Below are 57,671 nucleotides of genomic sequence, written 5' to 3'. Positions count from 1 at the left end.
GTTGTTTTTGCATTGTTTAGTATCTCCCTGTAAGAAAACCTTACACCTTAATTTTAAATTAAAAAAAGCGAAATTAATACTTTTTTTCAAAAAAATTTGTAAAGATAAATAAAAAAAGATATTTAATTAAATATCTTTTCTTTGTGATTCATTATTTTCTTTTTTTACCAAGTGATGATAATAAATCTCTTTTTTGTCAGTCATATTTACCATTTTCAATGTTTTTCTTAATAACTTTTTCATACACTTTTGTACCTTCAATAACACAGTTTAATGGATCTGATGCAGTTCTTGTTGGTAATTGGAAGATATCAAAGAAGTATTTATCAATATTTCTAATTAATGCTCCCCCTCCACAGATTGTGATTCCATTACGCATGATATCTCCAGCTAATTCAGGTGGTGTATTTTCTAATAATTCAATTACTAAGTCTGTAACTTTTGAAAAGGCGTTTAATAAGACATTTCTGATTTCTTCTGAAGTAATTTTTGCTTCTTTTGGTAATCCTGAAACAATATCACGTCCATAAATTTGCATTGAACGTTCATTGTGGTATTTTACTAATGAACCGATTGAACGTTTAACGTCTTCAGCAGTTTTTTGTCCAATTGCAATGTTGTATTCTGAACGAATGTATTTACGAATATCATCATCGAAGTGGTTTCCAGCAACTTTAATTGATCTTGAAACTACGATATCTCCTGATGAGATAATAGCTAAATCAGTTGTTCCTCCACCGATATCGATAATTAAGTGACCTTGTGGTAAATCAATGTTGATTCCTGCTCCTAAAGCAGCCATTTTAGCTTCTTCTTCAATAATAACTAAGTCAGCTCCCATATCACGGGCAACATTTTTTAAGGCTTCTCTTTCTAATTCAGTAACTCCACTAGGACATGCTAGTAAAACAACTGAGTTTTTTCAAATGTTCATCATTTTCATTCTTGAGAAAATGTGTTTTAATAAATCTTGTGCAGCTTCCATATCTGCGATAACTCCATCAACTAATGGTGTTACCATTCTAATTTGATCATGTGTTTTTCCGATCATGTCATATGCACTTTTTCCTAATGCAACTAGGGTATTAGTTTTGTTGTCATATGCCATTAATGATGGTTCATTGTAGACAACTCCTTGTCCTGAAACATAAGCTAAAATATTAGCTGTTCCTAAATCAAGGGAAATAAATGGTCTAGAATCTGGTCTCACGCTATTTTCCTCCTTAATAATTTTTAAGTACCTTAATTACAATTTAATTAATAAATTGCGATAACTTTACACTAACTAAATTTTAGTAATTTAATTCTTTAGTGTGCATAGCTTCTTGTCTTAAAATATCAAAAATATCTGATTCGAATTTTTTAGTACCATTAATTACAGCTAATAATGGTTGTTCACCAATTTTTGCTGGTAATTGTAATGTATCTGTGAAGTAACGGTCGATTCCTTTAATTAAGGCTCCCCCTCCACAAATTGTAATTCCATTTCTGAAGATATCTCCAGCTAATTCAGGTGGTGTTTCTTCTAATACTTGAACTGTTAAGTCAATAATTCTTGAAACTGGTACTTTTAATACCTCTCTGATTTCTTCTGGTGTAACTTCGATTTCACGAGGTAATCCTGAAACAACGTCACGTCCATATACTTTCATTCTTCTTTCATCTGGATATTTTGATAATGATCCGATTTCAATTTTAATTTGTTCACCAGTTTTTGAACCAATTTCTAGTCCATATTGTGAACGAATGAATTTTTGAATTTCATCATTTAAATAGTTTCCAGCAACTTTAACTGATTTTGATAATACGATATCTCCTGAAGCAATAACAGCTATATCTGTTGTTCCCCCACCCATATCAACTACTAAGTTTCCAACAGGTTTGTAGATATCAACTCCTCCTCCAAGAGCAGCCATTTTAACTTCTTCTTCAACGAAGACTTTGTTTGCTCCTAGGTTAGTTGCGATTTTTTTCAACGCTGCTTTTTCCAATTCTGTAATTACAGATGGACAAGCTAATAACATAATTGAGTGACGTAATTGTTTTGAAATACGTAATTTTCCAAAGATGTATCTTAATTGAGCTTCAGTTGCTCTAATATCTGTAATAACTCCGTCAACCATTGGACGAACAATTCTAATTGATTTGTTTCCTTTACCAATCATTTTGTATGCTTCATTACCTACAGCAATAATTCTGTTTTCTTTAATTTTGTAAGCAACGATTGAAGGTTCGTTATAAACGATCCCTGACCCAGCAACGTATACTAAAGTATTAGCAGTTCCTAAGTCCATAGAAACGAAAGTTGGTTTTTTGTTTCCTGTACTATTAAATAGTGCCATTAATTTTTTCCTCCTACTACAATTAATAAAATATGTACTTTGACCTTTTTGTCAAAAAAATGAATTGCATGGCTTTATTCGTTTGAATATAAAGTATACAATACTAAAATATTATAACATATTTCCGGGAAAAAAGAAATTTAGTTTCTATTCAAATTAACAACATTATGTTTTAAGAAAGATTTTTTGTTTTTGATAAGTTATATTATAGCAGAAAGAAATTTATTTTTTAATTTCACCAGGAGAATAATGATAATGTTTTTTGAAACAACGGGCAAAGTAATGATAAGATTTAAAACCAACTCGAAAAGCAGCGTCGCTAATTGATAAACCATTTTGAATTAAAGTATGGGCTGCGGCTAACCGTTTTTCAATTAAATAGTTTATTGGTGTTGTCTGATAAACTTCTTTAAAGCGATGAACCAAATGATATTTATTAATACCAATATTATCAGCTAAGAAATCAAGATTAAGATCGTAGTAATAATTTTCACTTAAATATTGTTCTAACTCAACAATTCAGTTCGTTGTATATTGGTGTTGAGCTGTTGGAATATGAGTACAACCTTTACATGGGCGATAACTATTAGCAAAAGCTTCATCAATGTTTTCAAATATTATGCAATTTTTTTGTAACGGTTTTTTCGAATTACAAGTTACAAGGCAAAAAATTTTGGTGTTAAAATTACCATAGCAAAAAGAATCCTGATAAGTAGGATTTTTTGCTTTAATAATTTGATATTGTTCATTTGTTGCTAAGTTCATTAAAACTCCTCAATAATTGTAAAACGATGATGGATAAATTGGGAGTTAATAATTTCTGCTGCTAATGCTTTAGCCCCATTTGTATAACTTGCAAAACTAACACCACTAGCATTGTACAAAGCTTTATCACTGGCTGCTGCTAAATAGTTTCCACGAGGGTTAACATCTTGGAAATCTAAGGCAGGTGACATGTATGATCAAACAATGTCACTATTTTTAAATAATTCTAAAACTTTTGCATGGCCAAAGACAGCCGGGATTCATCCGCGCATTGCTTCTGGAAAAGCATTTTCTGGTGTATCAACTAACCGAGTGTTGTCTTTTGTCAATAATGAAGCAGCTCCACCACTTCAAACTACCCGTTGGTGATTGATTTTAGCCACGCTAATAATATTTTCGGCAATTACAACAAAATCTTCCACACTATTTGCACCAACTGTTGAGACAATTACATCAACACCATTAGCTTGTTCTTTTAACATGTTTAGATTTTTTGCATCACCATTAAAAGGTAATACGGTGATATTTTCTTTTGCAAGTTCAGTTGTTAGATGTTTTCCTAAACGACCTTGTGCTCCAACTAATAAAATTTTCATTTTTACGTCCTCCTTAAATATTTTATTGGTATGGTTATATCTTAACAGAGGGGAATAAAAATAATATGCACAATATTGCTGTTAACCTTAATAAAAAAATATTCTTAAGTTAGAATATTAATAATTATTGTAAATTTATCTTGTAAGATAATCATTACTTGGACCAGGCTATTAATTAATTGCTCAATTTTTCTATTTGCTTCCGAAGTTGATAAGAAATAGGGGATTAGATCAGGATATTTAACACTAATTTCTTCATTAATTAGTTTCTCATATTGATTTTTCATTTCTTTCTTGTACTCATTAATTTGACCAATATTATCGTAATTATAGGCAATACTAATTATGCCATTATGATAATTTGCTTCAAATAAAGCGCTAGGGGCTAAGGCCATAATAGGGTTATAAATTGATAAGTATAATAAAACCGTTCTTAAATATAACTGGTTGATTTTGTTATTATTGACAAAATTAACAATTGTTTCAAATCAAAATTTATTATTAAGAAGTTCTCAAATATCTAAAGTTTCTGGAACAGGGATATTTGAACTAACATTATTATTTGTTAATTGGTAAAAAGTAATATCAATTTTTTCATATTGGGCTGCATTCATATACTGGGCCATAAATCAGTAGAAGAATCATTTGTCATCATTAATTTCCCCACCTTTAAAAACGGGACCATAAATTGCACTATCAATTTTAGTTGAAAAAGTTCAACTTGCAAAAGATTGCTTGATTTTATAATCAATTGTTGAACAACTAACAACACTTACTACTGGCGCAGTTGAAATGGTAATTAATCCTAGTAAGGCCAGTATTTTTTTCATGTTCTTCTCCTCCCAATCTCATTTATTATTTAAATAATATCACATTTTTGAAAAGAAGGATTTTAGCTTTTAAGAAATCTGCTGAGGCATAAAAAAAGAACATCATATAAAACGTTTTATTATTTGTTTTATTTTGATGTTCAGTAGTTTTTATCGATTTTTTTTGTTTTCATCAATTAAGCGTTGACGAATATTTTTTTCATAAGCGATGCATCCATCAATTACAGCTGTTTGGCTGTTTTTAGCCACACGTACAGGAATTTTGAAGTAATCAGCAAAGTAGTCTTTCATTCCACTAATTTGTGAAGAACCTCCAGTAATAATAATTCCGTTAGCAACAGCGTCACCAGCTAATTCTGAAGGTGTTTTTTCTAACACATCAGTAACTAACTCAGTAATTGATGCAAAGATACTTACTAATAATTTTCTAATTTCAGTATCTGTAATTTCTGTTTCTTTTGGCATTCCAGTTACAACATCACGACCAAAGATTACCATTTTTTTTGAATCTTTTGTTTTAAACAATGATCCAATTTGTTTTTTAATTTGTTCTGAAGTCACAATTCCAATTGAGATTGTGTGTTTTGCACGAACAAATTTCATAATTTCTTCATCAATGTAATTTCCAGCAATTTTAATTGAACGACTTTCCACGATTCCACCAGCTGAGATAATTGCACAGCTTGATTTTCCTCCACCGATATCAAGAATGAATGTTCCTTTTGGGGCAAAAATATTTTCCCCAACTCCTAAGGCACTCATTAATGAGTCTTCTTCAACTTCAACAAAATCTGCTCCTAAGTTTTTACACATATCAATTAGTGCTTTTTTCTCTAAATCTGTTACTCCTTTTGGACAAGCAATTAAGACAATTGCTCCTTTTCATAAGTCAGCAACTCTTGCTTTATTACAGATATGTTGAATAAATTCCTCAGCAACACTTAAATCTGTAATTGCTCCATTTTTTAATGGGGTAAAGATCTCGATTTTATCGTGTGTTTTTCCAATTAATTTTTTGGCATCATCACCAATTGCAACTAATTTTTTTGTTCCAACTTCGTAAGCCATTACTGATGCTTCATTAAAAATAATCCCTTTACCTGAAATATAAGCGATTGATTTAGTTGTTCCTAAGTCAATTGCAATAAATTTTCTTGGTGGTCTTTGTTGGATGTTAAATGTTTGTTTTAATACATCTGTTATTGCCATTTTAGTAAATCTCCTTCCGACAGTTTATACTTAAATAAAATAATATAAATCTAGCATATTTTTTTTCACCATATATTTATCTCATATATAAGTTGAAATTAATTTTGCAACATTTACTCTCTAAAATAAAATTGCAAAAGTACACTAAGATTTTACCTTTTATTTTTAAAAAAGTATAGAAATTTTTACAATTATTTATATTTCTTACATTTTTTCCATAAAAATAAAAAAAAGTGCAAATGCACTTTACAGTTTATATTCTGTTGTATCAATTAATTCAATGCGTTCTACTAAAGCACCAAGTTTTTTCTCGTAAGTTTTGGCTCCTTCAATTACACACATTAATGGGTCGGTTGCTGTACGAACTTTTAATTGGAAAATTGATTCAAAGTATTTTACAATCCCTCTAATTAAAGCTCCTCCACCACAAATTGTAATTCCATTACGGATTACATCTCCCGCTAATTCTGGTGGTGTTTGTTCAAGTACTTCAACTAATAAATCAGTAATTCTTGAGAATGGTGCTAATAAAACGTTTTTAATTTCTTCTGGTTTTACTAATACTTCTCGTGGTAAACCAGTAATAATATCACGTCCAAAGACACGAACTGGTTTTTCATTTACTAATTTAATTAATGAACCAATATCTTTTTTGATTTGTTCTGCTGTTTTAATTCCGATTAAAACGTTGTATTCTGCCCGAATGTATTTTTGAATTTCTGCATCAAAATGGTTTCCAGCAACTTTAATTGAACGTGAAATAACAATATCTCCTGCTGATAAAATCGCAATATCAGTTGTTCCCCCACCAATATCAATTACTAAGTTACCTTGTGCTAAACCAATGTTGATTCCTGCTCCTAAAGCAGCTAGTTTTACTTCTTCCTCAACTAAAACATAACTTGCTCCCATATCTTTTGCAATTGCTTTTAATGCACTACGTTCTAATTCAGTAACTCCACTAGGACATGCTAAAACAACAATCGCGTTTTTTCAAATGTTTGATAATTTTAAACGTCCAAAAATGTGTTTTAGTAAATCTTGGGCTGCTTCCATATCTGAAATAACCCCGTCTACTAATGGTGTTACCATTCTAATGTGATCATGAGTTTTCCCAATCATTTTATAAGCTTCAGTCCCCAAGGCTATTAAAGAGTTAGTCAATGTATCATATGCCATTAATGACGGTTCATTATAGACAATTCCTTGCCCTGAAACATAAGCAATTGTATTTGCTGTTCCAAGATCTAGTGCTAGAAATGAGTACTCTTTTCCAAATTTATAATTAGCCATATTTATTAATGCCTCCTAATTTTCTAATTTAAATTTAATATTTTAAAATAATACTGTAATGTAATTATACTACAAAAATGGTATAAATATAAGGAAAAGTTTTATTGGAGGAAAGTTGTGGAAAAATTTGTCATTGTTGTAGAAGGAAAAACTGATACGGCTAAAATAAAAAATATTTTTCCAACCATTGCGACGATTGAGACAAGTGGTAGTGCGATTTCGCCCGCAACTTTAGAATTAATTAAAAAACTAAGTTTAACAAATAAAATTATTATTTTCACAGATCCTGATTATCCAGGTCAAAAAATTCGTGATATTGTTAGCAGCTACTTAGCAAATAACTGTTATCATGCTTTTATTGATAAAAGCAAAGCGATTCGTAACAAAAAAGTTGGAATTGCCCAAGCTAGTGATGAAGACATTAAAACTAGTTTAGCAAATGTTATTCAATTTACGGGAGATAATAATCCTAGTTTAAGTTGAACTGATTATGTTAATATAGTAGATGATAGTAATAAGCGTCGAATTTTACAAACTTATTATAATTGACCACCAGTTAATAATAAAAAGACTTATAAATGATTAACGTATTTAAATATTAGTCAAACAGAACTTAGAACAATTTTGGAGGAAAACAACAATGTCACAAACAATACACCACAATAAGCAAGATATTATTCCCCAAAAAAGTAAGGGACAAAACTTTTTAAAAAATAAACATATTATTAATAATATTGTTGATGCTGCCAATATGACTAAACAAACAGCGATTCTTGAAATTGGCCCAGGGATGGGGGCATTAACTGATGAAATAATTGTTAAAGCTGGTAAAGTTGTTGTGGTTGAAATTGATCCTAAGCTTGTTGAATTTTTAGAACAAAAATATCATAATCACAAAAATTTAAAAATTATTAAAGCTGATATTTTAAAAGTTGATATTAATGAATTATTAGCAGTAGAATTTGATGATTTTAAAGTTGTTAACGTTATTTCAAATTTACCTTACTATATTACTTCACCTATTATTTTTAAATTACTAACAAGTAGTAATCCAAAAATGAAAACTTTAATTTTAATGATGCAAAAAGAAGTTGGGGAACGAATTCTGGCCCAGCCAAATAATAAACAATATAATAATTTATCAGTTGTTTGTCAATATTATTGTGATATTAAGAAAGTTTGTTTAGTTGGAAAAAATAATTTCTTTCCTGTTCCAAAAGTTGATAGTATTGTGCTGGCTTTTACTTTTAATAAAAAAAACTTAGCAATTGATAATGAAACAAAATTTTTAGAATTTATTCGTGCCTTATTTGCCTACAAGCGCAAAACAATTTTAAATAATTTCGCGACAATAACAAAAGATAAAACACTAGCAACAAATGTCTTAAATAACTTAGGATATAATTTAAATTTAAGAGCTGAAAATTTAAGCTTAAATGATTTTTATCAGATTTATCAAGGGTGAACAACATGACAAGCAAAATAATTGAAGTAAAAACTGTTGGTAAAATTAATACAAAACTTGATGTTAAAAGATTACAACAGGGGCAAAAACTTCATAAGGTTAAAACAATTATGTTTCCATATGAAAAAGAATTTGATCGAATTATTTTAACACCAAGTAAAAAAACTAAAACCTATGTGACAACTAATAACCCTTTAATTGATCCCAATAATAATACTCTTTTAAAAGCCTATGATTTATTTGTCCAGGCCTTTCCAACTGCTCAAAACGTTCCTCTTCACTTTCAACTTGAAAAAAATAGTTTAGTTGGTTCAGGGTTAGGTTTTTCAGCTAGTAATGCTGTTGGGGTAATTAAACTATGTTGTACTTTTTTTCAGATTAATTTTTCAACAAAGAAGGTTAAAAAAATTATTAAACAACTTGGTTCTGATGCGCTCTTTTTCTATTTGGCTAAACCAGCAGTTGTAACAGGGGTCGGTGATAGAATAAAACTATTAACAAAAAAACAAATCAAAAAATTTGCTATCCCAAATGTTACCGTTATTAACTCGCAAATTCCGTCATATGCGCAAGCAGTTTTTCAACAATTAGATCAAAAATATGATTATTATCAGCAGCTAGTTAATAGAAATGATGACTATTATAATATTCTCCAACAACCAGCTTTTGATCTTAACCCACAGTTAGCGCAAAAATATCAAGATTTAAAAAAAACCTATCATCATGTTATGCTCGCTGGAAGTGGGGGTTCTTTTTTAGTTTGGTAAGAAATAATTTTGAAATCACTTATATCAGTTATAATTGAATGAAGGAGAAAATACAATGAATAAAATTTTACTAATTGATGGAAACTCATTAATCTTTCGGGCTTTTTATGCAACAGCCTATAGTGGTGAAATGTTAAAAAGTTTAGATGGAACACCAACAAATGCCGTTTATGCTTTTGCTAATATGTTAAATAAAATCTTAAAAGATAATAATTATTATAGTGTTGTTGTGGCTTTTGATAAGGGAAAAATTAATTTTCGCCATGACTTAATTGCTGATTATAAAGCGGGAAGAAGTAAAACCCCAGAAGAATTAGTACAGCAATTTCCAATTGTGAAAGAATTTTTAGATAGTTATCAAATTCCTTATTTAGAAAAAGAAGGATATGAAGCCGATGATTTGCTAGGTTGTTTAGCTAAGCAAGCTGAGACGCAAAATTATTATGTTGATATTTTATCAAGTGATAAAGATTTATTTCAATTAATTAGTGATAAAACAAATATTTTAATTCCTCGCCAAGGTGATAGTGCTGATATTTTTGATAAAACAGCACTATTAAATAAGTGAGAAGTTAGTCCCGAACAAGTTCCTGATTTAAAAGGTTTAATGGGTGATCCTTCTGATAATTTAAAAGGAATCCCCGGGGTTGGAGAAAAAACAGCGATCAAGTTAATTAAGGAATATCAAACAATTGAAAATATTTATCAAAATATTGACGATATTAAAGGGAGCTTAAAGAATAATTTAATTAGTCATCAAGCTGAAGCGTTATTATGTAAGAAAGTAGCAACAATTCTATGTGATTTGGAATTAGGTGATTTTGCTTTTAGCAAACTAGAAGTTAACAAAGAAAAACTACTAGATTTTTATTTAAAATATAATATGAATTCTTATGTTACTAAACTTTACAATAATAGTGAACCAGTTAAACAGAGTTTAGCCGTTAAAGTTATTACAGAATGAAGCGAGGAATGAAATGAAGATGGGACAACTGTTTTTTTAGAATTGTTTGATGAAAATTATCATCTATCCGAACTTATAGGGTTTGGAATTGTTAATTCGCATGGTATTTTTTATTTTGATTATACGAGTGCTAAATTTGACACGAGTTTTCATGCTTTTTTAGCAAACGAAAATTATCAAAAATTTACTTATAATGCTAAAAGTTTAATTGTTGGTTTAGGCCGCGATAATATTACAATTAACAATATTAGTTATGACATGATGTTAGCGGGCTATATTTATAATTCAAACACAAAAAATACCCTTGATAATTACATTAATTTATTTGCTAAAAAACAAATTTTATCTGATGAATTATTTTATGGCAAAGGGGTTAAAAAAACTATTCCCACGGATTTAAATAAATTAAGTTACTTTATTGGCGAGAAAGCGAATTATATTCACACGTTACGTGAAAAGATTGTTTCTTTATTAACAAGTAGTAATCAATATCAGTTATATTATGATATTGAATTACCAACAACATTTGCTTTGGCTCGAATGGAACGAGCTGGAGTTAAAGTTGACCAACGAGAGCTATCAAAACAAACTGTTCGAATTGAACAAATTGTTAATGACCTAAATCGTGAAATTAATACAATGGCCAATAAAGAAGTTAATCCTAATTCTCCAAAACAATTATCGGAATTATTGTATCAAGACTTACAATTAAAAGATCATAAGAAGGGTTCAACAGCCCAAGAAGTTTTAGAAACAATTAAATTAAGTCACCCAATTATTAGTAAAATTTTGGATTATCGGAAATATCAAAAATTATATTCAACCTATTTAAAAGGGATGGAAAAATACCTTTTCCAAGATGGGAAAGTGCACACAATTTATAAACAAACATTAACAGCAACTGGACGATTATCTTCAGTTGAACCTAATATGCAAAATATTAGTATTCGCGATGAAGTACAAAAAGAAGTTCGTAAAATTTTTGTTGTCTCATCGGAAGATAATATTTTATTATCAGCAGACTATTCACAAATTGAATTGCGAATTTTAGCTGATATGTCAAAAGATGATCATATGTTAGCAGCATTTAATGCTGGAGAAGATATCCATACTAATACGGCGATGAAAATTTTCAATTTGAAAAAAGAAGAAATTACTTCAACAATTCGTCGCAGTGCTAAAGCAGTTAATTTTGGAATCATTTATGGGATTAGTGATTTTGGTTTAGCCAATGATTTAAATATTTCTGTGCCAGAAGCAAAAGAAATTATTCAAAATTATTATCAACAATTCCCAACAATTAAAAATTTCATTGATAGTCAAGTTGAGTTTTGTAAGAATAATGGCTATGTTATGACAATGTTTAACCGTAAACGCTATGTTCCAGAAATTAATGATGCTAATTATATGCAACGGGAATTTGGTAAACGGATTGCAATGAATATGCCAATTCAGGGAACAGCGGCCGATATTATTAAAATAGCTTTAAAAAATATTGATCAAGAATTATTACGCTTAAAGTTAAGAACAAAAATTATTGCCCAAATTCACGATGAATTAATTTTTGAAGTCCCAAAAACAGAATTAGCACAAGTAAAAGCGTTGGTGAAAGATTTAATGGAAAATTCAACAAAACTAAGTGTTAAATTAACTGTTGATATGGTTGAAGGAGCATCTTGATATCAATTAAAATAAAACTATAATATAAGTACTTTACAAAAAGAAAGAAGGTTTAAATATGCCAGAATTACCAGAAGTTGAAACGGTTCGTAAAATTTTATTAAAAAACCTAAAAGGGCGAACAATTACTGATTGTTTAATTTTTTGAAATAAGATCATTAAAACCGATAATCCGGAAGCTTTCCGAGAAAAAGTGATTGGCCAAACAATTAATGATGTTGAAAGAATGGGTAAACATCTTTTAATTATTTTAGATGACTATGTTTTAATTAGCCATTTACGAATGGAAGGGAAATATTATTTTAATCAAAAAGACAATGATGGGGAGTGAAAACACATCATGGTTGTTTTTGAATTGGATGGGGAAATGCAATTGCGTTATCATGACACCCGTAAATTTGGAACAATGCATTTATATGATAAAGTTAATTATTTAACAAATCCGCCATTAAATAAACTAGGATTAGAACCGTTTGATCAAAATATTACTGTAGCGTATTTAAAAAAACATTGGGCTAATAAAAATCAACCAATTAAAACAACTTTGTTAGAACAAAATGTTATTGTTGGGATTGGTAATATTTATGCTAATGAAATTTTATTTGCTTCAAAACTGCATCCTGGCGAAAAAACCAAAAATCTTGATGATCAGGATTATCAAAATATTATTGATAATACTCGCGCTGTTTTAGCCCAAGCAATTGCGGCAGGGGGCACAACAATTTCAACCTATCATCCTGAACCAGGTATTGATGGTAAATTTGTTAATGAATTACAAGTTCATGGCCAAGCAAAAAAAGCTTGTCCGCTTTGTGCGACAACAATCTTAAAAATATTTATTAATGGGCGGGGAACTTATTATTGTCCACATTGTCAAAAGCTAAAATAAAAAAAGATTATTGCTGTTGCAATAATCCTATAGAAAAACTATGAAAAACTATTTATGAATGGATTTATATATTTACTAACTGGAAAGTAAACTAACCATGTTAATAAATATATGTGTATTATATGTTGCCATATAATACACATATCATAGCATAAGATTTTTTAATGATAATAGTTTTGAATAAAAAAATGATAATAATTGAAAATAAAATGGTAAATTTAGGTAAATTGCAATAAATCCTAATAAAAATATCTGTTTGATGCTACTTTTTAAAAAAAGAGTTATAATAAAAGAAGTCATAGAACATAATTTAAAGAGAGGAAAAATTAAAATGGCAAGAATATATCATTCAAGATTAGTGAATGCAAGTGGAATTGTAGATAAAGCGCATAAAGGGAAATATGCTGTTGGACATTTTAATATTAATAACTTAGAATGAACAAAATCATTATTAGAAGCAGCGCAAGCAAGTAATACACCAATTATTTTAGGAGCTTCAGAAGGGGCAATTAAATACATGGGAGGGTATAAAGTTGTTGCTAGTTTAGTAAACGAATTATTAGACGCATTACAAATTACTGTTCCTGTAGCATTACATTTAGATCATGGACAAACTGTCGAAAGCTGTAAAAAAGCAATTGATGCAGGATTTTCATCAGTAATGTATGATGGAAGTCATCATCCATTTGAAGAAAATTTAAGTAATACAAAAGAAGTTTTATTATATGCAAAACACTATGATGTTTCAGTTGAAGCAGAAATTGGAACAATCGGTGGAGAAGAAGATGGTGTTGTTGGGACAGGGGAAATCGCTGATCCAAAAGAAGCAACAATTATGGTTGCAACAGGGATTGATTTCTTAGCAGCCGGAATTGGAAACATTCATGGTCCATACCCAGCAGGATGAAAAGGATTAAACTTTGAAGCCTTAGAACAAATTCAAGCTGCTGCAAAACTTGGAATGGTTTTACACGGGGGAAGTGGAATTCCAAAAGAACAAGTAATTCATGCAATTTCATTAGGAATTAGTAAAATTAATGTTAATACAGAATTACAAATCGCTTTTGCACAAGCAACAAGAAAATATATTGAAGCAGGAAAAGATTTACCAGAAAATGGAAAAGGATTTGATCCACGTAAATTATTAAAACCAGGTTGTGATGCAATTAAAGATACTTTTAATGAATTAACTGAATGATTTGGAAGCAAAGGGAAAGCCTAGTTTCAAAGTTAAAAACATCTAAGATTATTCTTAGATGTTTTTTATTGGGAAAAAGAGAAAATTTAATTTATTGGTGACATTGCTAGAATTAGATTATAATTATATTAAGTAAAACTAGAAAGCAGGCGTTGAATTGATGTGATTTAATCGAGAAAATGAAGATTTAGCAAAAGAATTATCAACTAATTTAGATAAAGGATTATCAAAAGAAACTGCTCAAGAAAGATTAACTCAGAATGGGAAGAATGAGTTACCAAAACCAAAGCATAAACCATGAATACTTTTAATTTTATTAGCCTTATTAGACCCTCTTTCAATAATTCTAATTGTTGCTGGAATTAGTTCAGTTGTAATTGAAAAAGTAATCTCAAATGAAGTTCATTTAGTTGATTTTTTGGTTATAATTTCAATTGTTTTTTTAAATGCAATTATTCAAACAATTCAACAAGTTAAAGCGCGCAAATCATTAGCAGCTTTAGAAGAAATGACAGTTCCAAAAGCAGTTGTTATTCGCGATGGTGAAGTTTTTGAAATCCCCACAAGCGAATTAGTGACTGGTGATGTTGTTATTTTAGAAGCCGGGAAATATGTTCCTGCTGATTTGCGAATTATTCAAGCTAGTAATTTACAAATTGATGAATCCGCTTTAACAGGAGAATCAGTGCCAGTTGAAAAGCATGCTAAAATTATTACGGAAAATAAATTAGTGTTAGCAGAGCAGCATAATATGGCTTTTATGTCAACATTTGTTACGAATGGTCGTGCGGTTGGAGTTGTAGTTGCTAATGCTGTTAATAGTGAAATTGGAAAAATTGCTGCTGGTTTAGCTGGGGCGAAACAAGAAAAAACACCATTACAATTGCGATTAGCAAAGTTAACAAAATTTGTTAGTATTTTTGCTTTATTCTTGGCAGTTAGTGTTTTTCTCTTTTTCTTCTTTACTGATCGTCCAAACTGACCAGTTAATTTAATGACCTCAGTTACAATTGCGATTGCTGTTATTCCAGAATCACTAATTGTGATTGTAACCGTTATTCTTTCGCTATCAACAAAGCGAATGTCAAAAATTAATGTTATTGTTAAAAAATTAGATGCTGTAGAAACTTTAGGTTCAGTTAATGTTATTTGTTCAGATAAAACGGGAACATTAACACAAAATAAAATGACTGTTAAAAAAATTATCTTTAATAATGCATCAATTAATAGTGAAGATTATAAATATAATAATTCAATACATGATGAACATTTTATTAATAGCTTAACGTTATGTAATGATGCTATTAATGAAAAAAATGAAAAAATTGGTGATCCAACAGAAATTGCCTTAGTTGATTTCACGCGTCGTTATACAATCAAGGAAAGTGAATGACGAAAAAAACATAAAAGAATTAATGAAATTCCTTTTGATTCTGAACGTAAATTAATGTCAACAATTAATGTGATTGGTAATAGTGAATATGTTTATACTAAAGGGGCAATTGATGAATTATTAAAAAAATGTACGAAGATTTATCAAAATGACAAAATAGTTCCGTTAACAGCGGAAATTAAAACAGAATTACTACATGCTGCAAAAACTTTATCATTAGATGCTTTGCGGGTGTTAGCTTTTGCTCATAAAAAATTTGATGGTAATAAAGAAGATTTAGAAAATGATTTAATCTTTTTAGGGGCTGTTGGGATGATTGATCCTCCCCGCCCAGAAGCAATTAAGGCTATTGCTGATGCCCATCAAGCAGGAATCCGTGTCATGATGATTACAGGTGATCATAAAGATACTGCCTTAGCAATTGCCAAACAATTAAATTTAGCTAGTTCTAGTGCAAATGTAATTTCTGGAGCAGAAATTGATGAATTAAATGATGATGAATTAAAAAACAAATTTAAGGATATTAGCATTTTTGCTCGTGTTAATCCTGAACATAAAACACGGATTGTTAATTGCTTACAGGCTTTAAATTATGTCGTTTCAATGACAGGTGATGGGGTTAATGATGCGCCAAGTTTAAGTAAAGCCGATATTGGTGTAGCAATGGGAATTACTGGAACAGATGTTTCAAAACAAGCGGCTAACATTATTTTACAAGATGATAATTTTTCAACAATTTTAAAAGGAGTTGAAGAAGGTCGTAATGTTTACCAAAAAATTAAACGAGCGATAGCATTTGTTATTTCGGCTAATATTGCTAATGTTCTAGCCTTTTTAATTATTTCATTAACAGCTGGAATCAAACCATTTGATTCAGTTAATATTTTATGATTTAACTTAATTATTGAAACGCTTTTAGCAGTACCAATTGGTTTTGACAGTAATGATAATCGTTTGATGCTAGATAAACCGCGGAATAAAAAAGAATCATTTTTTACAAATAGCTTAATAACAATTTTATTTGTAGCCCTAACAACAACTTTAGCGGTTGTCGGAACATTCTTTATTGGCCGCGAAGTTTTCCAAGATTTAGATAGTGCTAAAATGGCAACAATCTTAGTAATGACTTGTGCACCAGCCATTTATGTTTTTGCTTTACAACTACCGAACTATCGAATTAAAGCCCATCATAAATGAGGGAAAGTTAACTATTATTTATTAGGAGCATCATTAATTGCCTTAGGATTAAATTTCTTAATTATTTATACTCCAGGGATTAATCAAATTTTCTTATTAGCACCATCAGGGGAACAATATGTTACAGTTCCAACAGTATCATGACAAATGACGTTAGTCGCAATGGCAATGATGACAGTCCCTTTAATAATGTTGTTAGGATATGACCAAATTCGTAAGGCAATTGGACGATAAAAAACACAATTATTTTTAAAATATTTATGAATTAAACTATAATTTTAGGGTAAGATAAAACAAGTAGGTTTTGGAAATGAAAAATTTAGTTAAAGAAGCAACACGAGGTTTTACAAAAAAAATTACCCAATTAATTGGGTTAATTCTTTTTATTATCACAGCAGTAATGACGTTTGCGGCGTTATTTTCTGCTGTTTTTCAAGTTCAAAACGGAATTAATAACTTAGCAAAACAAAGTGGTAGTTATGATTATGAAATCAATTTAACAAGTTTATATGTTGATAATAATGTTATTAAAAAAGGCGATAATAAAATTAACCTTGCTAACCGAAATTTTTTGGAATTCTTTTATGATTCAAAAGCAATTGATGATTTGGAATTAAATTTTAATACTGTTAAAAACGATCTTGGAAAATTAGAATGTGGCAATGATGATGGACTTTGCCAATGAACAAAAGAACCAAGTTATTTAAATCCAAATACGGGAACAGCAGCATTTACAACTTTAGCGAAAAATTTTAATCAAAACTTGGAAAGTCTTTTGTTAAGTTATCTTTTTAACAATGATGGGAAAAATTTTTTAGAAAATAATAATCTTAGTGCCCAAATTGCTTTTAGTTTAAATTACCAATTTGTTATCAAAGATTTAACAGCCCAAAATCAATATTTTAATGCAACCCCGATCACAAAAAATTTTGATGAAATGTACTATGGGGATGACTGAATGAATTTAAATATGTTTACAAGCCCATTTAATCGTGTCTATGATTCATATCATCAAAAAGTTGTTAATAGCACGCCAGCACAAACAGTTTATTTAAGTCAACAATATGGGCAATATAAAAATTTAGCGGTTGGTGATAGTTTTAATCTTTTAGCAAGTACCGGGCTACAGTATCAAATTAGAGGCTGGGCAAGTCGCTATAGCACAATTTATCCAAATTTGGCAAGTTTAGCAGCAATTGCTAATCAAAAAGAGAGTGTTAGCTTAAAAAATGGTTCGTTGTTATTTTTAAACGATGATGATTATAATCAAATTAAGTACAATTTTGCAACAGGGACTGAAATGATGACTGCTTTTGTTAAAATGGGTGGTAGTTCCAATGTTGCTCAGAAAACAGAAATTTTAAGTGATTTATTAAGTAGACATTTTATTTCTCCAGATAATGCTATTTTTGATTTTAATTCAACTTATGCTGGGGATACCGTGGTGTTGGCAAATACAACTTTTATTATTGATGGTTCAATTGCCTTTGCTTGTTCAATCATAATTATCTTTATTATTGCTTTTTTTATTAAAAAAGATATCCATATGCAGAAAAAACAAATTGGAGTGTTAAAAGCATTAGGATATGGTCGCCACCAATTATCAATTGTTTTTATAATTAATATTGCTTTTGCAACTTTAATAGGATGTTTAATTGGTTGAGTGTTATCAATGCCATTTCAAATGTATTTTACGGCTTCTAATCTTTATAGTATTGGAATTTCATTAACATTATTTTATTTTAACCCCTTAATTTTTATTGTTACAATTTTAGTTATTCCCTTATGTTTTGCGATTTTAGCTTTTATTATTTCTTATTCGCTTTTAAAAAATTCAGCGTTAGATTTAATTTATGATTTGAAAGCAACTAATTTACATGTACGCTATAAAAAAGTTAAAAAGGCAAAACATTATTACCATTTAGGGTTATCCTTTAATGCTCATTTATCATTTACCTTTGCTTTGAAATCACTTGGAAAATGAATTATGGTTATGGTTGTTCTAGCCTTTGCGTCCTTTCTATTAATTTTTCAACTTGATGCGGATGTTATGGCCCAAAAATTTGTGAAAGATTCTTTCCGTTATTTTAAAGACGACATTAAATCATATTTAATTGCGTCATATGATCAACAAGAAATAGCAGTTCAATCACAAAACAAAAAAAGTTATCAGTGAATAAATCAAGATCAAGTTGAACAATATTATCATCAAGCTGATATTTTAGAAAATCCAACCAAATTTAATTTTCCTAACCCTTTAACTTGTTTAATGAGTTTGACAACTACGGGGAATGGGTGTGGAGACTTTTTAAACATTATCGGAAATATTAATAAAAGTGATTACCAAAGTAAAATTCGTGTTGTTGATGGAAAATACCCTTATTTATCTTCTCAAACGGTTGAGGCTCTTGTTGATTATCAAATAATAGGTAATAATGGCAAACCAATTAATGGATGAGATAATCTTAAACAACTATTAGAAAACCCACAAATTCAAGAAATTTTGATTAATCAGGGTAATTTAACGAAAGGGGATATTCAATCGGCAATTGGAATAATTAATCTAATTCGTAATATTAAAACCCTGACTGATGGTAATTATCCAGATGTCTATTTTGGCCCTTATATGGTTTACAATCCAAAATATGATTTTCCTTACATTTCAACCCCAGCACGCTGGCAAGCAAGTGATGTTGCTAATGCTAAAAACCCAATTACAAGGTTAGAGTTAGTTGGCCTTACGCCAAATCGTTCAGAACGGGAAGAATTATTTAATTTTAAATCAAAAAAATTATCATTAGATGATTTACAACAACAAGTTTTTGGTTATGATATTGATCGTAATCCAGTCCAAAGTAATGAATTAAGTAAGGCAATAAATGAACCAATCCCAGTAATTTTATCAACAAGATTATATCAAGCGATGCAAGGACAACCAGGACAAATATTTACTTTAAAAGCGCAGATTACTAATACAATTGGTTATGTTCCGATTGCCTTTAAAATTGTTGGGGATAACTTGGCTGATATTAATTCAACTAATATTTATATGAACAAGAGTTCGTTAGTTCGAGTAATGAATCAATGAGTAAAACTTACGGGGCAAGGAGAAATCTTTGATGACAACAATTACAATAATGCTATTGCTTCAAAGAAAAGTGAGAATGGTAGTGTCTTACAACCATATCGAATTATTTCTTCTTATTCGTTAACAGACAATTATGATTTTACAATGTACAATGAGCAGAAAAAATTAGATCCAAGTCGTGCGGCAGATTTACGAGCCAATTTAAAAATCTTAAATAATTTTAATCGTATTTTTCCTTTTGATATGTTCCGAGAAACTTATGAGGAGGGAATGAAAACAGTTAGTCAAATCTTAACTGTATTAGAAGCATTAACTATTTTAATTGTTGCCCTGATTTTAGCGGTTTTAATTGGGATGGTGTTAGATGAAAATCGCCGAACGATTCTAACAATGAAAGTATTGGGATATCCAACGCATAAAATTATTTTAATTGTTTTAGGATTTTACTTTTTTGCAATTTTAATCGGTTATGCTGCCAGTTTTGGTTTAGCGCAAATTGCCTGGTGAATTATTTTAAAAGTTTTATTTATGCAGAACGGCTTATTAATTATTCCAGAATTTTCGTTATCCGTTGTTCTATATGCTACTTTAGCGATTGGAATTATTTTGTGCACAATTATCAGTTTAGGAATTTGGCAAATTAAACGGAATGCGTTAACTAATATTACAATTTATTAAAGCAATAAACAAATAAATAAAAAAAGAGGATAAACTTAAATTCTATCCTCTTTTTTTCGGTGTAGCTCTCAGTATTTTTTACCAAAATGGAATGTTAAATTACCAATTAAATAAAGAAAAATTATTGTTGTTAAGATGATTTCACAAATTGATCAATACTGAAAAATAAGAATGATAGTATCAGCATATTCGGGGTTACTAATTGCCCCTAGACTTTGACCGTAAGTAATTTTACCAATTGCTGAAATTGCAAGCGGAAAAGCATAACTAGTTAATTTGGGATTAAATTGTTTAGTTAAAAAATCTTTGACAATCAAAAAATAAAAAGCAAAACTAGCAGCAATGGCAAAAACACCAATTATTATGACCATTCAATAGTTTTCATTATAACCACTTTTAATAAAAGTATAGTCGTAAGTAATATACATTAAAACATCTAACCCAATTAATAAAATAAAAAGTGCGCGTAGCATTCCATGGTCTTTTGTTTTAAAATAGCTAATTAACATTAAGACTGTTAACCCAATAAATATTGCAAAATTAAGGTATCACAAAACTTGTAAAAATACTAAATAGCCGGGACCAAGATATTTCAATTCAAAAGTACTACAAATTATAATTCCAATTGTTGGGATGTATCAACTCCCGGTTGCATTAACTAGTTTAAAATTTTTAAAATGTAAAAAGAATCAAACAATAAAAAAGCTAAAAGCTAAAATTAATCCAATTCATCAAATCGTAATACCTAAGTAATATATTCAACCAGTATTTAGATTATCTAAATCTTGTTTTGTTAAAATAAATTTACTGATTGCCAAAACTGTGATTGGTAAAAAACCAATTATTGCTGCGTCGTTTAAATTATTTTGAAATTCTTGTTTGACTGATTTAAAATTAATAATTCATTTTATTGTTAGTAATAAGAAAATAAAAAGCGACAAAGCAAAAGTTAAATAAGTAATTCATTTTGTTGAAAGACTAAAAAAATTACCAAAAGCATTTCAACCGTTTCCGAGAGTTAGTAAACCTAATGAAATTGATAATAAAGAAAAAGGGATGTAGTTTAAAAATGCTTTATGTTTTTCCATAATGAACTCCTAGTTTATAAAAATTATATTAATAGATTATAACACAATTATTTAATTTAAATCTGACAATGATTAATGTTAATAACATTTATAAAAAGATAAAAAGAATTTACCAAATTTTACCGCTTTTTACTTTTTTTTTTTTTTTTTCAAATAGTTTTTAATTTTTAATTATTTGCCAAAAGATATAATTATATTACTTATATTTTCATATTTGGAGGTAAACATGAAAAATAAAATGCAGATTTTTTATAACAGCATGTGTCATATTTGCCAAAATAAGTTTAAAAAAGTTGTTAATTATTTAAAAAAAAATAAAATTAATGATTTAAAAAATTTAGATTTATTAATTTGTGAAATTGATCAAAATCGTACACGAGAGGAAGACAATGGGATAATTCCTTTTGCCCTAATTTTTTGTAAAAATTCATCGTATGTTTTTCTATGAAAAAAAGACTTGTATCATCCAGATGGCACAACTAAAATTAAAATAGTAAATGATAAAATAATTTTGTCGCAAGCAACAATTGATTTAATTAAGCAAAAAAGAATAAAAAATAATTATTTACCAATTACAAATAAAACAAATGGGGAAGAAGTCTATAACTTAGCAAAACGCCATTTTAATCAACAAATAACAGTTTTAAATCGTCATCATTTAATTCAAATGTCTAAACTACGACAAATTATTTTAATTTTTGGTTTAGTTTTTTTGTTGTTTTTTGCTGTGGTTGGTGGGACATTGGCGTGATATTTTAGTACAAACCATAACCCGAATTATTTTAAGGAACCAAACAATAATAGAGTAAGTTTAAGTTCTGACTTGGTTAATGTTGATTTAGGAACAATTAAAGATAATTCTCCCGCGACAATTTTAGATACTTTACAAATAAAAAACACGACTTTAAAAGTCACTGAAATTGAAGTTGTTAAGGATTCAAATATTGAAACTAAAGCCCATATTAAAGTTAAAGAGACAAGTGAATATTATATAGTTAATAATGCTTCAATTGAAGTACGCTATTATGTTTTTAATCCTAATATTGGAACTGTTAATAGCAAAGTAAATGAAAAATTTGCAAAACCAATCACCGCTTTTCTTGAGTTAGATAATGGAATAATTTTAGCTGGATCGGATAATCAAATCTATCAGTTAAATAATGATGGTAAAATTAAAACCGCAGTTGCCCAAGACAAATTTGAAAATTTCACTAAAGTTTCGTCAATTATTCAATTAAAAAATAAAACTATTTTAGCAACTATTGATTCAAAGATTTATCGATTAAATGAATTAGGGGTAATTACTGAAGAAGTTCCCCAACCAGTCGGAAGAATGTTTGAAAGTACAATTGAAAAAATGGTAGAGTTATCAAATGGTGAGTTCCTTGCCATTACCAAGAATGGTGTTTATTCGTTAGATAGTAATGCTATGATAAAAAATAAAGTTCAACAGCCTAATGGTAAACATTTTGATTCTTTATTATATACACTGTTATTAACAAACACTGGTGATATTTTTGTAATTAGTTTCAAAGGAACAATTTATTACTTGAACTCTGATGGAGTAATTCAGGATGAAAAAGGTCAACCTAATGGTGAAAAATTTGATGGTGGGGTTCAATCAATTGTTCAATTAGCTGATAATACAATTCTTGTTGGAACTAGCAATAAATTTGTTTATCAATTAAATAGTGATGGAACAATCAAAGCAAAAGTTAAACAGAGCAATGAAAAACCGCTTAGTGGTAATATTAGGGCATTTATCCAATTAAATTCTAATAAAAATATCTTAGCTGGAACTAGTGATAATGTAATTTATGAATTAAATTCTAAATAAGCTAATTATTTATCATAATTTACCAGTGTAAAATTTATTTTTTAATAATGGTAATTAAATGTATTTAATTTAGTAACTATTTAAAATAAAATTAATCTAAGACTTTAAGACAATTCCTTGAATTTATCCAGAAAATTTTATTTTATAAGGATAAAAAGTTAAACCACTTAGCAGTTTAAGAGATTTTGTATAATTAAAATTTTAAAAATTAATATATTTTTTTACCTTGAATATTTAGATTTATGAGCTGTTAACTACATATAAGGAAATCCCTTAGCTCTTAATTATTTTATATAGGAAATATTAAATTATTGAAGATATAAAGATCTTTATAATTGAAGGAAGGAATTAATTATGAAAAATTTACTAACAATTATAAGTACAATTAGTTTAACAAGTTCAGGATTTTTATCCACTAACTTATTAAACGTAAATAATCCAAATAATAATTTTACCGTAGCTAATTTTAATACAAAAACAAGAACATTAAATAATATTTGAGATAAAGTAGGGATAAATCATTCAGTTGTAACAGCTTCTAGTGGTACCGATGATAAACCTGATACAAAAACAGCAGCTAAAGCAACTGCTAAGATTAGTTGATACGATATAATTAACAAATCAAATTATGTTAATGCTCATGGTTATTTTGCTTTTCATCCATATAAAAACCCATGGTTTAAAGATACTTTACAATTAACATTTAAGAGTGAAAAGAGTACAGTTAATTCTAGAATTTGGGAATTTAGTGATACTGATGACCAATGAAGTGGTTGGGGACATCAGACAAGTCAAATCTCTTTAACTTTAAAAGCTGTCTATAATGATGAAGAAGGAATTACAGCTCTTGAATTAATTTCTTATATATATGCGCGAACTGCTGGGTCAGTACATGAATGTTCTACAACATCAAAAGTTGATTCCATTCAATTCCTTTTAGGTTAAATTTACAATTAATTAATAAAAATGTAAAAAGAGGCGAAAATTATGCCTCTTTTTACATTTTTTAATAAAATTTCAAATAAATTATAGATTTAAATCTTTAATTTTAAATAATTTAATATTTAATCAGTCTAATCCAAAAGTTATGATTGGTATACCTATTGTGCAAGATGATATTGCAATGTTATTGAATGATGAATGTTGATATATTTCTAATGTTAATGTTTTGCCACTACCTAAATTTTTTACTATTGTTTCTGAAATATCAGTTTGTGAAAATTTAAGCGGAATAACAATCAGTGATTGTAAAGAAACATATTGAGCATATTTTAATTCTTTAAAATGATCGGGGGCCATATCGTAAAATAATGAAATTACTCAGGTTACTAAAATTCAAAATATTATTAATGAATTAATAATATTTGCAACCATTGTTTTATCAGTTAAAAAAGTGGAAATAAAAAAGTAGAGTATTATTAATAAAAAAATAAATAAAATAAACTGAATTCCATAAAGAGTAACATAACCAAACCATTGTTTGGCGTCATAACTAATTCCCGCAAAAATTAGAATTATTAAATATGAAGGGATAAAAATAATTAAATTAGATAACATAGTATAAGATATTTTTGCTTGTAAAACTTGTTTTTTTGATAATGGTAATGTTAATCAAAAACTAATTTGACCGTTATTAACTTCTTTTAAAAAATTCTTATTAATTAAAACAAGACTAAAGATAGCAAAAAATGCAATTCCTGCCCCACTAAATAGGCCTCAATTTAACATATTTGAAATTGAAATTAGATTATCTCCAGATGTGAAATTTGCCTTTTTAATTTCAGCTGTAATATTACCAATGACAGGAACTTTTACACCATCAATGTGTGATACTAAAGTCATACTAAGTAATCCTAGAGTTATTATTAACCAAAATATCCCAAAAAATAAGATTAATTTTCAATTAAGTCGTAAATGATTACGAATGATGTTTAAATTTTCACTAAAAACTTTTTTCTTCATTTTATAAAACACGCTCTCTTTCGTATAGTTTTTTAAAATGTTTTTCAATTTCATACATGTTTTTATTATCAATCTTCATTTCTTCAATTAATTTCCCTTGTTTAATAAAACCAACACGATCGCATAATTTTGCAATTTCATCAAAGATATGTGAACAAATGATAATAGTTGTTTTATTTTTTTCGCGCATTTTTAAAATTAATTCATTAAATTGATCTTGCATGACAGGATCAAGACCACTTGTTGGCTCATCTAAAATTAAGAACTTTGGTTTATGCATAACTGCAGCAATAATCGCTAATTTTTGTTTCATTCCTTTTGACATTTTTTTAATTTTTGTATTAACATTTAATTCAAAATGTAAAATAAGTTTTTCGACATATTTTCAATTTACTTTCGGACGAAAATTCTTAATTAATTTTAAATACTCAATCCCTTTTAAATTCTCATATAAACTAATTTCCCCTGATAAATAACCAGTATCTTCCATGATTTCTTTTGAATTTAATCAGGGATTTAAATTATTAAAAGAAATTACACCAGCATCAGATTTGATAAAACCCATAATTTGTCGGATTAAAGTAGTTTTTCCTGCCCCATTTGGACCTAAAATGCCATAAATTTCACCATTATTAATATTTATACTAATATTAAAATTACCTATGTTTTTACCATATATTTTTGTTACCTTCTTAATTTCAATCATATCAGTGACTCCTTAGTATCGATGTCTTATGTAATAATTATAAGGTAAAAAAACAAAGTAAAGTTTAAAATATTTTTTTATTTATAAAATTAATTAATAATAACGGTAATTTAAGCAGAACTTATCAAAAATTTTCATTTGTAAATTGATATTTTATTAACTTTATTAAAATATCTTTAAGTGTTTAATTAGTTAAAAATAAGTAAAAATACTTTGAACTATTAATATATAAAGTAATTAAATCTTGTTATGAATTTTAAGAAAAATAGTATTAAAAACTATTTTAATAAAGTTAAAAAAAGGAGAAATAAATAATGAAGAAATTATTAGAAGAAGAATTAAATAGACTATTTAAAGAAAAGGGTTTTATAGTTGAAATATCCCCGTCAAAATATTTTAATAATATAGGTAAACTTATATATATAATAGAACTGAAATTAAATGAAATAGAAAAAAATCAAATTAAAAAATTTATTCTAATTGAAAAGAGGTATGAAAATAATTTTGATATATTACCAGAGTTAGAAGACTATGAATATATAGAACTTGGTAAAAGTCCCCAAAACTTTGATTCGTATGATGCCAATGAAATTAAAATTTTAGCTAAAAATATTTATATGAGAATAAATTTAAATAATTAAAATTGAAAGCATTTATCTTAAATTTGGTAAACAATTATATAGAATTTAATGTACCATATAAAAATGTAATGTACCATATAAAAATCATTGACATTTAACCCTTTTTATATTAATATTTTATTTGGTATTGTACCATAGACATCAAAATACCATAGACAGCAACGGATGAAAATCTTAATTATGTTGCCGAGGCATTATTGATATATTGAACAATTTAAACTGTTTTTTATATTTTTTAATAATGTTCAAAGGCAATTAATCATTCGGTTAATTGCTTTTCTTTTCAAAAGATTTTATAGGAGGCAAGAAATGAAGCCAGCATTACAAACAAAAGTAGCTGTTGTAAAAGAAATTACTGATAATTTTAAAAATGCTAATTCAGCAGTTGTTGTTGAATATCAAAAATTAACAGTAGCTGAATTTACACAGTTAAGAAGAATGCTTGCAGAGCAAGACGTAAGCATTAAAGTTTATAAAAACAATTTAGTGGATTTAGCGGCTAAAGAAGCAGGATTTGCTGATTTATCAGCATTCTTAACAGGTCCTAATGCTTTTGCTTTTGGTACAGGTGAACAGATGGCAGCAGCAAAAACATTGGCAAAGTTTGCAAAAACCCACCCCGCTTTAAAATTAAAAGCTGGGATCTATGAAGGTAAAGTGTTAGATACAAAAGGAATTGTTGAAATTGCATCTTTACCAACCAAAAATGAATTGATTGCAATGTTTGCATCAAGTTTATTATACCCATTACGTATGTTCGCAATTGGGGTAAAAGAAATTGCAAAAACAAGAAGTGAGTAGTAAAAAATAATTTTTACACCAGAGGAGGATTTATATTATGGCATTATCAAAAGATGATATTATTAAAGCATTAGAAGAAATGAAATTATCAGAATTAAACGATTTAGTTAAAGCAATCGAAGATCACTTTGGAGTTGTTGCTGCAGCCGCTGTTGCTGCTGCACCAGCTGCCGATGGGGGAGCTGCTGCTGGACCATCAGAAGTTGATATTATCTTAACTGAAGCTGGAGCAAGTAAAGTTGCAGTTATTAAATTAGTTAAAGAAATTACTGGACAAGAATTAATGGCTGCAAAAGCATTAGTTGATAAATTACCAGCAACAATCAAAAGTAAAGTAAAACCTGAAGAAGCTGAAGAAATTAAAGGGCAATTAGTTGCTGCTGGAGCTTCAGTTGAATTAAAATAAGGTTTAACCCTAATTTTTAAAGCATTTTAGATTTTAAAAGGTCTAAAATGTTTTTTTATTTTTGAAAATTCCTTAAACCCAGTTTTTTTGGGGTTTTTTTGTTAAACCCGCCCCTTGTTTTTTTCTTGATTATTTGTTAAATTAATTAAGACAGTTATTATATTTAAAAATAATAACTTAGGAAAAGCTAAAAAGAGGAGGATGACATGATGGTCAGAATTAAAGGTTCAAATTTTATTAATATCTCAGACCTTCTTTATGGTGTTAACAAAATCTTCTATTCACCAGTGCCCTGAATCTTCTTATTTTCAGCTTTTTTCTTATTACTTTATTCATTTGTAAAATCATTTCGAATTAAATCTTTTATTGAAACACCAATGCAGCCAAAAGAAATTATTAAATCAGTTTTTACTTTTATTATTATTTTTGTTATTTTATTAAATTTTGATTATTTTTTATATTCGTTATCAAACAACCAAGATGATACATGAAGTATTTCCCATTTTTTTAATATTTTTATTATTTGATTTATTAGTTTGTTATTTTTTGCCAATAAAAAAATGTTCCGCCTAATTGATGTTTTAAACAAAGTAATGGGGGTCTTTTTAGGATTTGTTTTTTGTTTGCCTTTTTTCATTGCGTTAATCCGAATTAATAATTCTTCTTTAAAATGACGACCTCAATTAATCGTTGGAATTACAATCTATTTACTATTATGAATTATCAATCTTATTAATTTTGACTACAAAATTATCCGTAGTATTAGTAAACATCTGTTAGTAGGGTTCTTCTTAATCTTATTTTTACGTCTTTTTAACTTATCATTTATTAATAATGCAAAAGATTTAAGTTTATATGAAATTTTCCATAGTTTCACAGAAACAATTACTTATTGATTACTGTCTTTCTTAATTTTCTTTATTCGTGATAAAAAATGTACGCACTATTGTGAAACAAAAGAAGACTTTGACCTAGACTCATTGTCCTTTGTTTTTCTTAAAAAAAGTAATTATGTTTTAGAAACAAGTAGGACAAAGAACATTGATACCGAGAATAATGGTTATATGCAGGTTCTAACGATTTAATCCTTAACAAAATTTAGTAATATATTTATCTAACACCAATGTATTAACAAATTAAAACTATTAAGGAGTGAAAAAAAGTGAAAAAATTATTAGCAATTTTAAGTGTAACAACTTTGACAACAACTAGTACAACAACATTAGTAGCTTGTCATGCTAAAGTGGGGAACCCTACTGCAAAATATTTTGATAGTGAAATTGAAAAAATTGATCCAGTTTACCGTAACCAAGTTAAATATACAAGTACACTGGCAAAAATTTTAATTGCCTCACGTCATGAAAATATGAATACTTATGCTCTACCAACAATTAATTATTTTTTAAATAATGTTGGAAAGAATTTAAAAGGAACTTATCTAACAAAATCAGGACAAGAAGTTAAAATTGATGATTATGTAAACGAATACAAAAAATTAAATAACTTTAACTGAAATCCATGAAAAGCGGCCAATGATCAAAATTACCGTGGGGGACCTAATACGTATAATATTATGTCAACAATGGTGGGAATGACTAAATGAGATCCAAAAGCTAATGATAGTCACCCAACAACAGCAATGGACAATGGACGCTATACTGCTTTTAGTGCTAATCAAAATGTCGCTTGAGCCCAGTATGATAATGGTGCTTTAAGTAATACATTAATTAGAGATTCAGAAGCAATTAAAAATTATATTGCTGCAGTAGGATCACAAAAATGAAACCGACCCTATTTTAATGATAATGATCGCCCAGGGGTTTCAAATTTCCTTTATCAAAATTCTGCTCAATTTGCCCCAACAACAAGTGAAATGTCATATCAAAATAGTAATAAAGATAACATTGTTTTTGGACAAGCAATTGCCAACCAATCAAGTAATTTAAACGATTTATATGGTTTAAAATATTTTAATATGGCAATTAACCTCTTAACAGCTTTCCAACCAGGGATTGAGTTACAACTGTTACAAGAATTTAGTCAAATTTTACCGTTTGCAAAAACTACTTATTCTTCTGGACCAAGAAATGGGGCTTTATTATTAGCATTGCCTTTAGTGATTGCATCTCTTATTACTGAAAAATGATTTGATAGTCAAAAAAACGTTGTAGATGGAGCAAGCATTTTACAAGTTTTTGATAAATCAGTTATTGAAACTACAACAATTAAAGTTTCAGGAAAAGACTTAAAATTATCTGATTTAGCCGGGACAGTTTTAAAGGAAAAAACTTTACCAATTGCAGGAGATGATAGTAAGCAACAATATTTAGATCTTAATAATCCAAAACATCAAGACCATCAAGATCTATTATTAGAAACAACTGCGCAGTTATCAAATTGATTTAAAGCAGCAATTGCTAAGGCAGGGGCTAGTTTTAATCCTGAAAAATTAAATGATGTTTTAAAAACAGACTTACAAAAAATTATTCCAGATTTTGAAAAGATAATTAGCAGTATAACAATGGTTGATGAAGCAACTTCATTAATTCGTACAGTAATGTCAATGGTTAAATCAAATAGCTTTGATTTCTATAGTTTATTACGGGGAATGGGAGGCTTTGCCAACTGATTCTTTAATATTGATGCAAGTGGGAATTACAAAATTAATACTGACAATGTTAATAATGTAATTAAAGTCTATAATGCTGAAGAAGATGGTGTTAGTGGTTATAATGCTGATTTATCATCAGTTGATCCTAAAAGTGATTATGGTAAATTAGTATTAGAATCATATGGTTTTGATAGTAAAACACAATCATATCAAAAAGGGTCATTATTTGATATGTTTAATATTTGAGCGCATGGGGATTCAGAAAATTTAGATTCTGATAACAATATGATGTATAAATTTGTTCAACAAGTATTGAACCCAGAATCAGGTTATGTTGGAAAAATGTTAAAAGATATTAATGAAGCAATGCGTCAAGATTGGTTTGATAACATTTTCCTTGATAATAAATGACATATTACTGCTTCAGGAAAAGGAGTTGACAATACTGATTTAGGAGTTGTCAAAATGGATGGTACTAATGTTGCAAGCATTCGCTACCAATTAGATTATTATGGGCCAAAAGATGCCTCAACTAATTTAAATAAACATGTTGACCCCTTAGGATATACTGATCCAGCAAGTGGAAATTCACCAAGTTGAATTGACCAGGCCGGAATTGATGACCGTTATAATATTGAACCAGAACAAAGTTCACAGTGAAGTTTGAAAGACTGAGCTGAATATGATGGTAACGGTAGCTCATATATTAATCATAGTGATCAAATTAAATATAGTTATGTTGTTCAATTTGATAATCTAGTTCCAGAACTAGCCCCTGTAAATAATATTTCAAAAGACAAATACCGCAGTTTTTTACTTACTGATTTTGCTTGATATTATAACGATGATAGATATTATTAAAAAGAGAATAGGTAAAGATTATAGATATGCTATTATTTTGACAAAGCCTTAAAAATATAGTTAAACAAAAGACACAAGTGATAATATTTATTATTTTGGCTGTTCTTTTGTCAGTCTTATCTTCAGCATCTTGGATAGTTAACGAACGCTTAGTAAGTGGCTATCATTTTATGGGTGCTGGGACTTTTGACTATGATTATTTAACTAATTTTAATAGTAAAAAGAATAAAACAGTTGATACCCCAACAATTACACCATGGTATGCTTTCGGAGCGGACTATCATTTAATTACTGAAAAAAATAATCAGTTTAGTGCGGACCAAGATAAACCAGCGCAAACTTTACCATTTTTGGAAATTGGGCGGAATGGGGCATTAAAAGCCTTAGATAAAGATGTGGATATCAAAATCACTTTTAATGCGAGTCGTACAGAAGTTCAAAATATTATTTTTACTAATAAAGAATCAAAAGCAATAACTTTTTTAAATGATGGTTTATATCGATTTAATTTTCAATCAGCAGTTTTTAAAAAATCATTAATTGGTCAATTCTATGACCAAGAAGGTAACATAAACTCTAATGAACAAAGGCAACAGATTCAAGAATTTATGGCAAATTTCGTTTGTAGTGATATTGCAAAAAATACAATGTATTTATTAATTGATTATTTAAATGATTTAATTCAAAAAGACCCAAGTTTAAAAGAAGAGGGTAATGAAGGAGAATTAAAAGACAAATTAATTGCTTTTGTTAACCCAAATCCAGCTAACCCAACAACGCAGTGGCAACAGCATGTTGATCTTAGCCAGCCAGAAGAACAATTACAAAATATTCCTGATGTTAAAAATGTTAAAAATGAAGTTTTTGCAAAAGGTTTAGATGGTAGTTTGAGTCTTTTAGTTAAAAATACCCAGGCAAGTTCTATTTTAATTAAACAGTTAGAATTATTCTATAGTTCAAGACAAGTTGAAAAACTTAATCCTGTTGGTTACAATTTAAATATCAAAAATGCAGTTTTTAGTATTAATGATTTCTATAATGAAAATAATAATAACAATGACTTTAATGAGTTATCACAAGGAACTAAATATGGACCGTTTCAGTTCATGTCAGCTTATTACAAGTTAGTCAGTGCGAAAAGCAACTTTAAACTACAATTCCGTCAACAATTTGAGTATTCAAATTTATCGAATAGTAGTAATTACAAAGTGATTAATTGAGAGCATTTACTTGCCTATGATCAGTTAAAACTTATTGAAAAATATCAGAACTTTGACCCCAATAACGGAATTCATGCTGTCTATGCGGTTATTTCACCGCAATTTGCAAAAGCAAATAATTTGAAGTTAGGTGATTCATTTACAATTGGGGAAAATAATCAATTATTTGTCGGAGCAATTGGTGGAGATACTTTGAATATTTATCCGACAATTTATGATACTGATATCTTCCCAGACCCTAAACAGGATGCAATTGTTTATGTTGCACCATCAGTTTGAATTCGCAATACAATTGCGGCTCCAACTGATATTGAAGAAAATAGTACAATGTTTTTTAAATATAATGGCTCAAATCAAAACAGTGATTTTCAGAAATTAACCAGCTTGATGGCTTCTGATTATCATAGTTTACATCAGCCAAATAATAAAGATTTACAGTTATCATCAAAACAAGATACTTCATTAGTTTATAGTCGTTATTCCTTAATGGGGCGAGCAATTCTAATTTATCAAATTTTTGCTTTATCTTTATTCATAGTATTTTTAATTATTTTAGTTTTTACCTTATCAATTTTAATAAAAAAAATTATTAAACAAGAAACAATTACCAATGGAATTTTAAAGGCCAACGGTTATAGTAGTACAAAAATTACTAGTAGTTATTTAGCATATGCTTTAATTACAACGATAATTGGAGTTCCGTTAGGTTGAGCGCTTGGTTTAGTTATTCAAATACCATTAATTTCAATTTTTACCAATTACTTTATTATTCCAAATTATTTTATGGTATCAGGATACCCACTCTTATTTGCGCTTATAATAATTGGTTTAGTTAGCATTGCGGCAATTTGATTTACTGCATGACGCCAACTAAATAAAAATCCGTTAGATCTGATTAATCCAAATAAAAATATTGTGACCCCAAAATGAACCGAAAAAGTTTTCAATCGTGTTAGTTTTAAAAAATTCACAACAAAATTCCGTTTCAATATGATGGTTACCTCTAGCAAAAAAATTGGTTGATTCTTTTTAACTTTCTTTATTGCTAGTTTAAGTTTAACTTTTGCGGTATTGATCCCAACCTCAATTAATAAGTTTAGTGAAGAATACTATCGTAATTTAGATTATAAAAATGATTATAATTATGACTATGTTGTTGGAAATATCCCCTTTTCACGTTATCAAACTTATAATTGAGATGGACCAAAAAGTAGCTCATCCCCAACATATCCAATAACAAATAATTCGCTTTTTGCACAATATTTAAATGCCGGAGATGATAAAGGGTGACTTAAGTTATCAGATATTACCAGTGAAGCAGATATTCAAAAGTATTCACAAAATATTAGTGATATGATTGCTTTTAACTTTATGGCGGGGAAAGGAGCAAGTTTATCAATTGGAGCTTTTGTTGACATTGCAAGTAAATTCCCAGGAACAAAAACTGAAATTAATAGATTAATGTGTCAGATTTTCCCAAAAATATTTGGTAAACAAGAAGTTATCCCTGATCCAGGGCAGTCATTATCTGATCAATGAGCGTATTGTTTAAATTATTCGATTAGTGATATTATTCCAAATAATATTCGGATGATGTGATTAAAAGATCCGCTAACAATTGAACAATTTAATTTTACTTTTGGTACATCAACTTATAATCAAAACAATGAAGACCTTTATACTGCTTTTAACTTAAGAAGTATTATTGGGGCGAATAGTGAATATAACATTAAAACATATGGGATTAATGAAAACAATAAAACAATTATTTTACCAGGAAGAGGAACATTGGCAGATAGTAAAACAATTGATCCAACTAAACAGTCAGTTCCGATTGTTATTAATCAAAAGGCCGCTTTAATAACTAATTTAAAAGTAGGCTCAAGTTTTACTGGAACAACAAATAAAAAATTATTAGAATTTGGTAATGAAGTTGAAAGTGCAACTAATAGCCAAAATAATCTAACTTATCAAAAACCTGTTTCCTCATCGCTATGAAGTTATGGTAATGATAATTGAGATCCTCAGGAAAATATAGATCCTTTTACAATCGATTTAACAAAATTAACGATTGGGGAACAAAAAAGTAAGTATGGATTTACTGATGAAAATGGTAATCGTCAAGAATATTACAATTTAAAAAATTTCATGTTAAAAATTCCTAAAGATACTTTTAAACCAGGAGAATTTTTAACTCCATCCCAAAGTCAGACAACTGGACACCAATTACCAGGATTATTAAAAGAATCAAACGTTGTCAATACTACAAAAGACCCTAACTATTATTTAGTTCGTCCTTTTGATACGGGTATTGATGAGGTAATTACAGGAATGGGGGCTCTAAGTAGTGGCTTCCCAACTACTTGATATAGTGAAGCAATGCGCCAAGGATTATTAAAAATTACCGATAATCAAGTTAAAACAACTTATCATATTGTTGGAATTCAAAATTCTTATGATGCGCCAAGGGCTTATATTAATCAAAATGTCGCAAATAATATTTTAGGATATCCCGTGACAGAAGCTAATTTATACGGCCATAATAATTCTGCTAATCCATTGCAATGATTTAATGGAAAATTTAGTAAGTACGACGATCAAGTTGATTTAACTAATCGTTTTAACTTATCGTCACATGATGGATCATATTCAGTTAATAACTTTATTAATGGCCAAATCACTAATGCGATTACGGGAACTGATTTTATTGGTATTAAAAGTGATGTTATTAAAAAATTATCAATTGTATCAAATAATTTATCCATTATTTATGTCTTATTAACTATTATTACAGCGATTATTATTATCTATATTATGACAGACTTCTTTGTTAATAGTTATTTAAAATTTATTGCTGTAATGAAAGCCTTAGGTTATTCAAACTGAGAAGTAAATAGTCTAACGTTAGGAATTTTCACACCATTTGTAATTCTTGCTTGAGCAGTTGGAGTAACAGTAATGTGATTAATTGCTAAATTAGGAGTATTCACCTTTTCAATGATAACCCAAAATGTTATTCCGTTTAGTTTCCCATGATTGGTTTTACCAATTACGGGAGGAGTTATTTTACTAATTTATGCAGTAACTTATTGAATTTCAATTCAAAAAATTAAGAATATGAGTATTCAAGAACAAGTTAATGCTAGTGAAATTTAATTATTTGGAAAGAATTATGATAAAAAAAGTTAATGAAAATTAACTTTTTTTATTTTTTTAACTAGTATTTGTCAAAAATAAAAGTTATAATTATTTTAAGCTAAATTCAACTGGATAATTAACGAAAAAATAAATAATTTAAAAATAAATAATTTAATTAACTAAAAATTTTATAAAGGAGATAAAACAATGTTTAATAATCTTACCAAAAAGATGAAAGTTATTTGACTATCATCTTTAGCAGGAGTTATGACTCTATTTTTTGTTTTGGGATTAGGTTTTTCCATCCCGGGAATGGGATTAGAATCATTGAAATTTATTAAGTCAGTTGAGAAACAAATTGATCAGAAAATTCCAAAAAATAAATTTGTCTTGGACGGTCAAAGTTCAATTTATACCGATATTATGGAAAAAGGAATTTTAAATACATATATTGGTGATGCCGTATCAACAATAAATTTTTATGAAGAAAATAGTAATCGCCAAACTTTAATTGACGAATATAGTGCCTATGCCAAAGAATGATTTAATAAAACATGAGGAGAAAAAATCGCCAATAAACAAGATGTTGATTTAAATACTATTTCTCATGATTTAATTGAATTCGATAAAAGTGTAGCGGAAAAATACCATAATTATGGTTATGTTCATAGTGGTTTAGAATGATTATTTAAACCAGGAGGAATTAAAAGTATCTTTGCACAAGGAACATATGATGATGCTTTACGTCAACAAACAATAATTGATCAAGCAGCATACAAAACTGCTACTGATGCGACACAAAAAATCCCTGAGGGAATTACAGTGATTAAATCAGCGGGGACATATATTGTTAATAACAAAGTTTGATTTTTTAATCTGCAAAATGAAGTTATTGAAAAATTAATTACTGCCCCAAAAAAAATTTTAAAAAACCCTAATTTAAAAGCAAGTGATCGACCAGCGGATATAACAACTAACGATTTATATCATCCCAATTTTACATTAGGAATTAGTTTAGCAAAAACAGGTTTTGTCTTTTTACTTGTGATAACACCAATTGTCTTTGGAGCGGCAATTCCAATGATTGTTTTAATTACTATTAAAAGAAAGTAACTTATTAATTACAAAAAGGAGTGAGGAACAAAGATGAGAAAATTATTAAGTTTTTTAGGGGCGATGGTTATAACAACATCAACCACAACTAGTATTATTAGTTGTAGTATTCCCCAAGGAGAAGGAATTGATTTAAATAAGGATTTAGACTTGATTGGGAAAAATCTTGATAAATCAAAAGCAATTGATGATCGTGTTGCTGGTAATTTCTTCTCAAATTATTATATTTTAGGTGATAGTTTAAGTGATTCTCATGGAATTGAAAATGTCGTTCATGAAAAAACAAATTTAACGGTTAAAATGACTGGGAATTATAAAAATGGTAGTTTTACTAATGGTGAAACAGCTGGGGTATTACTAGGTGATAAACTTGGCTTTGGAACAGAAATTCGTGATAGTGATGTTCAATATTTTAATAATTATACTAACCCCCGCCGTAACTATGCCGTTGGTGGAGCCACATCTGCCAAAATGGCTGGTGCAATGGGGATGATTGTTAATAGTGTTTCAATTGAAGAACAGGCAAAATATCTTGTTCAACAGCATCAATTATTTTCTGATGAACTAATTTTTATTGAAATTGGTGGGAATGATATGATGGCAATGCTAAATGATAATCTTTCAAATGTTCAACAAACTAAAATATTAGATCAAATGCTAGTTAATTTAAGAAATACATTCTTTACTTTAACTAATAATGGGGCCCGTCATATTTTATTTATGAATACCCCCGATGTTGAGTATATTCCCCTTTATAATGCAACTTATAAACCAGAACTTCCAGCTGCTGAGCGGGAAAAAGAAAAGCAATTAGTCCATGAAAAAGCTAACCTATTAGGGGAAAAAATTAATTATGAAACTAAAAAAATTATTGATACTGTTAACCAATACTATCCAAATAGTATTAAAATGTATGATTTATTCAGTAATACAAAAAGCTTACTAGATACTTTTGGAGAAGGTCAAGGTTATAACACCACAAACCCGGTAACAAGATTAGATGAAAGTGCTTTGATTGATAAAATTTTTGCAGGAGGAAACCTTGATTCACCCTTTGCAGAAGGAATGACAACTGCTGATTTTGATAATCATTTCTTTTTTGATGATGTTCACCCGACAGCAAATGTTCATAAGTATGTGAGCGAAGAATTAGCAAAAATTGTAAAGGAGTGGGAATAAAATGAAAAAATTATTAAGTTTATTAGGAGCAACAGCATTAACTTTTTCTGGGGTTGGTTCAGTGACAGCGTGTACTAAAACTTCCGAAGCAGTGCAAGCAGCACTCGGAAATTCTAAAATTAACTTAGCGCTGGCTTCAAATTCTTTTGCTCGGGCAATGATTGTTGGTAATGAAAAAGGATATGATGCCAATTACATTATTAACAATTTTGCAAAAGGAGATATTGTTAATGCTCCTGTTGATGAAAGCGAAGGGGTTAATAAATACTCATATTTAGGTGATATCAGTAGTTTATACTTTAATAATAATTTGTATAGTAAAGATTTTACAACGGATTTACAGTTAGAGGGTAAAAAGCCTGAATTTGCAAGTGATAATATTTTAGGGCAGCTAGGAAGTATTATGCCAATATTAATTAAACTAATTGAAGAAAAAGGCTTATTTGGAGCCTTACAAATCTTTTTAAATATGCCGTTACTATGAGAATTTATATCGCCAGGGATGTTAAAAATGTTAGGGGATATTATTGATGAAGATACTTTATTATCTTTCAAAGATACCTTTGATGATTCAATTTATGAAGGTCTAAATTATCAAGAAGTATTAAATTCTGGAGTTATTAGTTTAAGTAATGCGTTGGATGCCTTTTTAAATCAAAAAGATGATCGTACAACAATCGGATATCGTTCATTATCAAACGAACAATTAGCCGAAAATTATCAGCAATCATTAGAAGTAATTGGGGTTAATATTGGAAAATTATTAGCAGGATCTGCAAAACTTAATTTTGATTTAATCGAAAATCTTCCCTTTGTTGCTGAATTATTGCGCTTTGTACGGGTTTTATTTGTCTATGTTGAACAATTTGACCAATATCGTCAATATAAGCCAACAAATGTTAAAGATAAGAATCATATTTTTAGTGCTAGTGAAGATAATTTTACCGTTATTAATAAAATTCGTCAGCAAAATTATAATACCGAAACAAATATTAATTTTAAAAAATTAATTGTAAACTTACAGTATTATTTCACAACTAGTGAAGATGATCCAAAAGGAATTCATTTAATGAAATTAATGCAAATTCTATTTTTACCAGAAGAATTTACTTTTAAACCTGAACAGAATAATGGCTTAATGAATATAGTTTATAAAGTAATGGGGATACTAACAAAAGCAGTTCCTACAAAAATAGAGAAAAAGGATTTTGATATTGCTTCTATTTTAATGCTTTTATTAGTAGGTATTATTACTAATGGTGACATATCCTCTATAGTGCGGATTATGGGATCAATGTTAGGTAGTGGCCATGAAAAAGAAAAAGCAAGAATCAATGAAATTGCAAAAACAATGACAAAAGCTTTTGAGAGTCTTTATAATGGTCAGTTAATCCCAGATTTTTTAGAAATTTTTGGTATTTTGGGAACAGCCTTTGGGTTTAAGATACCAGAAATTAATTTACCTTTTGCTAATTTACAAGAATTATTAACAACACCATTAAAAAATATTTTAGGTCAAAACGCAATTACAAGTCTTTTTGGTGATAATTCGGTTGATACGTTGTTAAATAAAATCGCATTAACTGCAGGAATTGACAATAAATATGCTGTAATTGATAACAAAAATGATTTTCCAACCAAATATTTAGCAAACATTTTTGCAGGACTGGCAAAATGAACTGTTTGAACTGATGCTGAGGGAAAACAACATTCCGGAATATTATTACAAAAAGCAGTTAGTGATCCAACAAAGTTTTTAGAAGTCCTTGGTTACAAGAAAGATGATAAGGGCAATGATATGTTTGATGAAGATTCACCAGCCTGATATCTTAACGCTATTATTGGCAAAAATGATTTTATTTTAAATATTTTAGCGGAATTATTAAAAGACGCACAAGAAAGTATTAATAAACAAAATGAAGTTGCGCAAAAACTATTTAATGACATTAAAAATAGTTGATTATCAGCTTTAAAAACCGAAATTACGGTTATCAAACAAGATTTTACCTATAACGGTAACGAAATTGTTCAATTAACAGAAACGATTAAATACAATAATATTGAATATAATGTTGTTGTTAAAAAAGTTAACGGATATTTTGTTTTTAACACCATTTCAAAATTATAAATTTCATTATAAAACTCATTTAATCGAAAATGATTGAATGAGTTTTTATTGTGCTTTTTTGCAGAAGGTTTATAATTATAGTATGGGGGTGTCTAGGTTTCGACAGGAGTGGTTGAATTTTATAGGCAGTAGTTTGGCAGACTATAATGCTACTAGGTTTGAAGAAACGCAAACAAAAACAACAAAGAAGATAAAATTGAAATGCCAGCATTCATGATGAATAATCAATTTGCTGGTTCAATGCTAGCTGCTTAATTAACTCGCTGTTAGAGTTTTAGTTAGCCGTAATAGAAACTAGTTGTAGGTTAATAGTTTTTATCGTAGGAAAAAAATAATCTAACCGGAATAATAAGGGGTAATGGTATTATTTTTGGTTCCAAATTACCTAGTAATTTAATTAGTTGTTCTGTCCTACCATTAAATTATGAATAAAGCTGATAGAACTAAACTGTAGATTATAAGAGGAAAGCATTTGTGGACGCGGGTTCGATTCCCGCCACCTCCACCATTTTTTATTTTAATTGAAGCGATTATTACTAATAATAATTTGAATTAAAGCAAAAAATCTTTAAAGCCTTAATTATATTGATATAATAATTAAGAAAGTATTGATGAGGTGAATTGATGAATAATATTTTAAATGTAATATTTGTATATTTACTATTTATTGCCATTTTTGTATTCATTTATGCCTTTACTTGGGGTCTTGTTCGAAACTATTTTGTTCGTTTTACCATTTATTACCAAGCAATTATTGGTGGGGTTTATGCGATTTTAGCAATTGTCGCGGAAAGCCTAATCCCAATTTTTGTCAAAGATATTAATGTTAATATTATCGTAATTTACCTACCATTAATTGTTTGCTGGTTAATTGGAGTTTTTATTTCATGAATTTCAATTATTATGTATACAACATTTATTTTTATCTTCACGTTTGTTATTGCCATTTTTTTCCAGACGTCTTATTTTTATACTGTAAGTTATCCAATTGATATTATTACAATGGTGTTATTATATGTAATTACTTTTAGTGTTATTATTATTGTTAAAATATTTAAGTGAACACAATGAACAAATTGATCATTGTTAACGTTAGTTGCCTTTGTCTTTAATTCAATTATGATTTTAATTCAAGTCAAAGATAAAACATGGGCAAATTATTTACTAGATGAATTAGTTGTCTTAATTTGAATTGGAATGAGTTATTTAGCTTATTTATTGGGTGCTGGAATTGAACTAATTTACAATCATGCCTTAAAATTACAAAATATTATTGAGTATGATCGTAGTAAATATTTACGAGAGGCTTTAGCCCATGAAGCAATTTATGACTATATCCATCGTAATAAAATCCGCCAAGGGTTATATTTAACTTTTGCAATTAATAATATTAATGCCTTAGACCGTTTTTTAACTAGTAATTTAAAAAATAAAATTATTGATTTAATTTCCCAGCAAATCTTTAAAGCCTGAGAAGGGCAAGATGTCATTTTTTTTAAAGCAAGTTTAAACCATTTTGGAATCTTTGTGCCAATTCCGTATTATCAAAAAATAAATATTGCCAAATTATTACAAGATAACCAATTAAAAACTCGTCATGAAGATGATTTATTAAAGAAATTTGAAAAAATTATTCAGGGAGTCGAAACAACTTATAAATATCAGAATTATAATATTATTGTTAAATTACAAGGTTATGCTTCTTTTTATGGATTACAGTCAAATAACTTAGACAAACTAAAAGACTACAATTTGTTTGCCGCGGAGAATCGCTTAAATTTAGAATATAATAACCAAGTAATTGTCATTGACCCAGCTAGTATTATGGCATTAAATCGTCAAAAACGGAGTATTTTAACTTTAAATGAAAATGTCTCATTACAAAAAATTTTAAGTTTATTTTCTTCTGTTGTTGATGTTAATAATCAGTTTAATGTCCTTGGTCACTACGCAACAAATTTAATTAACGGTAATGAAGTTGATTCCTTTTTAGATCAGAACATTGAAAATGTTACTGATACAATTCATGAAGAAGTTTTATTGCGTTATAATGCGGCGTTGAACATTAAAAATTTCCGAAAATTCAAAGAATACTTAAATTATCAGCTGTTCTTAACCTATTCGGCAAGTTTCTTAGCAAGTAAGAGTTTTAATTTAAAAAAATTTGTGGCAAAATTAATTGAGTTAAAAATTAATACAGCTAATTTAATTTTAACGTTTGATTTAAAAGAAATTGGTTTTGATACCCACCGCTTTGAAAAGAATTTAGCTAGTTTAAAAGAATTAGGGATTAAAATTGCGGTTAAAAATTTAGGAGCATTGGAAACAGATATTAGTAGTTTAGGGTACTATCAACCAGATTATGCTATTATTGCACCAACTTTAGTTACAAAAATGTTCTTACAACAAAATCTGCAAACTTTAATTGCGGAATTAGTGGAATTAACGGAAAAATTACAAATAACTTTAATTGCTCCCCATGTTAATAGTTATTTAACTTATAAGCGAATAAAAGAGTTAGGAATTAATTATATGTTTGGAACATTATTTGGCGTTTATGAAGAACCACAAGGGGAAATTTTAACAGAAGTTAAATTTGCCTTATTCAAAAATGAAATGAAAGGATTAAAAAATGAGATTAAGAAATAAACCATGAGCCAATGATTATTTTCTCGAACAAAAGGAATACACTGTTCGGAATTCAACAAAATATCGTGGTAAATGAGCTAAAAAAGTTTTTAAAAATAATAACCCTGTTAATATTGAAATTGGTTGTGGCAAAGGGGGGTTTATTTTAGCCCTAGCAAAGAATAACCCTGATCAAAATTATCTGGCGATTGAAAAATTTCCTTCTGTGGCGGTTATTGCCCTTAAAAAACTTGTGAATGAAAAACTTTCAAATTTAAAAATCATCACCGATGATGCGAAAATACTATCTGAAATTTTTGCGCCGGAAGAAATTAGCAATATTTATTTGAATTTTTCTGATCCATGACCAAAAAAACGTCATGCTAAACGCCGTTTAACATCAAAAACTTTTTTACCATTATATGATGAAATTTTAAACAATGATGGGCGCATTTATTTTAAAACCGATAATGATGATTTATTTGCTTTTTCAATTGCTGAATTTGAGGATAGTAATTGAACAATCGTAAAACAAACAACAGATCTGTATGCTAATCCGAACTTGTTAAAAAATAATATTGCGACAGAATATGAACAACGGTTTGTTGAAATGCGTAAAAATATTAATTATGCCGAAATTAAAAAATAGTATAGCTGATTTTATTAACTTGACAGTAGTTAATAAAATCAGTTTTACTTTCAACCCGTAAATTAAAAGTAAAGACAACAAGAGACTCATGATAAGCTGTTTGGTAATTTGTGATATTGAAGAAATGAAAAAGACTATCTTTAATAACTTTATTTTTACTAATATCACAAGTTACTTGCAATGTTATTTCTTCAAAATAAGGTTCAAGCGTAGTTAATTTCAAACAATCACGAACACTATTGGCATAAGCACGAATAAGACCTCCAGCACCTAATTTAATCCCACCATAATAGCGGATTACCAAGCAAACAATATTAGTTAAATTATTCGCTTTTAAAACCTCTCAGATTGGTTTCCCAGCCGTATTGGTTGGTTCACCATCATCATATTTGCGGATGATATCAGCATTTTTACCAATAATATAGGCATAGCAATTATGAGTTGCATCAAGATCCTGATAAGCGCTGATAAAATCTTTTGCGGCTTTTTCACTAGTAACTTTTTGAATAAGACAAAGAAACTTTGATTTTTTAATTATTAAAGGATTACTTATAACATCGCTAGTGGTAAGTTGGTTCATCTAATTCTCCTCATTTTATCATTTTGTTTTAATTTTACCGTAAATTCTTTAAAACTTAGTGCTAGTTTTATTTCTTTTTGGTTATAATAATAAAAAGGTTGGTGATAAAGTGCTAACAAATCTCGCCATTGGTTGAAAAGATTTTTTTGCGGCAGAGGAACAAAAGCCATATTTTAAAAAACTTTTGGCTAGTATACAAACCGAATATGAGCATTATCAATGTTATCCCCCGGCTCAAGATATTTTTAACCTTTTTCGGATATTAAATCCTAGTGATATAAAAATTGTTATTATTGGTCAAGATCCTTACCATGGACCAGGGCAAGCTAATGGAATTGCTTTTAGTGTTAACGATAATATTAAAAATCCGCCTAGTTTAAATAATATTTTTAAAGAATTACAAAATGATTTAAATATCGATCATTTTAAGAGTGGTAATTTAGTTGGGTGAGTAAAACAGGGTGTTTTTCTATATAATACAATCGGAACCGTTCGTGCTGCCACCCCTTTAAGTCATAAAAATTTAGGGTGGCTAGAGTTTAGCATTAACCTAATTAATTATTTAAATCAAGTTAATCCTGATATTATTTATGTTCTTTGGGGTAATTATGCCAAAGAATATGGAACTTATATTTTACGCAAAGATCATATTATTGCCGGAGCTCATCCTTCACCATTTAGTTACCATTTATTTCGTGACCAAAAAATGTTTTTAAAAATGAATGATTTATTATTAAAAAATAAAAAAAAGGTTATTGATTGAGGAATGTAAGGTATAATAATATTAACTTTTATTAAGTTTATTTTTTTGGTTAAATTTAACACTGATAGAATGCGAGGCGCACATGAACTTATTAACTAATTTTAGTGATATAACTAAAATATTCTATAGTACAACAATGGCATACATTGCAAGTGGCCTAATTGGTGTTTTATTTCTTGGGTATTGTTGTTATAATGGGGTTTATTATTTAATTAATCCCAAAAAATACCATGGTATTCGCTTTACAACCAAAAATATTGCTTATATCACGATGTTATCAGCGGTTTCTGCCGCTGTTACAATTGTAATTTCAGTTACTGTTCCAATTACAGTTTTCCCTCCGGTGCGAATTGCTTTTGAAGGTTTAATGGTTAAAATTGCTGGCTTTATTTTTGGCCCAATCGTTGGGTTATTATCAGGGGTAATTACCGATTTAATAGTAATGTTATTTGTTCCATCATATGTTCATATTGCCTACATTATTGTTATTGCCTCATATGGGTTTTTATCAGGGTGTGTTTCGTCATTAAACCGCGCAGTTGGTAAGCAAAAATGAGTTTTATTCTTATTTACTAATATTTTTGTTGTTTTATTTGGGGCAATGGCGTCAGTAATGACATGATTTTCACCAGTAGATAGTATTAAATTATTTGCGGGGTTAAATGCAAGTAAAACAGTCTTATTGTATATTATTATTATCGGTTCTTTATCAACCTTATGTATTATTTGAATTATTATGTTTATTTATCGTCATTTTGATAAAACCAAAAAACGTTATTGAGATCTTGTGGCAATTATTATGCTAGCTGTTATTAATGAATATTGAGTAACAACCTTAATCTCGGCTTGAGGAGATATTGCTTTCTTAACAGTCTCCCAAAATAAAACAGATACTGATGGCTATGGTGTGACAATGATTTCTCGGCTTGCCATGGCCCCGTTAAAGATTCTCTTTAACTCAGCAATTATTTACTTAACCTATCGCGCAATTGGGCCTTTAATTCACAAAGATACCAATTCAGCGCTACAATATTAAATTAAAATAGTTTCAAAAGGATTATTTTAATTTTTTATTTAATAGTACAATTATTTTAGAAAGAAATAAGAACGGAGGAAGATTATGAAAATAAATCAACAATTACAAGAATTAATGAATTTAGAATTAAAGCGCCAACAAGATCATATTGAATTAATTGCTTCAGAAAATTATGTTAGTGAAGCAGTTTTAGAAATTGCTGGGTCAATTTTAACGAATAAATATAGTGAAGGATATGCTTTTCATCGCTATTATGGGGGCTGTGAATATATTGATAAAATTGAGCAATTAGCAATTGATAAGGTAAAGGAAATGTTTCAAGCTGAACATGCTAATGTCCAACCCCATTCAGGGAGCCAAGCCAATACGGCAGCTTATTATGCAATGCTAAAACCAGGAGATAAAGTTTTGGCAATGGATTTATCAGCTGGTGGCCATTTAACACATGGACATAAAGTAAATTTTTCAGGACGTTTATATGAATTTCATAGTTATGGGGTTAATCCGACAACCCAAGAATTAGATTATGATGAAATTGCTCAAATTGCGAAAGTAGTACAACCAAAATTAATAGTTGCGGGAGCTAGTGCATATTCACGTGAAATTGATTTTAAAAAATTCCGCGAAATAGCTGATAGTGTTGGGGCTTTATTAATGGTTGATATGGCTCATATTGCCGGATTAGTGGCGGCTGGTTTACATATGTCCCCAATTCCTTATGCTGATGTCGTGACGTCAACAACGCATAAAACGTTACGTGGCCCACGTGGGGGCTTAATTTTATCAACAGCCAAATGAGCGAAAAAAATTGATAGTGCTGTCTTCCCTGGAAACCAAGGGGGGCCATTAGAACACATAATTGGGGCGAAAGCACAGGCTTTTATTGAAGCTTTAGCCCCAGACTTTAAAACATATCAACAAAATGTTATTAATAATGCAAAAGTTTTGGCTAAAACATTACAAGACAATAATTTTACTTTAATTTCAAATGGAACTGATAATCATTTATTAATGGTTGATGTCAAAAAAAGTGTTGGTCTTTCCGGAGCAGACGCTGAAGCAATTTTACAAAAAATTGGAATTATTTGTAATAAAAATATGATCCCATTTGATACCGAAACACCAGTTGTAACAAGTGGTATTCGCTTAGGAACACCAGCAATGACAACAAGAGGATTTGGAACAGCAGAATTTCAACAGTTAGGAGAAATTATTGTTGGGGTATTAAAAGATCATAGTGATGAAAGTTTAATAAAATATAGCCAAGCAGTAAAAACCTTGCTAGAAAAATTTCCAATTTATAATGATATTAAGTATTAAAAAACTAGTTTAATTAAACTAGTTTTTTAATTAGTCATCAGTCATTTTAGAATAACGGTTCTGATGTCATAGAAATTACTAAAGTTATGTTCTAAAATAGCATTTAAATCATGGTTAGCTAAAAGCCAAGAAAAGTGGGAACTAATTTGATTATTATTATGATTAAAACCATCTAAATTACGACCATGATCAGTTGTACTCATAATTAATCAATCTTCTTTTGGCAAATTTTTTAGAACATTAGTTCAAATTTTGTCATATTGGCTAAGTAATGTTTTAATAATTGGATGATCATCTGGAACGTTACTATGTTTTAAGGAATCAAAAATACCATTATAAGCAAAAATAAAGTTATTACCTTCTGTTGTTAAAGTATTAATATCTGCTAGTAATTTTTCTGCTCAATAATTAATTGCTTCAACAGTGTTATAATCAAAATTTTCATCATCAATAACTGTATCAATGTTATTTCGTAAAGGAACATTAAAAATGTTTTCCACATATCATGGTCCTAGTTCTTGTAAAGCAATTGCTGTTTTAATTGTTGAATCATTTTTCTTAATTAATTCAAAAACATTTGTTCCGGTTTCTAAAATATTACCTCAAAAAATTGATTTTCATCCTTTGATTGTTTCATAACTTTGAATATAAAAATTGCTTTTAAAAACAACTTCCTGAGCTGTTGGTAAGCTTTCCTTGATATTTTGGTAAGGAACCCCATCAACACCAAATAGTAAGGCATGTTTTTTCGAATTTAGGGTTAATTGATTATTTGATAAATACTTGTCATCTTCTTTTTGTAAAAAACTACGATCATCGCGATAATCCGTATTATTGGCACATCCTATTAAAGTCATTGGATAACTGGCAAACAACACCGACAGGGATAATACTTTTAAGAATATACGCATATATTTGCTCTCTCTTTCATTAAAATTCTTATTGCTAAGTGGTATTTAATAAAAATGTATAGTGTTATTAATACCATCTTATCATAAATTTACTTAAAAAATAAGGAATAGTAATACTAGTTCCTGCTGTCGGCGATGATATTTCCAATAATTCCAAGTTATTTTTATTGATTCTCGATTTACTTTTGGTTATAATATATATGCTTTATACATTAAACCCTGGTACGGAATAGTGTTAGGAGGCAAAATGCATGAGACAAACAACCGTTTTAAATTCAGCTAATGTTGATAAAAAATGATATGTTATTGATGCGCAAGGTCTTATTTTAGGACGTTTAGCAACGCAAGTTGCAATGATATTAAAAGGTAAAAACAAACCGGCTTATACACCACACGTTGACTGTGGTGATAATGTAATTATTATTAATGCTGATAAAGTTATCTTTACTGGTAATAAATTACAAGGGAAAATCTACTATAAACACTCACAACACCCAGGTGGATTGAGTCGTACAACTGCCCATGATATGTTAAAGAAAAAACCAATTTATCCAGTTGAACATGCAATTAAAGGAATGTTACCAAAAAATAAATTAGGAAGTCAATTATTCCGTAATTTATTTGTTTATGCTGGATCAGAACATCCACATGAAGCACAAAAACCAGAAAAGTTAGAGCTTGCTGGGAAATAAAAGGAGTATAAGATGGCAAAAAAACAAGAAGTTATTTATCGTGGAACTGGAAGAAGAAAAACTTCAGTTGCACAAGTTGTGTTAACTCCTGGAAAAGGAAATATCGTTGTTAATGGGAAACCAGCTTTAGAGTTCTTCCCATATGCAACATTAGTGCAAGATTTGGAACAACCTTTACAAATCACTGGGGTAAGAGAAGAATTTGACATTACAGTTAAGGTAGCAGGTGGTGGATTTACTGGACAAGCAGGGGCAACAAGATTAGGAATCGCAAGAGCCCTAGTTGAGGCGTCACAAGATTACAAAGTCCTATTAAGACATGCGGGAATGTTAACGCGTGATTCACGCATTAAAGAACGTAAAAAATATGGATTACGTGGAGCGCGTCGTGCACCACAATATTCAAAACGTTAGATATTGTTAAAAAAGTACAGTTTAATTGTACTTTTTTTATTTATCCTCTTTTATTGGTTATTAGAGGTAAGTTTAGTATAATAATAGAGATAAGAGTAGTAAAGAGGGTGGATTATTTTGGTCAATGATTTTATCATTAACGGTAATAATTATAATGGCAAAGCATTATTGCTAAATTTTTATTTGCTAACAAATGGCAAAAATAAGTTCACAGATGAAGATGTCCAGAATTTAAAATTAGAAAATATTAAAACGATTAAGGATTTATATGGGTTTTTTAAAAAACATATTTGTTTAGCTGATTTTTTTGTTTGTTTAATTAATGATCAAGCAAAAATTAAAAAAGATAAAAGCGGGAAAGAAAAAACCTTATATGATGTTTTAATCCGCTTTAAATCAATTACATTTTTAAATGAATTAATTGACCCTAATTTATCATTAACAGTATTAGGGGATATCGACCCAGCTTTGGGAATTGTTAATGTTAAAAATATTTTTTTAACAGGAATGGAAAAAACAGCTCAAGATTTTGAAACGCCAGCCCAAGATGTTGTTTTAGAAGTTAGTGATAACTTTAATCATAATGAAGCAAAAATCCGGACAATTTTTGGGTCAGATATTATGAGCAAAATGAAGTTCTTAGTTTCTAATTTTCAAGATGAAAAAGAAGAATGGCTTAAGTATTTAAATTTTCAGCAACAAGATTTAGATTATAAACGAAAAAAAGCCGCGATTTTCTTAGGACGCCAATTAGTTGAATATGTTAAAATTCCTCGTAGTAATCAAAACTATCAACAATTTCATGATCCCCATTTTGTCCAAAACAATTTTTGATATGTTAAAAAAAGTCTTTTTCAACAACAAAGTTTAGCAATTTATCCTAATTTTGAAGAAGTAACAGTGGTTTTTTTAGATTTATTAGTTGAGCAACCAGAACAAATTAGTGATTTACAAAAATTAGCAAATCTAAGTTTAACAAACTGGCAATTAAATCGAGAATATAGTAATGATAATTTATTATCAATTTTTAATTTTACTTTTAACGAAGCATTTGCCCAAGATAATAGTGAGAGCTTTGAATTAGGCTTTGCTGTGCCGTTAGCAAAAGATACAACAGTTCAAAATACTCAGCAAGTTTATCAGAACTTAATGGCAATTTTTCAAAGCCAACAACCATTACAAGGGCAAGTTGATGAGTTAAAAGCAGTCGGCAAAATTTTAGCTGAACAATTAAATAATTACTATTCAGTTATTGTCTGTTATGAATTTAAAAGTGAAAATGATTATGAATATGATTTCCTATTAAAAAATGTTCCTGAATATGGTTATCTTGGTTACCTTGGAAAAGGAGAATCAACACTAATTCGCCGTAGTAATATGATTATTGATAAAATAGTTCGTAATGATGTTGCCAATCCGTATTTAATAAATTATCTTTTTAATATTAAAGATTTAAAATTAAAATTTAGTAATAAATTAATCCAAGAAAAGGATTTAACTTTTGCGGCAAAGAACTTGAATAACAGTCAAAAAGCGGCAATTGTTAAAGCCCTAAATTCCCAAGATATCTTTTTATTACAAGGGCCGCCAGGAACCGGGAAAACAGAGTTTATTGCCGAATTAGTTTATCAATATGCAAAATTAAATAAAAAAGTTTTAATCTCTTCTCAAAATCATACCGCGATTGATAATGTTTTAACTCGTTTATTTAAGTCTCCTTTAATTGTGCCATTACGCTTAACGGGGGAAGAAGTTCGGAAAAAGAATCGTTTTAATGATTTTAACCCTGATCGTGTTGTTTTTAATAACTATCGTTTTATGCATTCTTATTTAACACGGGAATATTTAACAAAATGAGAAGGGATTGATGACCAATATCAATCGCAAAAAGAAGCTTTACAAAATTTAAAAGCGAATGCCAAAATGCTAGCAAAAGAACTTAACGAATATCAAACATTAGAAACTAAAATCAGGGGATTAAAAACCAGTCAAGAAGAAAATTTGACAAAATTATTAACATTAAAAAATGATAATAAAAAATTATTAGTAGAAATTAATAACATTGATAATTTTCAAGAGTTATTAAAAGATTCTGAGTGAAATGGTCATGTCCAAAATACTAATGACTTAACAACTTTATTTAATCAACATTTTGGACCTTTAATCCAGGAAAAACTAAATTTAGATTTTGATGTTTCTTATTCAATTCCAGAAGTCTATCGTCAATTATTAGCCGATAGTTTAGACCCAGAAACAATCACAGCAATTGCTGATAAAAAAGGACAATTGTTAGCGTTGAAACAAGTTGAGCCTGCTTATCGTGATGATAATTGAGCGACAGAATTATTAACATTAAATGAAGCAATCATTAATTTGCAAAAACAAGCTAGTTTAAAACAAGGTAATGTTGCTCATCTTCAACAAACGGCCGGATTACAAACGGGGTTAATCGATTTGAAATCAAAATATCAAAAACAAATTAGTGACAATGAAAAATTAATTACAATAGCTGAACAAAATCAAACTGACCAAGAATTATCTTATTTAGAAACGGAATTTAATGGTTTAGAACAAAAAATTAATCAGTTAAAAGTTGATGTTGAAAATATTGTTTATAATATTAATCAGATTTTTAATATGACGTTAAATATTAAAGATATTACAACAACGATTAATGAGTTAGATGATATTATTGTTAGCCTTGACCAAGAAATTAAAACAATTCAAAAAGAAAAAATTGCCAAAGGAAAGTTTGTTAATAATATGATTAACTTTTTAGACCGAAATTATCAAATGACACAATTTTTAACGGGAGAAAACTTTAATAATAATATTTTTACTCCGGCGCTAGAAAAAGATACAAAAATTTATGCTAATCAATTTTTACAAAATAATGTTAATGTTGTGGCAATGACCGCTACTTCAAATCAAATTTATTTACAAAGTAAAAATAAAATTTTAGCTGATTACAATATTAGTGATATTGATATTAAGTCTTTTAGTTTTGATGTTGTTATTATTGATGAGGTAAGTAAATTAACGCCAATGGAAATTTTAATGCCATTAGTATATGGTAAAGCTGTTGTTCTAGTTGGAGATTATCGCCAATTACCGCCAATGATGCAATTCCAAGAAAGTGATGTCAATAAAATTAATGAACTATATCATGAAAATTATAGTTACTTTGATTTTACCCAATTAGTAACACAATCAATGTTTAAAAAGTTGATTTCACAATGTGATGATTCTGTTAAAGGGATTTTAGTTGAACAATTTCGTAGTCATGGTGATATTATGAAAGTCGTTAATGTCTTTTATGAAAACCAATTACAATTAGGAGATCCAACCCATCAAAACTTACAAAAACAGCATTATCTAAATGTTGGTAATAAGCAACAACAAACTATTTTTAGTGCTAATAAGGCAATTTACTGACTAGACTCTTCCCGTGATACAAATCAAGAATTAGTTTACGAACAGGGGGAAGCAGGAAGTACAAGTTTATTTAACTGGCTAGAAATCGAATTAACAATAGCAACATTAAAATTAATTGATCAAGGTTATGGGGCTTTACCAGTTAAGTTAGCTCATAAACCAAATGTTGCTGTGATTAGTTTTTATGGTTTACACGTTAAGAAACTACGCAAGGCATTACAAGCGGTTAAACTAAAAAATATTAGTTTAGAAATTTCAACGGTTGATGATTATCAAGGGCGGGAAAGTGATATTGTAATTGTTAATACTGTCCGCCATCCAAAAAATCAAGCTCGCGCAAATAAGGAATTTGTTCAAAAATATGAGCGTTTAAATGTTGCTTTTTCCCGGGCTAAAAATATGCTTGTAATTATTGGGTCAATTAATTTCTTTGCTAATATTGAAGTTGAAATTCCAACAGTAATGAATCCAACAATAACAAAATTAACACGAGTTTATGATGAGATTATTAAGATTATTCGGACATTTGGAAGTGTCTGAACAGCTGAAGATATTTGTGAAAATGTAAAGGAGTAAGGACATGAAAATAGGGGTCGTTAAAATATTTAAAAAATGAAGAAAACTATCAGTCATGGTTGGTTATCAAACACCAAAACGGCCATCTTTTTTTCAGTATTTAATTTTAAATGCAATTGCAAATTATCCGGATAAAAATGCTTCGTTAAAAGATATTTTACAGCAAGAATTACAACTCCAAGATTTACGAATTTATCAGGAGTGCTTAAAAGATTTAATTGAAAAAGAAGAAATCATTGAAATTAATACCCAAACTTCATTTAACTATCTGTCAGCAAGTTATAATAAAACAGATTGAATTGATAGTGCGATTGGCATATTTCACATTTCTCCAGCAGGCTTAGAGACATTAGAAAAAGGTTTTTTAATTGGAAAAAATCAACAAAAAGAAATAGCAATTGAGTTTTTAATTGACGATTTTAGTGGCGAAATAATAATTGCCCCACCCCAGTTAGCTTTAATAGCAACTGTGAAAGATGAACAGTTAACAATTACCTCACCAACAGTCGCAAAAATTAATAGTAATGATTTGCTAAATGTTTTAGAAACAGTTAAATTAAGTGGCCAAAGCCTTTTTAACTTTAATAAAGACACAATTTTTAATAGTTTGCGAATTGGGAAAGAACATTTAACTACTTCACAATCAGATTTTGATTTAGGACTGTACACTGTTCCTGGATATGAAGTCGTTGAAGTTAATTTAACCTTAACAACTTTTAAAGATCTTAAGATGCATGTTAATAATTTGCAAATTCAAAATTTAATTGATAGTAATCAACAACTTCGCGAAAAAATTACAACAATTTTTATCAACACAATTAATTTTGATTTAAAACAGGACTTTACATTATCTAATCGTCAAATTCCAGCTAGTGCTTTTGAAACAGATTATTATCAAGACCCACGAATGATTAATCCAATGTTGGTAAACGCAAAGATTGTAATTGTCAACAATGATCTTTTAAAAGAAGAAAAACTTTTAGCACAAAAATACTATCACTTAAATAATTTTAATTGTTTGATTTTAGTTAATAACGATAAGAAAACAACTTTAACTGATTTATCGGGGTCTTTACCTATCTTTCGCTTTGCCACAAATGATTTTAATCTAGCAAAAGAGTTTTTAATTCTTTTTGCCAATTATAAACAGCAATCAGAAGTTTATAATTTTCAAAAGTTAGATTTAATTACTTATAATAAAAATTTAACGTTAGTTAATAAATATCAAGATGATTATGGGGCTGGAATTTATAAAACAATTTCTAAACAGTTAATGGAACAGAGCAAATACTTAATTAGCAAATGGGAAGAATTAGCTGACCAAAAACAAGATGACCTTATTTTAACTTTTATTTATTTACTAGATTTATTAAATGATAGTGAAGAAGCAATGTTAGGATTTATCAAAATTGTTGTGGGAAGTGATTATTCAAATAAAGTTGGCTTTTTACAAAGTTGGCAGGAAAAAACAAAAGCATTCCAGCAAAAACCAAATTATCAAAATTTAATTCATTCGGCGTTGTTAAATTTATTAGAGCAAATGGCAACAACAAGTAGTAATATTATTGAAGCCTATCGAATTTTAAGTCAGCAAAATATTTTGCCAGCAAAAGAAATCCTCGCAATTTTACAAAAATATTATAATAAAAATAATGTTTCGTTAGAAGAATTACTAGAATTATCAGCGCAGTGTGATCCACTTGTTTTAGAAAAAATTTGGAATCAAAATCTTTTCCATGTTTTAAACAAAGTTTTATTTGCTCTTAGTGTTGATAATATTGAACAATATTTTAATAAATATCGTCAACCAAGTGGGGATGTGCAATTATTAAATTATTTATATAGTTTTACCGCCGACTATTTAAAATATTTTGGGGAAATGAACCGCCGTGATATTAATAATATCCAGCGCTATTGGCCAACAATTTGGTCTTTTGTCAATGTTATTATTGAACGCTTTAGTCATTTTGAAACAAGTTTTGACTTATCGTTGCAGTTATTACATGCCCTTTCAAAATTAGAGTACAAGTTCCGAACAATTAAATATGAAAACATGTTTAATTCCGAGGCGAAATTTCAAGAGTATTTAGATGCTGGCACTTGAGGAAGAGCAGCCTTATATTTGGCTAATCTATTAGAAGAAAAGCTTGATCATATCTTAAAAAATAAAATGCAGGGTGTTAAATATTTAAATGAAAAATTATTTATTTTAAAAAAAGAAGGGTCAAAAGAGCAAGCAAAAAGAATTATTGATTTGTATGAAGAATTAAAACTTTATCTATATTGTGACCAAGGACGTAATGAAGTTGTTCCAGCCAAAAATCGGGACTTAATTAATAAATGATATCAAGAAATCAAAGAGGTGTTTAAATAATGAGTATGAGTGTTGAACAGGTAATGTATAATTACCAGAAAAAAATCGAACGATTAGGAATTAATATTAATTTTATTAAAGAAAACTTAGCACAACTGTTAACCCAACTACAAAGTATTGATGTTAGTGGCTTAAATTGTCAAGAAATTGAAGGGTATTTAGCAGAATTAGACTTAATTCACCGTGATTTATTAGAAAATGAATTAGTGCAAGAATTTTCCAAAGTCAGTCATGTTGACTTAGAATTAGCGAAACGGGTTAACTTTTTTTTAGAACAAAAAACTTTACGGTTAGCAGAAATTCAGCAAAATATTGAAAATCTAAAAATTCGTGTTGTTGAAGATGAAACAAGAGCACGGTTAACAAATCTTCAACAGCGTACTAATCTTAATTTAGATCAATTAGAACAAGAATTAGTGGCTTCTGTTAGTGATAGTAATTCAAAAGCAATTGTTTTAACTTTTTTTAAAAACAACCGGGCAAAATTAATTAATTTTACCCCTGCCGAAATTGCCGAAGTTGTTAAAACAGAAATTAGTAACTTCCAAATGTCGCAAGAATTTGTTAAATTACAATATTTGGGTAATTTTAATCAACAAATTGCCGAGGATAAATTTGTTAAAGCGGAATTAATTGAAGATTTAGAGCAATTTAATCAGCAAGATTTTAACAGTCAAGACGAATTAGCAGCAACGGCGTTAAAATTACAACAGAAAATTATTAATAAGCAATTGGATGAATCAGCGCGAAAACATGCAATTAGTTCAATTTTACAAGCAATTAAAAATCGCGGTTTTCTTGTTGATGCAAATGACATTCGCCTTGTTAAAGAAAATGAAGATAAAGTTGTTATTTTGTATGCTAAAAAAGTAACTGGTGAAGAAGCAATTTTCAAAGTTTATCTTGATGGCCGTTTTACCTATAAATTTGAAGGTTATGAAGGTCATGCCCATGATATTGATGAACAACCATTTGTTAATGATCTTTCAATGTATGATGTGTCATTATCAAAAGAGCAAAATAAGGTTTATTTAAATCCGGATAAAATTATGAATCAAGCTAAAATGGCTGTTAAGCCGAAAACCGATAAAAAATAGGGGAAAGGTTTTAATTATTTCGAAAAAAAATTATAATATATAAAAGAAAATAAAGTGAGGAATAGCAAATGAGTGTTAAAAGTAATTTAGATAAATTAAAAAATCAAGTCGGAATTAAGCGCTGCGTAATTGTTGAGGGTAATGTTAATGATATTTATGAAAATAAAAATACTTATCTGGGGATTAAAGATAAGGTCAAATTATTATTGCAAGAACGTGGTTTTAACCAAGTTTTTACCTGAGATCGCATTGATGGTTTAACAGGAGGTAATATTAGCCAATTAACGTTAGTTGATAAAAATGCTCCGAAAAAAGACCAAGCGGGAGAAGCTTATGATTTTGGGCAAGAATTAATTAATAGTAATAATGAGAATAAAAACCAACAACAAGGCCAATTTACATCCCTAGCCGAATTTTTTGCAATAGTTCGCCGCAATATGCTTGATACTAGTCCTCAAAAAGTTGCTTTTATTGCTGACTGCTCGGATTATTTATTTTCAAATGAACAAAGTTTAAGTGAAGAAGAACGCGTTAACTTGATTTCAATTAGTAAAGCTTTTCGTGATAAAAAGTTTGACCAATCAGAAATTATTGATTTTGATACCGCATTAATTTTTATTACGAATAATGTCGGAAAATTACCAACTTCTTTTTATTTAAATAATCCTGATGTGACAACAATTACATTAAGTAAACCAAACCGTGAAGAACGGGAAAAATTTATTTTAACAAATAAAAACTTCTTTAAAATTACCGAAGACTTAAACCAAGATCTTTTAAAATTACAAGATATCTACGACACAATGGAAGGATGAACCTTAAAAGAAGTTTATCAATTAATTAAATACTCAAATAATATTCCAGAACGTTTACCATTTGAAAAACTATTAAATTCATATCAGTATGGGGAAAAAGTATCTCCATGAGAAGAAATGAATTATCAAAAATTGGCAACAATTAATGAGGAGTTAAAAAAACGGGTAATTGGTCAAGACCATGCCATTGATAAGGTTAAAAAAGTTGTCTATAAAGCCTTTACAGGCCTATCTGGGGTTCAATATTCAGCTCGCCGAACAAAACCCAAAGGAACATTATTTTTTGTTGGGCCAACTGGAGTTGGGAAAACGGAATTAGCAAAAGCGTTAGCAAAA

42 protein-coding genes, 1 other RNA gene and 1 other annotated feature (1 of these 44 running past the window's edge) are annotated in these 57,671 nt (G+C 28.9%); of the genes, 31 read left to right on the top strand and 12 right to left on the bottom strand.

The genetic code is table 4. From position 1 onward, the window contains the following. Positions 1-151: 151 nt before the first annotated feature. The 7 genes from mreB (SSYRP_RS05105) to mreB (SSYRP_RS05075) form a co-directional block, all read right to left on the bottom strand. Positions 152-1,210, bottom strand: a complete 1,059-nt coding sequence (mreB, locus tag SSYRP_RS05105; RefSeq protein WP_016341230.1) for a rod shape-determining protein — start codon at positions 1,208-1,210, stop codon at positions 152-154. An 82-nt stretch (positions 1,211-1,292) separates the two neighbouring features. Further along, positions 1,293-2,342, bottom strand: a complete 1,050-nt coding sequence (mreB, locus tag SSYRP_RS05100) for a rod shape-determining protein (RefSeq protein WP_016341229.1) — start codon at positions 2,340-2,342, stop codon at positions 1,293-1,295. A 222-nt stretch (positions 2,343-2,564) separates the two neighbouring features. Then, positions 2,565-3,107, bottom strand: coding sequence for a helix-turn-helix domain-containing protein (locus tag SSYRP_RS05095; RefSeq protein ID WP_016341228.1), 543 nt, complete (start codon positions 3,105-3,107; stop codon positions 2,565-2,567). Then, positions 3,107-3,703 carry an NAD(P)-dependent oxidoreductase gene (locus SSYRP_RS05090; protein ID WP_016341227.1) on the bottom strand — a complete coding sequence of 199 codons (597 nt, stop codon included), beginning with the start codon at positions 3,701-3,703 and terminating at the stop codon, positions 3,107-3,109. The genes SSYRP_RS05095 and SSYRP_RS05090 overlap by 1 nt, the downstream gene beginning before the upstream one ends. 104 nt (positions 3,704-3,807) lie before the next feature. Then, positions 3,808-4,533: a lipoprotein gene (locus SSYRP_RS05085; RefSeq protein ID WP_016341226.1), complete on the bottom strand. Its 726-nt coding sequence runs from the start codon at positions 4,531-4,533 to the stop codon at positions 3,808-3,810. Positions 4,534-4,683: 150 nt separating this feature from the next. Continuing rightward, the gene (mreB, locus tag SSYRP_RS05080) at positions 4,684-5,742 is read right to left on the bottom strand and encodes a rod shape-determining protein (RefSeq protein ID WP_016339399.1); all 1,059 of its coding nucleotides are present in this window, start codon (positions 5,740-5,742) and stop codon (positions 4,684-4,686) included. Positions 5,743-5,988: 246 nt separating this feature from the next. Then, entirely contained in the window at positions 5,989-7,035 is a 1,047-nt protein-coding gene (mreB, locus tag SSYRP_RS05075) for a rod shape-determining protein (RefSeq protein WP_016341225.1), read from the bottom strand. Between the two features lie 117 nt (positions 7,036-7,152). Here mreB (SSYRP_RS05075) and rnmV point away from each other — a divergent pair, with 117 nt between their 5' ends. From rnmV to SSYRP_RS05035, 8 genes are all read left to right on the top strand, one after another. Continuing rightward, positions 7,153-7,701: a ribonuclease M5 gene (rnmV, locus tag SSYRP_RS05070; protein ID WP_016341224.1), complete on the top strand. Its 549-nt coding sequence runs from the start codon at positions 7,153-7,155 to the stop codon at positions 7,699-7,701. Further along, positions 7,676-8,521 (top strand): 16S rRNA (adenine(1518)-N(6)/adenine(1519)-N(6))-dimethyltransferase RsmA, encoded by an 846-nt coding sequence (gene rsmA / locus SSYRP_RS05065; protein WP_016341223.1) that lies wholly within the window; start codon positions 7,676-7,678, stop codon positions 8,519-8,521. The genes rnmV and rsmA overlap by 26 nt, the downstream gene beginning before the upstream one ends. Next, positions 8,506-9,267, top strand: coding sequence for a GHMP family kinase ATP-binding protein (locus SSYRP_RS05060; protein WP_016341222.1), 762 nt, complete (start codon positions 8,506-8,508; stop codon positions 9,265-9,267). Before rsmA ends, SSYRP_RS05060 begins: the two co-directional genes overlap by 16 nt. A 55-nt stretch (positions 9,268-9,322) precedes the next feature. Beyond that, on the top strand, positions 9,323-11,926 hold the full coding sequence (gene polA, locus SSYRP_RS05055; protein WP_016341221.1) for a DNA polymerase I: 2,604 nt from the start codon (positions 9,323-9,325) through the stop codon (positions 11,924-11,926). Between the two features lie 43 nt (positions 11,927-11,969). After that, positions 11,970-12,800, top strand: coding sequence for a DNA-formamidopyrimidine glycosylase (gene mutM / locus SSYRP_RS05050; protein WP_016341220.1), 831 nt, complete (start codon positions 11,970-11,972; stop codon positions 12,798-12,800). Positions 12,801-13,131: 331 nt separating this feature from the next. Further along, a complete protein-coding gene (fba, locus tag SSYRP_RS05045) occupies positions 13,132-14,022 on the top strand; it encodes a class II fructose-1,6-bisphosphate aldolase (RefSeq protein WP_016341219.1) in 891 nt (296 codons plus the stop codon). Positions 14,023-14,158: 136 nt separating this feature from the next. Further along, a complete protein-coding gene (locus tag SSYRP_RS05040) occupies positions 14,159-16,822 on the top strand; it encodes a cation-translocating P-type ATPase (protein WP_016341218.1) in 2,664 nt (887 codons plus the stop codon). A 76-nt stretch (positions 16,823-16,898) separates the two neighbouring features. Beyond that, positions 16,899-20,354, top strand: coding sequence for an ABC transporter permease (locus SSYRP_RS05035; RefSeq protein ID WP_016341217.1), 3,456 nt, complete (start codon positions 16,899-16,901; stop codon positions 20,352-20,354). 35 nt (positions 20,355-20,389) lie between these two features. Here the strand turns inward: SSYRP_RS05035 and SSYRP_RS05030 are convergent, their stop codons facing one another. Beyond that, positions 20,390-21,442, bottom strand: a complete 1,053-nt coding sequence (locus SSYRP_RS05030) for an SLAC1 family transporter (protein WP_016341216.1) — start codon at positions 21,440-21,442, stop codon at positions 20,390-20,392. Between the two features lie 226 nt (positions 21,443-21,668). On the opposite strand from SSYRP_RS05030, the gene SSYRP_RS05025 reads away from it, so the two are divergent. Together SSYRP_RS05025 and SSYRP_RS05020 are read left to right on the top strand one after the other, a co-directional pair. Continuing rightward, complete coding sequence (locus SSYRP_RS05025) at positions 21,669-23,279, top strand: hypothetical protein (protein WP_016341215.1); 1,611 nt, start codon at positions 21,669-21,671, stop codon at positions 23,277-23,279. A gap of 354 nt (positions 23,280-23,633) precedes the next feature. Continuing rightward, positions 23,634-24,224: a hypothetical protein gene (locus SSYRP_RS05020; RefSeq protein ID WP_016341214.1), complete on the top strand. Its 591-nt coding sequence runs from the start codon at positions 23,634-23,636 to the stop codon at positions 24,222-24,224. Between the two features lie 81 nt (positions 24,225-24,305). On the opposite strand, the gene SSYRP_RS05015 is transcribed toward SSYRP_RS05020, so the two are convergent. After that, on the bottom strand, positions 24,306-25,241 hold the full coding sequence (locus SSYRP_RS05015) for an ABC transporter permease subunit (protein ID WP_041614513.1): 936 nt from the start codon (positions 25,239-25,241) through the stop codon (positions 24,306-24,308). Between the two features lies 1 nt (position 25,242). Further along, the gene (locus SSYRP_RS05010; protein WP_016341212.1) at positions 25,243-25,947 is read right to left on the bottom strand and encodes an ABC transporter ATP-binding protein; all 705 of its coding nucleotides are present in this window, start codon (positions 25,945-25,947) and stop codon (positions 25,243-25,245) included. A gap of 314 nt (positions 25,948-26,261) precedes the next feature. Between SSYRP_RS05010 and SSYRP_RS05005 the strand changes: the two genes are divergently transcribed. The 12 genes from SSYRP_RS05005 to trmB all read left to right on the top strand — a co-directional run bounded on the left by SSYRP_RS05005 (position 26,262) and on the right by trmB (position 43,322). Then, the gene (locus tag SSYRP_RS05005; RefSeq protein ID WP_016341211.1) at positions 26,262-26,588 is read left to right on the top strand and encodes a hypothetical protein; all 327 of its coding nucleotides are present in this window, start codon (positions 26,262-26,264) and stop codon (positions 26,586-26,588) included. Positions 26,589-26,719: 131 nt separating this feature from the next. Next, positions 26,720-26,878, top strand: a sequence feature (ribosomal protein L10 leader region). A 19-nt stretch (positions 26,879-26,897) separates the two neighbouring features. Next, on the top strand, positions 26,898-27,389 hold the full coding sequence (gene rplJ / locus SSYRP_RS05000; RefSeq protein ID WP_016341210.1) for a 50S ribosomal protein L10: 492 nt from the start codon (positions 26,898-26,900) through the stop codon (positions 27,387-27,389). A gap of 37 nt (positions 27,390-27,426) precedes the next feature. Further along, positions 27,427-27,795, top strand: coding sequence for a 50S ribosomal protein L7/L12 (rplL, locus tag SSYRP_RS04995; protein ID WP_016341209.1), 369 nt, complete (start codon positions 27,427-27,429; stop codon positions 27,793-27,795). A gap of 209 nt (positions 27,796-28,004) precedes the next feature. Next, on the top strand, positions 28,005-28,880 hold the full coding sequence (locus tag SSYRP_RS04990) for a hypothetical protein (protein WP_016341208.1): 876 nt from the start codon (positions 28,005-28,007) through the stop codon (positions 28,878-28,880). A 77-nt stretch (positions 28,881-28,957) separates the two neighbouring features. Next, complete coding sequence (locus SSYRP_RS04985; protein WP_016341207.1) at positions 28,958-31,267, top strand: lipoprotein; 2,310 nt, start codon at positions 28,958-28,960, stop codon at positions 31,265-31,267. Between the two features lie 77 nt (positions 31,268-31,344). Then, complete coding sequence (locus SSYRP_RS04980; RefSeq protein ID WP_236608045.1) at positions 31,345-35,643, top strand: ABC transporter permease; 4,299 nt, start codon at positions 31,345-31,347, stop codon at positions 35,641-35,643. Between the two features lie 189 nt (positions 35,644-35,832). After that, the gene (locus tag SSYRP_RS04975) at positions 35,833-36,738 is read left to right on the top strand and encodes a hypothetical protein (RefSeq protein ID WP_016341205.1); all 906 of its coding nucleotides are present in this window, start codon (positions 35,833-35,835) and stop codon (positions 36,736-36,738) included. 33 nt (positions 36,739-36,771) lie between these two features. After that, complete coding sequence (locus SSYRP_RS04970) at positions 36,772-37,917, top strand: SGNH/GDSL hydrolase family protein (protein ID WP_016341204.1); 1,146 nt, start codon at positions 36,772-36,774, stop codon at positions 37,915-37,917. A 1-nt stretch (position 37,918) separates the two neighbouring features. Then, a complete protein-coding gene (locus SSYRP_RS04965; protein ID WP_016341203.1) occupies positions 37,919-40,045 on the top strand; it encodes an MOLPALP family lipoprotein in 2,127 nt (708 codons plus the stop codon). Between the two features lie 84 nt (positions 40,046-40,129). Next, positions 40,130-40,553: a transfer-messenger RNA gene (gene ssrA / locus SSYRP_RS05195) on the top strand. Positions 40,554-40,669: 116 nt separating this feature from the next. Then, the gene (locus SSYRP_RS04960) at positions 40,670-42,694 is read left to right on the top strand and encodes an EAL domain-containing protein (RefSeq protein ID WP_016341202.1); all 2,025 of its coding nucleotides are present in this window, start codon (positions 40,670-40,672) and stop codon (positions 42,692-42,694) included. Next, on the top strand, positions 42,678-43,322 hold the full coding sequence (trmB, locus tag SSYRP_RS04955) for a tRNA (guanosine(46)-N7)-methyltransferase TrmB (protein ID WP_016341201.1): 645 nt from the start codon (positions 42,678-42,680) through the stop codon (positions 43,320-43,322). The genes SSYRP_RS04960 and trmB overlap by 17 nt, the downstream gene beginning before the upstream one ends. Here the strand turns inward: trmB and SSYRP_RS04950 are convergent. Next, positions 43,312-43,902 (bottom strand): IMPACT family protein, encoded by a 591-nt coding sequence (locus SSYRP_RS04950; RefSeq protein WP_016341200.1) that lies wholly within the window; start codon positions 43,900-43,902, stop codon positions 43,312-43,314. The two genes, trmB and SSYRP_RS04950, sit on opposite strands and share 11 nt — an antisense overlap. A 109-nt stretch (positions 43,903-44,011) precedes the next feature. Here SSYRP_RS04950 and SSYRP_RS04945 point away from each other — a divergent pair, with 109 nt between their 5' ends. The 3 genes from SSYRP_RS04945 to SSYRP_RS04935 all read left to right on the top strand — a co-directional run bounded on the left by SSYRP_RS04945 (position 44,012) and on the right by SSYRP_RS04935 (position 47,021). Beyond that, on the top strand, positions 44,012-44,674 hold the full coding sequence (locus SSYRP_RS04945; RefSeq protein WP_016341199.1) for a uracil-DNA glycosylase: 663 nt from the start codon (positions 44,012-44,014) through the stop codon (positions 44,672-44,674). Positions 44,675-44,747: 73 nt separating this feature from the next. Continuing rightward, positions 44,748-45,701 (top strand): ECF transporter S component, encoded by a 954-nt coding sequence (locus SSYRP_RS04940; protein WP_016341198.1) that lies wholly within the window; start codon positions 44,748-44,750, stop codon positions 45,699-45,701. A gap of 84 nt (positions 45,702-45,785) precedes the next feature. Continuing rightward, a complete protein-coding gene (locus SSYRP_RS04935) occupies positions 45,786-47,021 on the top strand; it encodes a serine hydroxymethyltransferase (RefSeq protein WP_016341197.1) in 1,236 nt (411 codons plus the stop codon). A gap of 26 nt (positions 47,022-47,047) precedes the next feature. On the opposite strand, the gene SSYRP_RS04930 is transcribed toward SSYRP_RS04935, so the two are convergent. Further along, on the bottom strand, positions 47,048-47,932 hold the full coding sequence (locus SSYRP_RS04930) for an alkaline phosphatase family protein (protein ID WP_016341196.1): 885 nt from the start codon (positions 47,930-47,932) through the stop codon (positions 47,048-47,050). A gap of 251 nt (positions 47,933-48,183) precedes the next feature. Here SSYRP_RS04930 and rplM point away from each other — a divergent pair, with 251 nt between their 5' ends. From rplM to SSYRP_RS04900, 6 genes are all read left to right on the top strand, one after another. Continuing rightward, the gene (gene rplM, locus SSYRP_RS04925) at positions 48,184-48,624 is read left to right on the top strand and encodes a 50S ribosomal protein L13 (RefSeq protein WP_016341195.1); all 441 of its coding nucleotides are present in this window, start codon (positions 48,184-48,186) and stop codon (positions 48,622-48,624) included. 12 nt (positions 48,625-48,636) lie between these two features. Beyond that, the gene (gene rpsI, locus SSYRP_RS04920; protein WP_016341194.1) at positions 48,637-49,038 is read left to right on the top strand and encodes a 30S ribosomal protein S9; all 402 of its coding nucleotides are present in this window, start codon (positions 48,637-48,639) and stop codon (positions 49,036-49,038) included. Positions 49,039-49,155: 117 nt separating this feature from the next. Next, the gene (locus SSYRP_RS04915; RefSeq protein WP_016341193.1) at positions 49,156-53,049 is read left to right on the top strand and encodes an AAA domain-containing protein; all 3,894 of its coding nucleotides are present in this window, start codon (positions 49,156-49,158) and stop codon (positions 53,047-53,049) included. Positions 53,050-53,053: 4 nt separating this feature from the next. Further along, a complete protein-coding gene (locus SSYRP_RS04910; RefSeq protein ID WP_016341192.1) occupies positions 53,054-55,423 on the top strand; it encodes a hypothetical protein in 2,370 nt (789 codons plus the stop codon). Continuing rightward, positions 55,423-56,520 carry a hypothetical protein gene (locus SSYRP_RS04905; RefSeq protein WP_016341191.1) on the top strand — a complete coding sequence of 366 codons (1,098 nt, stop codon included), beginning with the start codon at positions 55,423-55,425 and terminating at the stop codon, positions 56,518-56,520. Before SSYRP_RS04910 ends, SSYRP_RS04905 begins: the two co-directional genes overlap by 1 nt. A 68-nt stretch (positions 56,521-56,588) precedes the next feature. Continuing rightward, positions 56,589-57,671, top strand: the 5' portion of a protein-coding gene (locus SSYRP_RS04900; protein ID WP_016341190.1) for an AAA family ATPase. The gene runs 741 nt beyond the window's last position; the window shows 1,083 of its 1,824 coding nt (coding positions 1-1,083); it begins with the start codon at positions 56,589-56,591; its stop codon lies beyond the right edge, outside the window.

It is taken from the genome of Spiroplasma syrphidicola EA-1 (assembly GCF_000400955.1).
In the GTDB taxonomy this organism is placed as follows: Bacteria; Bacillota_I; Bacilli_A; order Mycoplasmatales; family Mycoplasmataceae; genus Spiroplasma; species Spiroplasma syrphidicola.
This window is presented reverse-complemented; position numbering and strand designations above follow the sequence as displayed.